The 57671-nt window shown below is 70.0% G+C and carries 41 protein-coding genes (2 of these 41 only partly in view); 24 read left to right on the top strand and 17 right to left on the bottom strand.

All coding sequences use genetic code 11. From position 1 onward, the window contains the following. Together WQ53_RS07850 and WQ53_RS07845 are read right to left on the bottom strand one after the other, a co-directional pair. Positions 1-1543 carry the 5' portion of a patatin-like phospholipase family protein gene (locus tag WQ53_RS07850; RefSeq protein WP_236685928.1) on the bottom strand. The gene continues 692 nt to the left of window position 1, outside the view, so the window shows 1543 of its 2235 coding nt (coding positions 1-1543); the start codon lies at positions 1541-1543; its stop codon lies beyond the left edge, outside the window. Positions 1544-1680: 137 nt separating this feature from the next. Continuing rightward, positions 1681-2490, bottom strand: coding sequence for a hypothetical protein (locus WQ53_RS07845; RefSeq protein WP_052631638.1), 810 nt, complete (start codon positions 2488-2490; stop codon positions 1681-1683). A gap of 265 nt (positions 2491-2755) precedes the next feature. Between WQ53_RS07845 and WQ53_RS07840 the strand changes: the two genes are divergently transcribed. The 14 genes from WQ53_RS07840 (at position 2756) to WQ53_RS07780 (ending at position 17722) form a co-directional block, all read left to right on the top strand. Further along, entirely contained in the window at positions 2756-3160 is a 405-nt protein-coding gene (locus tag WQ53_RS07840; protein WP_052631636.1) for a hypothetical protein, read from the top strand. A 131-nt stretch (positions 3161-3291) separates the two neighbouring features. After that, positions 3292-3885 carry a YidH family protein gene (locus WQ53_RS07835; RefSeq protein WP_236685927.1) on the top strand — a complete coding sequence of 198 codons (594 nt, stop codon included), beginning with the start codon at positions 3292-3294 and terminating at the stop codon, positions 3883-3885. Positions 3886-3986: 101 nt separating this feature from the next. Then, positions 3987-5594: an arylsulfatase gene (locus WQ53_RS07830; protein WP_082112909.1), complete on the top strand. Its 1608-nt coding sequence runs from the start codon at positions 3987-3989 to the stop codon at positions 5592-5594. 72 nt (positions 5595-5666) lie between these two features. Further along, complete coding sequence (locus WQ53_RS07825; RefSeq protein ID WP_052631632.1) at positions 5667-7988, top strand: arylsulfatase; 2322 nt, start codon at positions 5667-5669, stop codon at positions 7986-7988. Positions 7989-8095: 107 nt separating this feature from the next. Then, positions 8096-9595: a DUF1254 domain-containing protein gene (locus WQ53_RS07820; RefSeq protein ID WP_052631630.1), complete on the top strand. Its 1500-nt coding sequence runs from the start codon at positions 8096-8098 to the stop codon at positions 9593-9595. Between the two features lie 170 nt (positions 9596-9765). After that, on the top strand, positions 9766-10704 hold the full coding sequence (locus WQ53_RS07815) for an HAD family hydrolase (RefSeq protein WP_201774035.1): 939 nt from the start codon (positions 9766-9768) through the stop codon (positions 10702-10704). A gap of 189 nt (positions 10705-10893) precedes the next feature. Beyond that, a complete protein-coding gene (locus WQ53_RS07810) occupies positions 10894-11850 on the top strand; it encodes a formylglycine-generating enzyme family protein (RefSeq protein ID WP_052631628.1) in 957 nt (318 codons plus the stop codon). A 3-nt stretch (positions 11851-11853) separates the two neighbouring features. Then, a complete protein-coding gene (locus WQ53_RS07805; RefSeq protein WP_052631626.1) occupies positions 11854-12234 on the top strand; it encodes a DUF1622 domain-containing protein in 381 nt (126 codons plus the stop codon). 6 nt (positions 12235-12240) lie between these two features. Continuing rightward, complete coding sequence (locus WQ53_RS07800) at positions 12241-13875, top strand: sensor histidine kinase (RefSeq protein ID WP_052631625.1); 1635 nt, start codon at positions 12241-12243, stop codon at positions 13873-13875. After that, complete coding sequence (locus tag WQ53_RS07795) at positions 13872-14510, top strand: response regulator (protein ID WP_082112908.1); 639 nt, start codon at positions 13872-13874, stop codon at positions 14508-14510. Before WQ53_RS07800 ends, WQ53_RS07795 begins: the two co-directional genes overlap by 4 nt. Positions 14511-14547: 37 nt before the next feature. Then, positions 14548-15534 carry a SphA family protein gene (locus tag WQ53_RS07790; protein ID WP_082112907.1) on the top strand — a complete coding sequence of 329 codons (987 nt, stop codon included), beginning with the start codon at positions 14548-14550 and terminating at the stop codon, positions 15532-15534. 60 nt (positions 15535-15594) lie between these two features. Beyond that, positions 15595-16428, top strand: coding sequence for a DUF2092 domain-containing protein (locus WQ53_RS07785; protein WP_144409266.1), 834 nt, complete (start codon positions 15595-15597; stop codon positions 16426-16428). 454 nt (positions 16429-16882) lie between these two features. Further along, positions 16883-17050 (top strand): hypothetical protein, encoded by a 168-nt coding sequence (locus tag WQ53_RS17205; protein ID WP_158497822.1) that lies wholly within the window; start codon positions 16883-16885, stop codon positions 17048-17050. 138 nt (positions 17051-17188) lie between these two features. Further along, positions 17189-17722 carry a DUF4136 domain-containing protein gene (locus tag WQ53_RS07780; RefSeq protein ID WP_052631619.1) on the top strand — a complete coding sequence of 178 codons (534 nt, stop codon included), beginning with the start codon at positions 17189-17191 and terminating at the stop codon, positions 17720-17722. Between the two features lie 98 nt (positions 17723-17820). Here WQ53_RS07780 and WQ53_RS07775 read toward each other — a convergent pair whose 3' ends face one another. From WQ53_RS07775 to WQ53_RS07760, 4 genes are all read right to left on the bottom strand, one after another. Continuing rightward, the gene (locus WQ53_RS07775) at positions 17821-18465 is read right to left on the bottom strand and encodes a response regulator transcription factor (protein ID WP_236685926.1); all 645 of its coding nucleotides are present in this window, start codon (positions 18463-18465) and stop codon (positions 17821-17823) included. Next, positions 18462-19568 (bottom strand): sensor histidine kinase, encoded by a 1107-nt coding sequence (locus WQ53_RS07770; RefSeq protein WP_052633984.1) that lies wholly within the window; start codon positions 19566-19568, stop codon positions 18462-18464. The genes WQ53_RS07775 and WQ53_RS07770 overlap by 4 nt, the downstream gene beginning before the upstream one ends. A gap of 76 nt (positions 19569-19644) precedes the next feature. Next, a complete protein-coding gene (gene ligD, locus WQ53_RS07765; RefSeq protein ID WP_052631616.1) occupies positions 19645-22260 on the bottom strand; it encodes a DNA ligase D in 2616 nt (871 codons plus the stop codon). A gap of 4 nt (positions 22261-22264) precedes the next feature. Beyond that, positions 22265-23173, bottom strand: a complete 909-nt coding sequence (locus WQ53_RS07760) for a Ku protein (RefSeq protein ID WP_052633983.1) — start codon at positions 23171-23173, stop codon at positions 22265-22267. Between the two features lie 158 nt (positions 23174-23331). Here WQ53_RS07760 and WQ53_RS07755 point away from each other — a divergent pair, with 158 nt between their 5' ends. After that, positions 23332-23520 (top strand): hypothetical protein, encoded by a 189-nt coding sequence (locus tag WQ53_RS07755; protein WP_052633982.1) that lies wholly within the window; start codon positions 23332-23334, stop codon positions 23518-23520. Positions 23521-23679: 159 nt separating this feature from the next. Here WQ53_RS07755 and WQ53_RS07750 read toward each other — a convergent pair whose 3' ends face one another. The 3 genes from WQ53_RS07750 to WQ53_RS07740 all read right to left on the bottom strand — a co-directional run bounded on the left by WQ53_RS07750 (position 23680) and on the right by WQ53_RS07740 (position 28293). After that, the gene (locus tag WQ53_RS07750; protein ID WP_052631615.1) at positions 23680-24882 is read right to left on the bottom strand and encodes an aromatic amino acid transaminase; all 1203 of its coding nucleotides are present in this window, start codon (positions 24880-24882) and stop codon (positions 23680-23682) included. Positions 24883-25030: 148 nt separating this feature from the next. Next, positions 25031-25858, bottom strand: a complete 828-nt coding sequence (locus WQ53_RS07745; protein WP_052631614.1) for a hypothetical protein — start codon at positions 25856-25858, stop codon at positions 25031-25033. Between the two features lie 314 nt (positions 25859-26172). Beyond that, positions 26173-28293, bottom strand: coding sequence for a TonB-dependent receptor family protein (locus WQ53_RS07740; protein WP_052631612.1), 2121 nt, complete (start codon positions 28291-28293; stop codon positions 26173-26175). Between the two features lie 322 nt (positions 28294-28615). On the opposite strand from WQ53_RS07740, the gene WQ53_RS07735 reads away from it, so the two are divergent. Further along, complete coding sequence (locus WQ53_RS07735; protein WP_052631611.1) at positions 28616-30034, top strand: FAD/NAD(P)-binding protein; 1419 nt, start codon at positions 28616-28618, stop codon at positions 30032-30034. A 64-nt stretch (positions 30035-30098) separates the two neighbouring features. Here WQ53_RS07735 and phhA read toward each other — a convergent pair whose 3' ends face one another. Continuing rightward, positions 30099-30995, bottom strand: a complete 897-nt coding sequence (phhA, locus tag WQ53_RS07730; protein ID WP_052631609.1) for a phenylalanine 4-monooxygenase — start codon at positions 30993-30995, stop codon at positions 30099-30101. Positions 30996-31122: 127 nt separating this feature from the next. Between phhA and WQ53_RS07725 the strand changes: the two genes are divergently transcribed. The 6 genes from WQ53_RS07725 to WQ53_RS07700 all read left to right on the top strand — a co-directional run bounded on the left by WQ53_RS07725 (position 31123) and on the right by WQ53_RS07700 (position 49288). Further along, positions 31123-31602: an Lrp/AsnC family transcriptional regulator gene (locus WQ53_RS07725; RefSeq protein WP_052631608.1), complete on the top strand. Its 480-nt coding sequence runs from the start codon at positions 31123-31125 to the stop codon at positions 31600-31602. A gap of 605 nt (positions 31603-32207) precedes the next feature. After that, on the top strand, positions 32208-44021 hold the full coding sequence (locus WQ53_RS07720; protein ID WP_144409265.1) for a DUF7507 domain-containing protein: 11814 nt from the start codon (positions 32208-32210) through the stop codon (positions 44019-44021). Next, entirely contained in the window at positions 44018-47746 is a 3729-nt protein-coding gene (locus WQ53_RS07715; protein ID WP_201774034.1) for a hypothetical protein, read from the top strand. Before WQ53_RS07720 ends, WQ53_RS07715 begins: the two co-directional genes overlap by 4 nt. Before the next feature lie 72 nt (positions 47747-47818). Next, positions 47819-48562 carry a prealbumin-like fold domain-containing protein gene (locus WQ53_RS07710; RefSeq protein WP_158497821.1) on the top strand — a complete coding sequence of 248 codons (744 nt, stop codon included), beginning with the start codon at positions 47819-47821 and terminating at the stop codon, positions 48560-48562. A gap of 49 nt (positions 48563-48611) precedes the next feature. Continuing rightward, positions 48612-48926, top strand: a complete 315-nt coding sequence (locus tag WQ53_RS07705; RefSeq protein WP_236685925.1) for a hypothetical protein — start codon at positions 48612-48614, stop codon at positions 48924-48926. A gap of 29 nt (positions 48927-48955) precedes the next feature. Beyond that, positions 48956-49288 carry a hypothetical protein gene (locus WQ53_RS07700; RefSeq protein WP_052631605.1) on the top strand — a complete coding sequence of 111 codons (333 nt, stop codon included), beginning with the start codon at positions 48956-48958 and terminating at the stop codon, positions 49286-49288. Between the two features lie 530 nt (positions 49289-49818). On the opposite strand, the gene WQ53_RS07695 is transcribed toward WQ53_RS07700, so the two are convergent. From WQ53_RS07695 to WQ53_RS07665, 7 genes are all read right to left on the bottom strand, one after another. Then, positions 49819-50703 carry an acid phosphatase gene (locus tag WQ53_RS07695; protein ID WP_428992275.1) on the bottom strand — a complete coding sequence of 295 codons (885 nt, stop codon included), beginning with the start codon at positions 50701-50703 and terminating at the stop codon, positions 49819-49821. Beyond that, entirely contained in the window at positions 50700-51869 is a 1170-nt protein-coding gene (locus tag WQ53_RS07690) for a glycoside hydrolase family 18 protein (RefSeq protein ID WP_052631601.1), read from the bottom strand. Before WQ53_RS07690 ends, WQ53_RS07695 begins: the two co-directional genes overlap by 4 nt. Positions 51870-52078: 209 nt before the next feature. Then, positions 52079-52837, bottom strand: a complete 759-nt coding sequence (locus tag WQ53_RS07685; RefSeq protein ID WP_052631599.1) for a rhomboid family intramembrane serine protease — start codon at positions 52835-52837, stop codon at positions 52079-52081. Between the two features lie 780 nt (positions 52838-53617). Continuing rightward, on the bottom strand, positions 53618-54106 hold the full coding sequence (locus WQ53_RS07680) for a hypothetical protein (RefSeq protein WP_052631598.1): 489 nt from the start codon (positions 54104-54106) through the stop codon (positions 53618-53620). A 75-nt stretch (positions 54107-54181) separates the two neighbouring features. Next, complete coding sequence (locus WQ53_RS07675; RefSeq protein ID WP_052631597.1) at positions 54182-54481, bottom strand: LysM peptidoglycan-binding domain-containing protein; 300 nt, start codon at positions 54479-54481, stop codon at positions 54182-54184. A gap of 113 nt (positions 54482-54594) precedes the next feature. Continuing rightward, positions 54595-55428 carry an NADPH-dependent 7-cyano-7-deazaguanine reductase QueF gene (gene queF / locus WQ53_RS07670; RefSeq protein ID WP_052631596.1) on the bottom strand — a complete coding sequence of 278 codons (834 nt, stop codon included), beginning with the start codon at positions 55426-55428 and terminating at the stop codon, positions 54595-54597. A gap of 165 nt (positions 55429-55593) precedes the next feature. Further along, positions 55594-56451: an EamA family transporter gene (locus tag WQ53_RS07665; RefSeq protein ID WP_052631595.1), complete on the bottom strand. Its 858-nt coding sequence runs from the start codon at positions 56449-56451 to the stop codon at positions 55594-55596. Positions 56452-56898: 447 nt separating this feature from the next. On the opposite strand from WQ53_RS07665, the gene WQ53_RS07660 reads away from it, so the two are divergent. Both WQ53_RS07660 and zapE read left to right on the top strand, forming a co-directional pair. Continuing rightward, positions 56899-57564 carry an alpha/beta hydrolase gene (locus tag WQ53_RS07660; protein WP_052631594.1) on the top strand — a complete coding sequence of 222 codons (666 nt, stop codon included), beginning with the start codon at positions 56899-56901 and terminating at the stop codon, positions 57562-57564. After that, positions 57561-57671, top strand: partial view of a cell division protein ZapE gene (gene zapE / locus WQ53_RS07655; protein WP_052631593.1) — the 5' end (the start) only. The gene runs 993 nt beyond the window's last position; 111 of the gene's 1104 nt are visible here — the first part of the coding sequence; its start codon is at positions 57561-57563; its stop codon lies beyond the right edge, outside the window. The genes WQ53_RS07660 and zapE overlap by 4 nt, the downstream gene beginning before the upstream one ends.

Below are 57671 nucleotides of genomic sequence, written 5' to 3'. Positions count from 1 at the left end.
AGGTGGCGATGCGGTCGCCGTCCGGGCCGAACACCGGCACGGTGCTGCTCTGCGCGCCGAGCCGGCCGTAGAAGTACCAGCGCGCCTGCGGATCGAACGGGTGGTAGTACTCGCCCTGCACCGTCGGTTCGCTGCCCAGGCCGACCAGCACCCGCGCCTCGGCGCCGTAGGCAGTGACCGGCGAACGCAGCAGGGCCAGGCGCAGGCTCGATTCGTAGGTGCCGCTGAAGTCGGTCTCCAGTCGGAAGCCGGCCTGCAGGTAGTTCGGTCCCTGCGGCTTCTCGCGCGCCCGCACCACCACCCCGGTGCGCCCGTCGGCGTCGCGCTCGACCGCGTAGGTGACGCTGGCGAAAGTGCCCTGGCTGTACGCGCGCAGCGTCGCTTCTTCCAGCTTCCCCGCGTCCAGTGGCTGGCCCACCGGGATGTCGATGATGCCGGCGAGCACCGCGTCGTCGTAGCGGCTCTCGTTCTCCAGGCGCACGTACTGCACGACGATCGGCCGCTGGTCCACCTGCGGCACCGGTGCCGCGCCGCGCCAGCGGGGCAGCCCGGCCAGCCGTGGCACCGCCGCGGCGGCGGCGGCATCGCCGATGCGCAGCGCCTCGGCCGCCTTCTGGAAATCGGCCGTGGCCACCTCGCTGCCCAGCGCCGGCACGATCAGCACGTCACCCTCGCCCAGCCGCGCAGTGGAACTGTGGGTGTTGCCCACGGTCAGCATGCCGGTCAGCTGCGAAATCACCTGCAGCACGCTGGCGTCGCTGCCCAGTTCGGCCAATGGCGTGCCCACGTCCACGGCGATGACGATATCGGCGCCCATCCGCCGCACCGTGTCGATCGGTACCTGCTCGGCGATGCCGCCGTCGATCAGCACGCGGCCGTCGATCTCCACCGGCTGGAAGATGCCGGGCAGCGACATCGAGGCACGCATCGCCTCGGCCAGGCTGCCGGAGCCCAGCTCGACCGGCTGGCCGGTGTTGAGGTCGGTGCCGATGGCGCGGAACGGGATCGGCAGCCGGTCGAAGTCATGGGTGGTGCTGACCGCCAGGGTCTGGCGCTCGAACAGCGACAGGATCCGCTCGCCCTGCAGCACGCCCGGCGACACTCGCACCCGGCCGCCGCTGATGCCGACGCCGATCGTGGCCACGCCGTCGCGATCGTCCTGCTTGCGCCGGTAGGAGCGCTGCTGGCGCGGGATCGAATCGTCGAACAGCCGCTTCCAGTCCGTCTCCAGGACCAGCTTCTCCATATCCTCGAGCGGCACGCCCGCCGCGTACAGCCCGCCGACCAGCGAGCCCATGCTGGTGCCGGCGATGCAGTCCACCGGGATGCGCAATTCCTCCAGCTTGCGCAGCACGCTGATGTGGGCCATGCCGCGCGCGCCGCCGCCGCCCAGGGCCAGGCCTATGCGCGGGCGGGTAAGGTCACCGTCGCGCTGCGGGCAGGACCGGCCGGGCTCGGCGGCGACGGCCGGCTCGGGCGGCAGGCCGCCGAACAGGGCGAGCAGGCCGGCGAGGAGAAGCGGGGAAATCGGCCTGCTCTTCACGTGTGTCCACCCGAATGGCATACGGTCGCTCGGCAGGATTCCATGGCATCGCGGTGCCGGGCGCAAGCCGGATCCTGCATGAACGATGGCGGCCGCTGGCCAGTAGGGCGGCGGCCACACGCACGTTGCCGCTCCACCTATTCGGGGAATACCAGCGTCACCGACAGGCGCGCGGTCCAGCGGTTGGCGTACTCGGGCCGCTCGACGTTGTAGAAGCCGCCGAAGCCGAAGCTGACCGGCATCCGTCCGATCGGCACGACCTTGGACGCGGTCAGGCCCAGAGGCACCGTCCAGCGGTCGCCCGATGCGGCCTCCCAGTTGTAGGAGATCTCCGAGGTCGAGTTGATCGCCCAGCCCTTGGGCAGGCTGTAGGCCACGAATGGCTGCACGTTGGTGATCACCACGTCATCGCGGTCGCGGTCGCCGCCGACCGACCACAGGTGGTTGCCGAGCATGCCCAGGGTCCACTTGCCGGCCTTGTGCACCAGGATGAAGGCCGGTCCCAGCGAGTACTTGCCGGTACCCAGGCTGTCGTGGCCGGCGGTATCGATCATGGCCGCCGCACCGAAGCCGATCTCGGTCGCCCTCTCCTGGCCGGGATGCGTGGGGATGTAGTAGCCCTGCACGAACAGGTCGCCGAAGCCGTGCCTGCGTTCGGGGAACTCGTTCCACTGGTAGGGCAGGATCGGCCGCAGCAGGAACTTGCCGCGCTCGCCGACGAACGGTATCACCGGCTGCACCTTGAACTGCTGGTTGTCGTAGTCGCCACCCGGGCCGGCCGAGCCGAGGTAGTTGTACTGGAACGGCACCGACACCATTGCCGCGCCCGGATCCTGCAGCTTCCTGGCGATCTCGTCCACGCTTCCGCCGGCCTGTGCCTGGGCGCCAGTGCAGGCAGACCATCCCGCCACCAGCAGCACGCTGAAGAACAGCGGACGACGTTCCATGGCGTGATCCTCCAGCGTTATTCGCGATGACGACGCGCTTTGTAAAAGTGGCGTGAAAGCCGGTGTGAAGCATTAAGCATGACCACCGAAAAACGCTGCACGTGTTGCCTATTCCCGCTGTTGCGCGCCGCTCCGTGCCGGCGCATATTGCGCCTCCGGTTTGCGCGCGGCCACGGTGGAAATACCTAGCCGCCACTCGGGGTAAATCCGCTTGTCGCGGATGCAGGTAAGGACGACCCTTGCGCAGCCGAACCAGGAGCACGCCATGGATGCGTTTCTGGATATCCCTCACCGGTTCTGGGCCGACATGGTCGGCCGCTCCGACGGACCGATGACGTTCCGCTTCTTCCTGCAGCCGACCATGGCGCTGCTGATGGCGCTGCGCGACGGGATCAAGGACGCCAGGGCTGGCCGCCAGCCGTATTACGTGCACATGCGCGACGCAGAACCGGCGGAGCGCAAGCGCGCCTGGCGCGAAGGCGTCAGCGCGACCGCGCGCATCCTGCTGCTGGGCGTGGGCATGGATGTGATCTACCAGTTCAGGGTGTTCGGCGGCTTCCGCTATCCGGTGGAGACATTCGTCATCGCCATCGTGCTCGGCTTCCTGCCGTACCTGGTCCTGCGCGGTCCGGTCACGCGCATCGCCAGGAAATTCATCAAGCCGGACTGATCCCGTTCCCTTGTTCCCTGGCAGAAGGGGTGCATTGCATGGCTTCGATCGGCAAAGCGATACCGGTGGGTTCCCCTTCGGTGCGGGACGATGTGCTGCCCGCGCGACCCGCGCGGCTTCCGGAATGGCAGTTGCCGCCGGTTCCCACGGTCGACAAATCCAATTCGGACATGGCCTCGGTCGAATACTCGGCCTACCGCACCGAGCTTTCGCACCACCGCACCGGGCTGTCCGACCATCGCACCGACCTGTCCGAATACCGCACGGACCTGTCGATGCACCGCACCGATCTGTCGACCGAGCGTACCGAGATGTCGATGCGCCGCACCGGCATGTCGTTCCAGCGCACCCGGCTCAGCGCCGAGCGCACGTTGATGTCGGTGATCCGCACCTCGCTGTCGCTGATCGGCTTCGGCTTCACCATCTACCAGGTCTTCGCCAAGCTGGTGGACGTGCCCGGGGTCAAGCTCGGCAGCGAGGCGCCTCGCAACTTCGGCGTATCGCTGGTCGCGCTCGGCATCGCGATGCTGGTGCTGGGCATCGTCTACCACGTCAACTACATGAAGGAACTGCGCGCCGAGCGCAGCGCCATGACTGGCGATGGCCTGATCCATGGCGAGTCGCGGTATCCCCTCTCGTTCACCCTGCTGACCGCGCTGGCACTACTAGTGCTGGGGCTGCTTGCCATCGTCAGCATGGTGTTCGGCATCGCGCCGTTCGGGTAAAGCCCGTCCCGGTCGCAACCACAAGGAAAGCGCTCCCTCCGCCTTGTCGGTGGACGCGCACCCATCGGCGGCAACGCAAGCCAGTTCAAGGAGATACGGAAATGGTGAGGGCGAAAGAAACAACGAAGTCCGCGAAGTCCGCGAAGCCGGCGACGGGCAAGGCGGGCGGTTCCGCCAGGAAGCAGCCGAACATCCTGGTCATCTGGGGCGACGACATCGGCATCTCGAACCTGAGTTGCTACTCGCACGGCCTGATGGGCTACCGGACGCCCAACATCGACCGCATCGCGCGCGAAGGCATGATTTTCACCGATAGCTACGGCGAGCAGAGCTGCACCGCCGGCCGCTCGTCCTTCATCACCGGCCAGAGCGTGTACCGCACGGGCCTGTCGAAGGTGGGCTTGCCGGGCGCGCCGGTCGGCATGAGCGAGAAGCTGGTGACGATCGCTGCCCTGCTCAAGGAGCAGGGCTACGCCACCGGCCAGTTCGGCAAGAACCACCTGGGCGATCTCAACCACATGCTGCCCACCAACCACGGGTTCGACGAGTTCTACGGCAACCTCTACCACCTCAACGCCGAGGAAGAGCCGGAGATGGAGGACTATCCGCCGGCCACGGATTTCCCGAAGTTCCGCGACACCTTCGGGCCACGCGGCGTGCTCCACTCGTGGGCCACGGACAAGGACGACGCCACGACGCATCCGCGCTGGGGCAGGGTCGGCAAGCAGAAGATCGAGGATACCGGGCCGCTCACGCGCAAGCGGATGGAGACCTGCGACGACGACTTCGTTGCGGCGGCGAAGGATTTCATCAAGCGGCAGGAGAAGGCCGGCAAGCCCTGGTTCGTGTGGCTGAACACCACCCACATGCACCTGTACACGCACACCAAGCCCAAGAGCCGCGGCCAGGCGGGGCGCTGGCAATCCGCCTACCACGACACGATGGTCGACCACGACAAGAACGTGGGCCAGATGCTGGACTTCCTGGATGAGATCGGGGTCGCCGACGACACCTTCGTGCAGTACTCGACCGACAATGGTCCGCACCGCAATTCCTGGCCGGATGCGGGGACCACCCCGTTCCGCAGCGAGAAGAACACCAACTGGGAGGGCGCGTTCCGGGTCCCGCTGATCGTGCGCTGGCCCGGCCGCGTCGAGGCCGGGTCGGTCAGCAACGAGATCGTCCAGCACCACGACTGGCTCCCCACCTTCCTCGACATGGCCGGCGCGCCCGACGTCGTCGACAAGCTGAAGAAGGGCTACAAGGCCATCGGCCGCACGTACAAGAACCACATCGATGGCGTGAGCCTGCTCGGATACATCACCGGCAAGGAGAAGAAGAGTCCCCGCAATTTCTTCTTCTACTTCAGTGACGACGGCGACGTGCTGGCCGTACGCATGGACAACTGGAAGGTCACCTTCATGGAGCAGCGTACCGCGGGGGGGCTTGCCGTCTGGCGGGATCCATTCGTTCGACTGCGTGCGCCGGTCCTCTACAACCTGCGTACCGATCCGTACGAGTTCGCGACGGTCACTTCCAACACCTACAACGACTGGATGATGCAGCACGCTTTCCTCATCTATGCCGTACAGGCGGTCGCCGGGAAGTTCGCGGAGACGTTCAAGGAATTCCCGGCCGTCCAGAAGCCCAACAGCTTCACCATCGATGACGCAATGGCGAAGATGAGTGAGGCTGCCGCAGGCGACTGAACGGATGTGCATGCATCGCATCGGCCCGCCGCTGCTGCCCGGCGGGCTTCCCCGACTGAAGTGGAGACGGACATGAGCCGGACGTTCAACGGAACCATCAGCCTCGACATCCGCGATTCGGAACCGGACTGGGAAGCCTTCCTCGACGCCAAGGCGCCGAAGGACGCGCCCAACGTGCTGGTGATCCTGTACGACGATACGGGCCAGGCGGCCTGGTCGCCGTACGGCGGCCGGATCGAGATGCCTACCCTCGACAGGCTGGCGAAGAACGGACTGACGTATACGCAATGGCACACCACGTCGGTATGCTCGCCCACCCGCTCGTGCTTCCTGACCGGCCGCAACCACCACTCCAATGGCTTCGGCACGATCGCCGAGTCGGCGGCCGGGTTCCCCGGCTATGCCGGCCACATCCCGCCGGAGAACGCGACCATCGCCACGGTCCTGCGCGACGCGGGATGGAGCACCTTCTGGGTCGGCAAGAACCACAACGTGCCGGTGGACGCCTTCGACATCGGCGCAAACCGCAAGCACTGGCCGCTGGGGCTGGGCTATGACCGCTTCTACGGCTTCATCGGCGGCGAGACCAACCAGTGGTACCCGGAACTGATCGAGGACAACCACTTCGTCCAGCAGCCATACATGCCCGAGGAGGGTTACCACTTCTCGCGGGACATCGTCGACAAGGCGATCGGCTTCATCCGCGACACCCGACAGTCGCGCGCCGACAAGCCCTGGTACCTGTGGCTGTGCCCCGGCGCCAACCACGCCCCGCACCACGCGCCCCAGGAGTACATCGACAAGTACAAGGGCAAGTTCGACGATGGCTACGACGCCTACCGGACGTGGGTGCTGGCGCGGATGATCGAGAAGGGCATCCTGCCCGACGGCACCGCGTTGACCCCGTTCAACCCGATGAGCGACGGCACGTTCGTGGAGGCTGATGGCGTGCGGCCCTGGGACACGCTGTCGGCCGACGAGAAGCGCCTGTTCAGCCGGATGGCCGAGGTGTATGCGGCGTTCTCGGAATACACCGACGTGCAGATCGGGCGCCTGGTCGACTACCTGGAGGAATCGGGCCAGCTGGACAACACGCTGATCCTCTACTGCGCCGACAACGGTGCCTCCGGCGAAGGCAGCCCCGACGGATCGGTCAACGAGAACCGGTTCTTCAACGGCTATCCCGATGACATCGAGTCGAACCTGGCGATGATCGACCGGCTCGGTTCGCCCGACACCTACAACCACTATCCCACCGGCTGGGCGGTCGCATTCAGCACGCCGTACCGGATGTTCAAGCGCTATTCCCAATACGCAGGAGGCACCTGCGACCCGCTGGTCGTGCACTGGCCGAAGGGCATCAAGGCCAGGGGCGAGGTGCGGAACCAATACCACCATTGCACCGACATCGTGCCCACCATCCTCGAATGCTGCGGAATCCGGTTCCCGGACGTCGTGGAAGGCGTAAAGCAGGCGCCGCTCCACGGCGTATCGATGCGCTACAGCTTCGACGATGCCGGGACGCCCACACGCAAGGAAACCCAGTACTACGAGATGCTCAGCACGCGCGGCATCTGGCACAAGGGCTGGAAGGCGGCCACGGAACACGGCCCGATGATCAACACCGGCAAGTTCGACCAGGACCGCTGGCAGCTGTTCCACACCGACGAGGACCGCGCCGAGGCGCACGACCTGGCGGACAGGCATCCGGAGAAGGTCAAGGAACTGGCCGCGCTCTGGCTGGCCGAGGCGGAGAAGTACAACGCCCTGCCGCTCAACGACTATGGTGTGGTCGGCATCCATTCGCTGGAGTACAAGGTGGCGCCGCCCGAGGACGGCCGCTACGTCTACTATCCGGGTACGACGGAGGTGCCCGAGGCTTCGGCCGCGAGGACGCTGGGCGCGTCGTTCAAGATCCTGGCCGAGGTCGAGTTCACCGCCGATTCGCAGGGCGTGGTCGTATCGCAGGGCTCGCGCTTCGGCGGCTATACCCTGTTCGTCAAGGACGACAAGCTCAATTTCGTCTACAACTTCCTCGGCATCCCGCCCGAGCAGAAGCTCGCCGGCCCGGTGCCGGCGCCGGGCAAGCACGTCGTCGGCGTCGAGTTCAAGAAGGCCTCGATCAGCGAGAAGAACGAAACGCTGGGCACGACGACGCTGTACGTGGATGACGAGGCCATCGGCAGCGCCGACATGCGCACCAACAGCGGCCACTACTCGCTGGCGGGCGAGGGCCTGGCCGTCGGCTACGACAGCGGCGACCCGGTGTCGAAGGAGTACCCGCCGGGCTTCCCCTTCAAGGGCGGCCGGGTCATCAAGGTGATCTACGACGTGGCCGACGACGCCTACATCGACATCGAGCGGCGGTTCGCCGCGGCGCTGGCCAGGGACTGAGCCCGGCGACTTCGAACGCATGAAGAAATGAGACCGGGCCGGGCTGCCTCCGCAGACCTGGCCACCTTTCGACCCTGGTCATCGGCCAGGCGCACCCGGAGATCATCATGGCGACCGCGAACGAATCCCAGGCCGTCCCCTACCGCTCGCGATCCTTGAATCCGGCCAATCCCGGGCTCAGGAACGGGGCCGGCGCGCCGGCGGTCCTGGCCAACGAGCGTTACGTGGAGGCGCTTGCCCGCGTCGTTTACATCTGGGGCCATGCGTTGGTGAACGTGTTCGGCCGTACCGGCACATGGGAGCTGATGAAAGGTCACGGCGCAGGCATGGCAATGGGTCTGTTCCCGGGGTCGCCCAAGAACCGCATGGGCTATGTCGACGATTACCTGCCGGCTGCGCAGCGCAAGATCGTTACGCCCAACAACGACACGATCTACGGCGCCTGCTTCGCGGATCTCGGCGAGGAACCGGTGGTGGTGCAGACACCGGCGGACGTGCCCGAAGGCCACTACTGGACGATCCAGATCGTCGACGCGTTCACCACGGTCACCCACCAGCTGGGCTCTGCGTCCGCCACGCCGGCCGGCAAGTACCTGCTGGTCGGTCCGGACTGGACGGGCGACGCGCCACCTGGGTTCGCAAGGGTATTGCGATCGCCGACCAACCTGGCCGTGATCATGGCCCGCAGTTTCGCGGCGCGCACGGCCGAGGCAAAGGCCCGGGCGCGGGCGGTGCTCAACCAGATGGGCGCGACGCCCCTGAGCGAGGACGCCCCGGGGCGGCGTGAGTTCGACTGCGAGGCGAGCGCGCGCAACAAGGTCTACCCGAAGGACCTGACCGCCGAGATGCTGGCGGCCGACCCCGACCTTCTCCGCAACCGGCCTGTCCATGGCGACACCTTCTGGGAGGAACTGGAGAAGGCGCTCGATGCCAATCCGAAGGTGGGTCCCGACGACGCGGCCATGGCAGAGCAGGCGCGCACCCTGATCGCATTGCGCAAGAGTGATCCTCGCTGGAAGGGCCTGCTCGATCGCGCGGCGCTCGCCGCCGACACCGAGCTGTACGAGGGTGCCCGCTACGAGCAGGTGGGAGTCGACTGCGGCAATGGCTGGCAGCGGCAGGAAAACGGCGGAACGTGGGGAACCGATTGGTTCGGGCGCGCGCAGGCAGCCGCGATCTACATCTTCGTCAACGACTATCACGAGGCCACCTATTTTATCCGTGGTGTCGACGCGAAGGGTGAGTTGCTTCAGGGGCGCTACCGCTACACCATGCGTTTCGAGAAGGACCAGCTGCCGCCCGTCGATCGCGCGCGCGGCGGCTTCTGGTCGCTCACCATGTACGACCGCGACTATTTCATGATGCCGACCAGCCCGAACGGGCGGCACAACATCGGCAGCGTGAACCTCGACGCCAACGAACTCCGATTTGCCGCCGACGGTTCGCTGACATTGGTGCTTTCACACGAGGAACCGGTTGACCAAGATGACAAGGCCAACTGGCTGCCTGCTCCCGGCGAGCAGTTCGCGCTCCTGGTCCGCGCCTATGTTCCGACAGGCCCGATCCTCGACGGAAGTTACAAGTTGCCCGATGTGGAGCGGTCTTGAAGTAAGACGCCGGGCCTCCTTCACCACAACTGCACGACCAGTCCGCAGGGCGAAGAATTGATGATGAGCAGCGCGACCGCGAAGGGCTTCTCCGGCCATGAGCGACGGCTGCTGGAAGTTCCCCGAAGCCCAGCCGATGCAATGACCGCAGAACAGGAGATACGACTTCCATGACCGCAAGCGTGCTCCCCAGCTGGAAGGACAGTCCGACCCGGACCGCGATCGTCGATTTCGTGCAGCGCGTGACCGCCGAGGGTTCGCCGGACCACCTGCCGCCCGAGGCGCGCATCGCCGTGTTCGACAACGACGGCACCCTGTGGTGCGAGCAGCCGTTCCCGATCCAGACCGGCTTCCTGTTCGGCAAGCTCGCCGAGCAGGTCAAGGCCGATCCATTGCTGGGCGCGAAACAACCCTGGAAGGCGGTGGTCGAGAACGACCATGCGTGGCTGGGCAACGCCATCACCAAGCACTACGGCGGCGACGACAGCGACCTGAAGGTGATGGCGGCGGGGCTGCTGTCGGCCTATGCCGGCGAGCGTGTGGAGGATTTCGCGGCGAAGGCCGAAGCATTCCTGCGCAATTCGGAGAATCCGGTGCTCAAGCGCCCCAACCTCAAGACGGCCTACGCGCCGATGCGCGAGCTGCTGCGCTACCTGGCCGACAATGGCTTCACCAGCTACATCGTTTCCGGCGGCGGCCGCGACTTCATACGCCCGATTGCTCGCGAACTCTACGGAGTGCCGCCGGAGCGCGTGGTCGGCACGAGCGTCGAACTGGAATACCGCGAAGACGCCGAGGGCAGGCCGGGCCTGTACCACACGCCGAAGCTGGAGGTGTTCGACGACGGCCCGACCAAGGTCGCGCGCATCTGGAGCCGGATCGGCGCGCGGCCGGTGTTCGCGGCCGGCAACGCCAACGGCGACCTGCCGATGCTCAAGGCCACGACCTGGGACGCGCCCGCATCGCTGGCGCTGGTCGTGCACCACGACGACGGCGAGCGCGAGCCGGCGTACACCGCGGGCGCCGAGAAGCTGCTGCAGGCAGCCAATGAAAACGGCTGGGCGGTGGCGAGCGTGAAGAACGACTGGACAACGGTTTTCGTCGACTGAGCATCAACCGCTGCCCTCGTACGCGAGGGCAATTGCTCAACAACGGGAGAGCGACGTGGTACACGACACATCCGGCATCGATTCGCGCGAGGAAATCGCCTGTGCGGTCGGTCTCCGTTCGCCCATTCGACAAGGCCGGGCCGCTGACGGATATTGGGCGCCTCGGACGAGGAAGGATCCTGTTCGGCCATGAACATCGAGACCAACCGCCCACCGGTCCTCGACGAGATGGTGAAGGTGCCTGGCGGCACCTTCACCATGGGCTCGGACCACCACTACCCGGAGGAGAAGCCGGCCCACAAGGTGCGGGTGGACGGGTTCTGGATCGACCGGCACCTGGTGAGCAACCGCCAGTTCGCGCGCTTCGTCGCCGAGACGGGCCACGTCACCCTGGCCGAGAAGCCTGTCGACCCGGACGACTATCCCGGCGCCGACCCGGCGCTGCTGGCGCCGGCCTCGGTGGTACTGATGCCGCCACCGGGGCGGGTGGACCTGCGCAACCACTACAACTGGTGGCAGTACGTCCCCGGCGCCGACTGGCGCCATCCGCGTGGGCCGGACAGTTCGATCGAAGGCCTGGAAGACCACCCGGTCGTGCACGTGGCCTACGAGGATGCGCTGGCCTACGCGCGCTGGGCCGGCAAGGAGCTGCCGACCGAGGCCGAATGGGAGTACGCATCCAAGGGCGGCAGCGACGGCAGCGAGTTCGCCTGGGGCGACGAGCTGGTGCCCGACGGGCGCTACATGGCCAACACCTGGCAGGGCGAATTTCCGTGGGAGCAGCAGGCGCTGGACGGTTATCCGTGGACCTCGCCGGTCGGCGCATTCCCGGCCAATGGCTACGGCCTGTTCGACATGATCGGCAACGTCTGGGAATGGACCGTGGACTGGTACCAGGACCATGGCCGCATCCAGCGCACCTGCTGCACCCTGGACAACCCGCGCGGCGGCAGCGCCGAGGACAGCGCCGACCCGCGCACGCCGCAGCTGCGCATCCCGCGCCGGGTCACCAAGGGCGGCTCGCACGCCTGCGCACCGAACTACTGCCGGCGCTACCGGCCGGCGGCGCGGATGGCGCAGCCGGTCGATACCTCGACCTCGCACGTCGGCTTTCGCTGCATCGTCCGCGAGCCCGGGGAGGGATGAGCCATGCTGAGGGAATGGCTGTACGCGCTGAGCGAACCGGTGATCGCCGCCATCGACCTGATGGCGCTGCTGCTGATCGCCGGGGCCACCGTGTACACCTTCATCGCGGTGGTCGGCATGGTGCTGTCACGCGAGAAGGACGGTCACAGGCGCCGAGCGCTGTGGCTGAACTACGCGCGCTGGCTGGTGGCCGGACTGACCTTCCAGCTGGCCGCGGACATCATCGAGTCCTCGATCGCGCCCTCGTGGGAGGCGATCGGCCAGCTCGGCGCGATCGCAGCGATCCGCACGTTCCTGAACTACTTCCTCGAGCGCGACGTGGCCGAGATCCGCGAGCGCGATGCCGGGTCGTCGCATCCGGCCACGCAGGCGCACAAGGGTTGATGGGCAATGGCAAACGTACCGGCCAGCGACGTGCGCGAGTTGGCGACGCCGGGCAAGGAGGGCTCCCCCGCCTTTCCCCGGGTCGGCTGGCTGGGACAGGTGCTGATGCTGGCCGCGGCATTCCTGGTCGGCCTGGTCGGGCAGTTCATCTCGTTCAAGCTCTGGATCCGGCCGGTCAACTTCTCCTTCGCATGGATTCCGGGTGGAGTCCTGTTGGCCATCCTGGTCCTGCGTCCTCGCCGTGAATGGCCGGCCTGGCTGTCCGGTGTTCTCGCGGGGTGCGTCTGCGTGGCCCTTTGGAGGCAGGCGTCGCTCCTCCAGGCCCTGGGTATCTACCTGCCCAATTTCATCGGCGTGGTGCTGGTGGCGCTTTATCTGCAAGGCGGGAATGGCCGGATATTCGACACGGTCCCGGGCTTCAGCCGCTATTTTCTGCTGGCCGTCCTGCTCGTACCGGCCGTCACCGGCCTGACCACTGCGGCCCTGGTGCACAGCAGCGGATTCCGCCCGGGTTTCAGCCTGCTCGACCTGTGGCTTTCGCTTGCGCCCAACTTCGCGATGGGCTACCTGCTGATCGGGACGATGCTTCTGGCGTTCGCCGGAATCCAGGGGCGTGATGTTTTCCAGCGGTGGGCACGCGTGGCCGAGGCAATGCTCATCGCCATCGGGCTGCTGCTGCTGTCGATCGGGCTGTGGATCCTGGTGCCTGCGTCCAGTGTGCTGTTGCCGCTGCTGCTGTTCGCGCCGGTTCCACTGATCATGCTGGCGGCGATGCGCTTCGGTTCGCCGGGTGCGGCACTGGCGCTGTTCCTGGTGTCGGTGCCGGCGGCCTGGATGGGGGTCTACGGTGGCGGCCAGTTCCGCTTCGACGGCGAGCAGATGAACGCGCACGTCGTCCAGCTCTGGCTGCTTGCGGTCGGCTTCCTGGTTCATGCACTGGCGATCGTCTCGCGGCAGTACGAATCGGTGCGCCTGCTGCTCACGGCCAGCCATCGCCATGCACGCAGCCTGGCCGGGCGGCTGATGCAGGGACAGGAAGAAGAACGCTCGCGCATCGCGCGCGAACTGCACGACGACGTCAACCAGCAGATCGCCTCGCTGGCCATCGCCGTCAGCAGCCTCAAGCGGCTGTCGCCGGACCCGGTCGCCAGCGGCCTGGACGAACTGCACCTGTCCATGCTCCGGCTGTCGGAGGACGTGCGGCGGATCTCGCACAACCTGCATCCGGGTCTGCTGGAACACGTCGGGCTGGGCGCCGCGCTGGACGTGCTCGTGCGCGAGGCGGCCGAGCGCTGGGACGGACAGATCCTCTACGAGTGGGAGCCCGGTACATCCCGGCCGGGTACCGAGGCCACGGTGTGCATGTACCGCATCGCGCAGGAGGCGCTGCGCAACGCGATCGCGCATTCGCAGGCGCGGCACATCCGCGTGCAGCTGGAAGCCGGCGGGGACGGCTACCTGCTGGTGGTGGAAGACGACGGCATCGGCTTCGACCTCGAACAGATCTACCTTGCCGGCGGGCTGGGCCTGCTGAGCATGCAGGAGCGGGCTGCGCTGCAGGGCGGGCGGATCATCATCGTCTCCAATCCTGGGGCGGGAACCCAGGTCCGGGCCAGCATCCCGCGCGAGGCCAGGCCATGACCGCGGTCATCGCAAGCGCCGCCCGTCCGCGCGTCCTGCTCGCCGACGACCACCAGATCGTGGCCGAAGGCGTGGCCCGGCTGCTGGCACCCGATTACGAACTGCTGGCGATCCTGTCCAACGGCAACGCGCTGGTGGACGCGGTGCTGGAGGAACGGCCCGACATCGTCATCGCCGACATCGCCATGCCGGACATGAGCGGGATCGAGGCCCTGCGCCAGTTGCGCCAGGCCGGATCGATGGCGCCGGTGGTGTTCCTGACAATGCACAACGAGCCGGCGATGGTGGAGGAGGCGCTCGACGCCGGCGCGCGCGGCTACGTGCTCAAGGCGGCTGCCGGCGAGGAACTGCTGCAGGCGATGCGCGAAGTGCTGGCCGGTGGTGCCTACGTCAGTCCGGCGCTGTGGCGGAGCGTGATCGGTCGCTCCTCGCGGCCCGCACTCACCGCCCGCCAGAAGACCGTGCTGACCCTGCTGGCCGAAGGCCTGCGCTCGCGCGAGATCGCCGCGCGGCTGGGCCTGTCGGTGCGCACGGTCGAGGCCCACCGGCACGCGCTGATGCAGGCCATGAACGCACGCAACAGCATCGAGCTGGTGCGCGAGGCCACCCGGCTCGGCCTCATTACCACGCCGTGAACATTCCCCTCCCCGACCGACGCGGAAGGCGAGCGACATGAACCGACATCCAGGGCAGACGATATTCCCGCGGAGACGCGCCGCATGCCGGCTCGCGCCATGGCTGGCCGCGGCGGCGCTGCTGGCCGGGCACGCCTCGGCCACCGAGGGCGCAATGGGCCGCTCGATCACCGGCATGCAGATCACGTCCTATGCCGGCATCGTGCCGCCGGAGCCAGGCTTCCAGTGGACGCTGGGCTACGTCAGCTACGACGGCCGGCTCGGCGCCAGCCGCGAGGCGCCCATCGCCGGCCAGGTCGCGCTGGGGCTGGAAGCGGACGTCGACCTGTTCAGTGCCACCGGCGTCTACGTCTGGCCCACCGGCGAAGGCCGCTGGAACTACGCCTCGATGCTGACCGTGCCCTACATCATGCCGGACGTGACCGCCACGCTCGCCGTCGGCGACATACGCCGCCAGGTGCAGGACAGCGCTTCGGGCCTGTTCGACCTGTACTTCGCGCCGGTGATCGCCAGCTACCACGTAAGCCAGGTCGAGCACTGGTCGTTCGGCCTGTACGTCTACGCGCCGACCGCCGACTACGACCCCAATCGGCTGGCCAACCCGGGCCTCAACGTGTGGACCGTCTCGCCGGGCGTCGGCTACACCCACCTGTTCCAGAACGGCACCCTGGAGTTCAGCGCGCTGGGCGCGGTGGACTGGTACAGCAAGAACGACGACACCGACTACAAGAACGGCCTGGTCTGGCGCCTGGACGCGCTGCTGGTCAAGCGCACCGCCAGCGGCTGGGGCTTCGGTGGCGTCGGTGGCTGGATCCAGCAACTCCAGGACGACTCCGGTCCGACCGCCGACCGGCTCGACGGCTTCCGCGGCCGTTCGTTCGGGCTCGGCCCGGTGCTCACCTACGGCAAGAAGTGGCAGGACGGCGCGCACCTGGACCTGTCGTTGCGCTACGTGAAGGAGTTCGGCGTCGAGCGACGCTTCGAGGGCGAGCCGCTGCTGGTCAGTGCCAGCTTCGGCTTCTGAGCACCACCGTCGTACCGCCCGATGGCCTGTTGGCATCGGGTCCCAACCTGGAGCAGGAACATGGTTCCGACACGAGCACGATGCACGTTGCTGGCCCTGGCCGCGTCGATCGCGGTCGCGGCCTGCGGCCAGCGGCAGGACGATGCGGCCGCGCCGGCCGCGGATGCGATCTCACCGGTAGCGCCCGCGGCGGCGCCGGGCGATGCCGCGCCGGTCCGCGACGCCGAGGCGATCGCCGCACTGGAAAAGATGGGTGCCGCGCTGCGCGGTCTGGACCGCTTCGGCCTGAAGGCGGAGACCAGCACCGACTACGTCACCGACAGCGGGCAGAAGGTGTCGGTGGACGGCCACGCCTCCTGGCGAGTGCGCGCACCGGACCGTTTCGTCGCCAGCGTCGGCAACGACCGGCAGCAGCGCGAGTTCTACTACGACGGCCAGTCGCTGACCCTGTGGTCGCCGAAGCTGAAGTACTACGCGGTGATCGATCCGGTGCCGCCGACCATCGGCGAGCTGGTGACGCAGGTGGCGGCCAAGGGCATCGAGTTCCCGCTGCCGGACCTGTTCCTGTGGGGCACCCCGCAGGCGCCGCTGGAGCAAGTGACTTCCGCATTCCTGGTCGGCCCGGCGCTGCTGGACGGCGAGCAGACCGACCACTACGCCTACCGGCAACCGGGCGTGGACTGGCAGGTCTGGATCTCGCGCAAGGACTCGCTGCCGGCCAAGGTGGCGATCACCAGCCAGGCCGATCCGGCGCTGCCGTCGTATACCGCGCGCCTGCACTGGGACAAGGCCCCGGCGACCGGCGACGCGGCGTTCGCATTCAAGCCGCCGGCCGATGCGCGGCGGATCGACTTCGTTCCCGCCAATGCCGGCAGCGCCGGCGAGGAGCGCTGAAATGGACAAGCGGAACCCTCGTTCTTCCAGGGCGTCTCGGCCGCTGGCCGGCATGGCGGCGGCGATCTGCCTGGTGTTGGGCACGATCGCACCACCGGCCGATGCCCGCCTCGGCGGAGGCGGGCTGGGCGTGCGCGGCATGGCGCGGCCGGCGATCAACCTGCCGGCGGGCGGCATCCACGGGATGCCCGGGGCCCATGGCGGAGGCATCCAGCATCCGCATCCGGCGCCGCACCCGGGCCCAGGTCCGGGCCCAGGTCCGGGTCCGGGTCCCGGCCCGCATCCGGGTCCAGGCCCCGGCCCTCACCCGCCAGGGCCTGGTCCCGACCCGCATCCGCCGGGTCCCGGCCCAGGCCCGGGTCCCCATCCGGGCCCAGGTCCGCACCCGCTACCGCCGCCGCCCTACTGGGGCTGGGACTACCCGTTCTGGGACGCGGCCGCGTTCACCGCCGGCGTGGTGGCGACCTCGGCGCTGATCGGCTCGGTGGTCTATTCGCTGCCACCCAGCTGCACGGTGGCGACCTTCGACAACGTGACCTACCAGCAGTGCGGCGATGCCTGGTACCGCCCGCAGTACGTCGGCACGTCGGTGCAGTACATCGTGGTCGACCCACCGTACTGACCGGAGCGACGCGTCCATCGGGCCGTCGTCCCGGGGCCGGCGGCGGCCGCAATCCCCGCAGGCGCTGCCGGCCTGTCGTCACGCCGCTTTAGCCTTCCGATCCCCACTGTCCGCACCACCAGAGAGAGGAGCCAAGCCATGAAGCATCTCGCCTTGACCGCCGCCTTCGCCCTGCTGCTGGCCGGCTGCGCCAGTACCCCGACCGTGCATACCGATGCCGATCCGCAGGCCAACCTGGCCGGCTACCGCACCTATACCTGGCTGAGCAAGCCGGACCAGCAGGGCGTGCCGCCGCTGGTGGCGCAGCGCATCGTCGACAGCGTCAACGCCCAGTTGCGCGCCAAGGGCTGGACCGAGTCCGCCAGCGGCGACGTGGCCCTGGTCGCGCACGTGGCCACCCAGCAGAAGCAGACACTGGACACGATGTACGCCGCGCCGGCCTTCGGCGGCTGGGGCTGGGGTCCCCACTGGTACGGCGGCGTGGGCATGGGCGCCACCACCACCCAGGTGCGCACCTATACCGTCGGCACGCTGATCGTGGACATGTTCGACACCAAGACCAAGCAGGCGGTCTGGCGCGGCACCGCCAGCGACACCGTGTCGAGCGATCCGAAGAAGCAGCATGCCGCCATCGAGGCGGGCGTGGCCAAGATGTTCGCCGACTTCCCGTAAACCGGCCCGGCAGTAGCCGGCGCGTTCCGTGCGCCGGCTACCGATGCCGATGTAGAAACATCCCCGCGGCCGGCCCTCCGATCGGCGGCCCGTACGGCTCAGATGATCCGCAGCGTGATCGCCTTGAGCACCGCGCGCGTGCGGTCGCGGGTGCCGAGCTTGTCGAGGATGGTGGACACGTAGTTCTTCACCGTGCCCTCGGCCAGGAACAGGCTGCGGGCGATCTCCTTGTTGGAGTAGCCGCCGGCGAGCAGGCGCAGGATCGCGACCTCGCGTTCGCCGAAGGTGTCGTGCGGCGGTGCCTCGTCATGGAAGCGGTAGCGGGCGCGCACCGGGTCGGTGCTGACCGGCGCCAGCAGGGTCTCGCCGCCGGCCACCCGGACGATCGCCTCGTGCAGGTCCTCCGGCGCGGCGTCCTTGAGCAGGAAGCCCTGCGCGCCAGCTTCGCGCGCGTGCAGCAGCAGGTCGCTGTCATCGAAGGTGGTCAGCAGCAGGACCGGGGTGCGGTCGCCGGTCTCGCGCAGTTCGCGCAGCGCGGCGATGCCGTCCAGGCCGGGCATGCGGATGTCGCTGAGCACCACGTCCACCCGCTGCAGCAGCAGCGCGTCCAGCAGGTCCTGCCCGTCCTCGGCCTCGAACGCGACCGAAATCCCCAGCCGTTCGAGCAGCGCGCGCAGGCCGGCGCGCACCAGCGCCTGGTCGTCGGCCAGGGCGACGCGCAGTTGCTCCGGTGCCGGGTTCACGCAGGCAGCCTTGCCCGCAGGCGCAGTCCGCCGCCGGCGGTGCGGCCGACCTCGAGCGCCCCGTCCAGCGCCGCCAGGCGCTCGCGCATGCCGGCCATGCCGTTGCCTTCGCGGATCTGCGGGCTGCATTGCCCGTCGTCGTGGATGTCGATGCGCAAGCCGTCTTCCCCGCTGTCGATACTCAGCCACACCCGCTCGGCGCCGGCATGGCGCGCGGCATTGGTCAGCGCTTCCTGCGCCAGGCGCAGCACCGTCTCGGCCACGGCCGGGTCGGTGACGCGCACGTCCGCGGCGATTGTGAGTTGCAACGCCGGTCGCGGGAAGGGGGCGGCGAGCGCGCGCAGCGCGGTGGCCAGGTCCAGGCCGCGGTCGTCGCGCAGCGACTGCACCACCTGGCGCAGGTCGCCGAGCAGTTCCCCGGACAGGCGCTCGGCCAGCGCGATCTCCTCGCGCCGGGCCAGCGCCGGGTCGGTGGCCAGGGCACGCAGGTTCAGGCGCATCGCGGTGAGCTTGTGCCCGGCCACGTCGTGCAGTTCGCGGGCCACGCGCAGCCGCTCGGCGTTGCGCGCGCTGTCGGCCAGCAGCGCGCGGGTGGCCAGCAGGTCGGCGTTGACCCGTGCCAGCGCGTCGCGCGAGCTCTCGGCCGAGCGCGCGTAGTGGATGCAGATGCCCGCCAGCGCCTGGAAGCCCATGTTGATCAGGACCATGGGCAACGGTGAGGCGAGGCCGGTCCGGCGCAGCAGCAGGTAGAACGCCACATTGACCAGCAGCACCGCCAGCGCGGCCGTGCGTGGCTTCCAGACGGCGAAGGTACAGGCGGCCCAGATCACCAGCAGCACCTGCGACGCGCCCACGCGCACGGACAGCCCGTTCAGGGCCAGGATCACCGGCGGCATCGCCAGCAGCACCAGATGCTGGGGCAGGCGCCGCGGTTCCGGCAGCAGCTGCAGGACCACGAACAGGAACAGGAATACGCCCAGCAGCAGCAGCGCCTCGGGCTGGTGCGAGCGCTCCGCGAAGCGCAGCGAATAGCCGACGGTGAGGATGGTCAGCAGCCCGGCCAGGGGCAGGGGCTGGAGCAGGGTGCGGAGCATCTGGCGCATGCGGCCATGCTCGGCCGCCGGGCCGCGGCTGGCAATGGCGCGGCCGCCGAAAGTGACTTCCGGCACCCGGTGCCGGTCAGGCCGTGGGCAGCGCCTGCCGGATCGCGCCGATCCCGTCCCACGGATCCTTGCGCAGTCGTGCGGCGCGCTGCAGTGCCTTGTCCAGGGTGAAGGCGCCGGGCGAGGCGATCTTCGCCAGCTCCTCCCAGCGCAGCGGCATGGCCACCGTGGCGTGTTCGCGTGCGCGCAGCGACCAGCCGCACACGCTGGTCGCGCCGCGGGTGTTGCGCAGCCAGTCCAGGAAGATGCGGCCGCCACGCAGGTCCTTGCGCATGCTGGCCACGTAGCGCTCCGGCGCGTGCGCGGCCATGGCCCGGGCGAAGGCCTCGCAGAAATCGCGCGCCTGTTCCCAGGGCACGGCCGGGGCCAGCGGCACCACCACGTGCAGGCCCTTGCCGCCGCTCATGCGCAGGAAGCTGTCCAGCCCGGCCTCGCGCAGCCGGGCGCGGACCTCGCGGGCGGCGTCGCGCACCTGCTTCCACGACACGCCCTCGCCCGGGTCCAGGTCGAACACCAGCCGGTCGGCGCGCTCGGGATCGTCCACGGTCGCGCCCCAGGGGTGGAACTCGATCGCGTTCATCTGCACCAGCTGCAGCAGCCCGGCCTCGTCATCGAGGTAGAGGTAGTCCTCCACGCCGCTCTTCTGCCGCAGCGGCAGCGCGTGCACCTGCGGGCCGAAGCCGCGACCGAGGTGCTTCTGGAAGAAGCATTCGCCGCCGGTGCCGTCGGGACAGCGCAGCAGCGACAGCGGCCGCCGCGCCAGCTCGGGCAGGATCCAGCGCGCCACCGCGCGGTAATAGGCGGCGACGTGGCCCTTGGTGATGCCGTCGCCGGCGTAGACGACGCGTTCCGGATGGCTGATCGCCACTTCTGCGCCCTGCGGCGGTGCCTCGCCGCGCTTGCCGTCGTCGCTGGCGGCACTGCGCGTCCTGCGCTTGGAAGCGGCGACGCCGGTGCGGGCGTCGCGATCGGAGGAAGCGGTCAACTCGGCCATGGCCTTGTCCTCGCGCAGCCGCCGGTAGCTGGCCTGGCGCAGCAGGCCTTCCTTGGCCCAGCCACGGAACGCGACCTCGACCACCAGTTCGGGTTTGATCCAGTGCACGCTGCGCGCGCTGAACGGTACGTGCGCCGGTAGCGCCACGCTCGCCTGCCCCTGCGCCAGCGGCCGCATCCGGCGGTACAGCTCGCGCAGCGCCTCGTCGCCGAAGCCGCTGCCGACGCGGCCGACGTAGCGCAGGCCGCCAGCTTCGGGCCTGCCCAGCAGCAGCGAACCGAAGTGGCCGCGCGCGCCCTTCGGCGCGGTGTAGCCGACCACCACGAACTCGTCGCCCTGCTCGTGCTTGGTCTTGATCCAGTCCTGGCCACGGCCGCCGGCATATGGCGCGTCGACGCGCTTGCTGACGATGCCCTCGAAGCCGGCGCGGCCGCTGGCGGCCAGCACCTCGGCGCCGTGGCCGACGACGTGGTCGCTGTAGGCGAGCACGCCGGCACGCTTGCCTAGCAGCCGCTGCAGCAGCGCCTTGCGCCCGGCCAGCGGCGCGCGCGCCAGGTCCACGCCGGCCAGGCCCGGCAGGTCGAACAGCAGGTAGCGCAGCGGCTGCCGCGAACTGCCTTCGAGCACCCGCTGCAGCGCGGAGAAATCGCTGTGGCCCTGTGCGTCAAGCACCACCAGCTCGCCGTCCAGGCGTGCGTCGGAGACCGGCAGCGCCTCGACCGCGCGGGTGACCTCGGGCACCCGCGCGGTCCAGTCCAGATCGTTGCGCGAGCGCAGCCGGACTTCGCCTTCGACCAGGTCGGCGAGCAGGCGGTAACCGTCCCACTTGATCTCGTGCAGCCAGCCGTCGCCGGCCGGCGGCGCTGCGCGCAGGGTGCACAGTTCCGGGGCGAAGCCGGGCGGGTGCAGCCGCGCGCGCGCGCCGGGCAGGGCCAGGGCGCGCTTGCGCCAGGTGGCGTCCTGCTTGCGTGGGGATGGGCGGGTGGTGGTGGACGTGCGTCGTTTCGGCGAGGTCGCGTTGAGCGTTGCTTTGGCCGGGGGCGTGGGGTCGCCCGCAAGACGGGCTCCGACAGGGGGAGCGGTCGTGGCCGTGCGGGTGGCGCGGGGACGCTTCGGCGCGGCGCCATCGACCAGGTCGTCCGCCTCCACGTCCGCGGCGTGTGCGTCGCTACGCTTGATCAGCAGCCACTGCGGCTGCCGGCCCTGCAGGCCGGTGCGCACCAGCTTCCAGGCGCCGTTGAGCTTGTCGCCGTGCAGTTCGAAGTCGAGCTTGCCCTTGGCGATCGCCGCCAGCGGGTCGCCATCGATGGCCCAGGTGCCGCGGTCGAAGAGGTCGACGTGGCCGGCGCCGTAGTGGCCGGCGGGGATGTCGCCCTCGAAGTCGGCGTAGTCCAGCGGATGGTCCTCGACCTGCACCGCCAGCCGCTTCTCCCCCGGCCGCAGCGACGGGCCCTTGGGCACCGCCCAGCTCTTGAGCACGCCGTCGGCCTCCAGGCGGAAGTCGTAGTGCCGGTGCGAGGCGTGGTGCAGCTGGACCACGAAGACCGGGCGCCGGTCCGCACTGCGCCGGCGCGCCGCCCCCTGCGGTTCCGGGGTGGCGCCGAAGTCGCGCTTGCGGGCGTAGTCGCGCAGCGACACGGCTTCACCCGGTCTTGCGTCGCGGCGCCGCCTTCTTCGCCGCGGCCTTCTTCGCCGCCTTCTTGGCCGGCGCCTTCTTCGCGGTCCGCGCGGCGGTCTTCTTCGCCGGCGTGCGCTGCTTGGCAGCCAGGCTCTTCTGCAGCAGCGACATGAAGTCGACCACGTTGGTGGTGGTCTCCTCCGGCGCCTCGGGCTCGTCCTCGATCCGCGCGGTGCCGCCCTTGCTCTTGATCCGCTTGCGGATGATCGCCTGCAGCCGCTCGCGGAACTCATCCTTGTAGTCGCCCGGCGCCCACTTGCCGCTCATCGAGTCGATCAACTGCTCGGCCATCTGCAGTTCCTTGGCGCTGATCCGGTAGTCCGAGGGCTTGCCCGCCGGTAACGGGTAGTCGGCCGGGTCGACCAGCTCCTGCGGGTAGCGCAGCAGTTCCAGCACCAGCGCGTCACCCTGTGGCAGCACCGCGGCCAGGTACTCGCGGGTGCGGATCACCACCCGGGCGATGCCTACCCGGCCGCTGCCGCGCAGGGTCTCGCGCAGCAGCACGTAGCCCTTCTCGGCCTTTTTCGCCGGGACCAGCACGTAGGGCTTCTCGTAGAAGCGCGGGTCGATCTCGGTCGCGTCGACGAAGGCCTCCACCTCCACCGTCTCGTGGCTCTCCGGCGCGGCCGCCTTGATGTCCTCCTCCTCCAGCACGACGTAGCTGCCCTTGTCGTACTCGAAGGCCTTGACCACGTCCTTCCACGGCACTTCCTCGCCGGTGTCGGCGTTGACCCGCTCGTAGCGCACCGGCTTGCGGTCGCGCGAATCGAGCATGCGGAACTGCAGGTCGGTGCGGCGCTCGCCGGGCATCAGCGACACCGGCACGTTGAGCAGGCCGAAGGACAGGGTGCCGGTCCAGATCGGGCGGGCCATGGCGGTCATCTCGCGGCGGCGGGGGACCGCCACGCTGGCACGCGGGACGTCATCCGGTCGTGACGGGGCGACCGGAATCACGGCCGCATCACCTCCGGCTCACGCGTCCTTTCGGCGTCCGGCGCAAGCATGGGATCCCCATCCGCGAGATGCCGGCCATGGCCACACGCGACCGCAAGGATCTCCCGCCGCCGGGCAGCGAACCGGCGCACAGGCAGGAGGAAACCGAGTTGCAGCGCCGCGTGCGCAAGCAGCATGAGAGCCGCAACCAGGACGAGGCACTGGAGGAAACCTTCCCGGCCAGCGATCCGGTCTCGCCGTTCGTGCCGGCGAAGGTGCCGAAGTAGGAACGTCCGGGCTGCGGCCGGCGACGCGCCGCGTCGGCGCAGGCGACACCTCGTGCTCTCGACGCCCGGGTCGCCGGCCACAGCCCGGCTGCACAGGAGCGGAAAAGAGAAGGCCCGGCATCGGCCGGGCCTTCGTCGCGCATCGCGCCAGCGGGCGTCTCAGCCGCGGCTGACCGTCGCCACCGCCTGGGCCACGTAGTCCAGGTTCTCCTGGTTGAGCGCGGCCACGCAGATGCGGCCGGTGCCCACCGCATAGATGCCGAACTCGTCGCGCAGCCGGTCCACCTGCGCCCGGCTCAGGCCGGAGTACGAGAACATGCCGGCCTGGCGGCGGATGAACTCGTACTCGGGATGGCCCAGCGCGGCCAGCTTCGCCACCAGGCCTTCGCGCAGGGCATGGATGCGCTCGCGCATGCCGGTCAACTCGGTTTCCCACAGCGCGCGCAGTTCAGGATTGGTCAGCACCCCGGCCACCAGCGCGGCACCATGGGTGGATGGGCTGGAGTAGATGGTGCGGATGATGCGCTTGACCTGCGACTGCACCGCCTTGGCCTGGTCGGCGCTGGCGGCCACCACCGACAGCGCGCCCACGCGCTCGCCGTACAGCGAGAACGACTTTGAGTACGAGCTGGCGACCACGAAGCTGTCGATCCCGGCCTCGACCAGGAGGCGGATGGCGACCGCGTCCTCGGCGATGCCCTTGTCGAAGCCCTGGTAAGCCATGTCGATGAACGGGAACAGCTGCCGCTCCTTGAGCAGCGCGGCGACCTGCTGCCACTGGTCGACGGTCAGGTCCGCGCCGGTCGGGTTGTGGCAGCAGGCGTGCAGCAGCACGGTGGTGCCCGGCTGCAGCTTGTCCAGGTCGGCGAGCATGCCGTCGAAATCGAGGCCGTGGCGGGCCGCGTCGAAGTAGGTGTAGTCCACGATCTCGAAGCCGGCGGCGCCGAACACCGCGCGGTGGTTCTCCCAGCTCGGGTTGCTCAGTGCCAGAGTGGCGTGCGGCAGCGCCTTGCGCAGCAGTTCGGCACCCACGCGCAGCGCGCCGCTGCCGCCCACGGTCTGGGTGGTGGCGACGCGGCCGGCCGCCAGCAGCGGCGAATCCTTGCCGAACAGCAGTTCGCGGGTGGCCTGGGTGTAGGCCGGCAGGCCGTCGATCGGCAGGTAGCCGCGCGGCTTCGCCGCGGCGGCCAGCGACTGCTCGACCTGCCGTACCGCCTCGAGCAGCGGGATCCGCCCCTGTTCGTCGTAGTAGATGCCCACGCCCAGGTTGACCTTGGTGCCGCGGGGGTCGGCGTTGTAGGCCTCGGTCAGGCCCAGGATCGGGTCGCCCGGGACCAGTTCGACGTTGGAAAAGAAGGACACGGCTCGGCTCTGCGTCAGGGGGAGGAGAGGGGGCTCGCGGCGCCGGCGGCCGCCTGGGGGCGTGGCGCGTTCGCAAACCGCGCAATCGTAGCAGGCCGCCGTCGCGGCCTCGACGGTTTCGGCTGTGACGGGGCGTGCCGCGTGCCGCTCAGTAGCGGACGATCAGCCCCACGCGCAGGCCGCTGTTCCTCATGTCCAGGTGCCCGGTGAAATGGCGCCGCTCGGTGCTGGCCCGGATGTCCATGACGTTGTAGTCGAGCATCAGTCCGGCGTGCTGCCAGGGATGCCATTCCACGCCCAGGCGGGCGTAGCTCACCGTGCCGTCGATGTTGTTGATCTCGGTGGACAGCCAGCCGGCGTCGGCCGAGATCCGCCAGTGCTCGCCCGGGGTCCAGCGCCAGCTGGCGCCGAGGGTCGGTGCGGGCAGGTCGCCGTTGAACGAGTCCTCCAGGGCGCCGCTGCCGACCGGATTCCCGTTCACGTCCAGGACCAGGTCCAGTCCCAGTTCGACCTGGTACACGGTCAAGCCCAGCCGCGGCCCCAGCGCCCAGTTCTCCGAGGAGAAGGCCCACCAGACGTAATAGGCCTCGATGCTTTTCAGGTCGTAGGTGGCGCGCACGGTGGCCGAGGCCTCGTACACCTGGTCCTCGAACACGATGTCGCGCTGCAGGCGGCGTTCGACGTCGACGTCGTTGCGGAAGTAGGACAGGCCGAACTCGTGGCGGTCGAACGGCCGCCAGGACAGCCGGGCGAAGGCGATCGTGTCGTCTGGGTCCAGGCCCAGGTCGCGGCGCAGGTCGATGCTGGTGCCGTCGGTGAGGCGCCCGTCCGCGCGCAGTTCGGTATCGAAGCGGCTGACGTAGCTGCCGATGCTGAAGTTGACCGTATCCAGCGGCTCGACCGCCGCGGCCACGCCCGGCGCGCCGGCCAGCAGCGCCAGCAGGATGGTGTTCCGGCAAAGCGAAGTGCGCGACATGGAAACCTCGGGTCGGTGATCCGGCCGCGGCCCCTCCGGGCCGGAAGGCGGCGAAGCGGCAGGCAGGGCGACTATACGCCCGAAGCGCGGCAGCCGCGGGCATGCGCCGACCTGCCGTCGTTCCCGCGCAGGCGGGAACCAGGCTTCCGGCCCTTCGCGCAGGGCGTGGATATCCCGTCGTCCCCGCGCAGGCGGGGACCCAGTGACTTGAGCCTTCGAGAACCCAGGGACGCCGGGTGATCCTGCAGCTGTCGTGGAGTGCTCCCCGCCTCCGCGGGAAGGACGGGTGACGAGCCGCCCTGTCCAGCGCCCGCCTAGCGCGGCTGCCACTCCAGGCCCAGCAGCAGGCTGCGGCCGGGCCCGGGTTCGTAGTAACGCCCGTTGGCCTCGTTGACGATCACCGAGCCGACGTGGCGCCGGTCCAGCAGGTTGTCGATCCGGGCGAATCCGCGCAGGCGGCCCTGGCCCGCGTCCCAGCGGCGCGCCGCTTCCAGGTGCAGCAGGCCGTAGCCCGGCGCCGAGGCGCTGCCGCGGTCGTCGACCGTGACTGCGCCGACCGCGTTGGCCTCCAGCGCCGCGTCCCAGGCCTGGCCGTTCCACTGCAGGCGCGCGTAGCCCTGGCGGCCGGCGACGCCGGGGATCGCGGTGCCGGCGGGAACGATGTCGCCCGGCGCGGTGCAGGTACCGGTGCACAGCGGGAAGGCGTCGCGGAAATGCGCGTCCAGCCAGGTCGCGGCCAGCTGCAGCGACCAGGCCTCGGCCAGCGGCAGCCGCGCCGACAGCTCGGCGCCCTGCCGGCGTGCGCCGCCGACGTTGCGGAAGCTGCTGCGCCCGCCACTGTTGCGTGCCACCGCCAGCTCGTCGTCGGTGTCGGCGCGGAACACCGCCGCCTCCAGCGCCGCGCCGCCGGCGCGCCGCCACTTCGCGCCCAGTTCCAGGTTGCGGCCGACCGCCGGACGCAGGTCGAAGGCCAGGCCGGCGCCGCCGTCGGCGCGGTAGGCCAGCTCGTTGAAGGTCGGCGTCTCGAAGCCGCGGCCGGCCGACAGGTACAGGCGCAGGTCCTCGTGCGGCGCGAACGCCAGGCCGGCCACCGGGGTCAGCCGCGAATACTCGACCCGGCCGCTGTCGTCGGGGTTGGCGGCGGTGACGTAGCGGTCGTCGGAGCGGAAGCGCACCGTGCTGTAGCGCGCGCCGGCCAGCAGCGACCACTGCGGCGCGAACCGCCACCAGCCCTGCGCGTAGCCGTCGAGGTTGTCGACGCTGTCGCGCTGGTCGCGGCGCAGCGCACCGCGCACGCCGAGCAGCGGCGGGCCGGCGCCGTCGCTGCGGAAGTTCTCGTAGCCGCGGCGCCGCTGGCGCTGGCGGTCGGCGCTGGCGCCGGCGGTGAATTCCAGATCGCCGCCGCCGGCCTGGCCACGCCAGCTGGCGCGCGCGTCGAGCCCGCCGTAGCCGCCGTCCAGGTCGACCACGCCGCCGGCGCTGAGCGGGCTGGCCTGCGCCGCCACCGGCACCGCCAGGTACTGGGTCACCGCGCGTGCGCCGCCGTAGCCGGACAGGCGCAGGTCGCCGGCCTCGCCCAGTGGCTGGCGCCAGCTCGCGCCCAGCTGGTCCTGCCGCACCGACTTGCGGGTGTCGTACTGGAGCGCCACCGCGGTGGCCTGGCGCGGGTCCTCGCGCACCTGCGCCCAGGTCAGGCCGAGCGGGTCCTGCGCCTGCGGCGAGCGGAAATGGTTGCCGACCAGGTCCAGCCGGCCGCCGCCGGGCAGCTCGCGGTGCAGCTTGGCGTTGAACGACTCGCGCCGGGCGGCGCTGTGCTCGCGGTAGCCGTCGGTGTCGAACACGGACGCGGCCACGTTGTAGCCGCTGGCGCCGACGCTGCCGAGCAGGCGCGCGCTGGCCGCGACGCTGCCGTAGCGGGCCGCGGTCGCGCGCAGGTCGGCCTGCGTCGCGTCGCCGCCGTCGGCACTCCACAGCTGGACCACGCCACCGGAGGAATTGCCGTACAGCGCCGAGAACGGTCCGCGCATCACCTCGACCCGGTCGCCGGCGGCGAGGCTGAAGTGCGCGAGCTGGCCCTGGCCGTCGGGCATGGTCGCCGGGATGCCGTCGGCATACAGGCGCACCCCGCGCACGCCGAAGGTGGCGCGCGCGCCATAGCCGCGGATCGACAGCTGGGTGTCCTGCGCATGGTTCTGCCGGTCACGCGCCAGCAGGCCGGGCACGCCGCCGAGGACTTCGGACAGGTTGACCTGCGGCCGTGACGAGTCCCGGCCCAGGTCGATCACGTCCAGCGAGGCGGGCAGGTCGAAGGCCGATACCGAGTCCACGCGCGCGGTGACCACCACCCGCGGCAGGGTGGTGTCGGCGGCGGCGGCCAGGGTGGGGACTGCGGCGAGGAGCGCGCCTGCGGCGCGGTACCGGGTGCGGGAGGTCATGCCCGGCAGTGTACGGGCCGCGTTGTGGACGCCATGCCGACGGCTTGATGCGCTCCCTCTCCCCCATCGCATAGCGATGGGGGAGAGGGTTGGGGTGAGGAGGGCTCTGCCCGCGGTGCGTGGAACCGCACGGTTGTTGCATATGGGTGCAGCCACCCGCCCGCGCCCCGGCGGCTCAGAACCAATCACCATCATTCCAATCGGCCATGTGCATCTGCCGATCTGTTTCCAGGGAAACGGCAGGCTTAACCGGGGTTTTACCTACGCCGCCGGCCGGACCGGTCTACTGCGCCTTCGTTGACTTGGGCGGGAGGACTGGGCGATGCGGATCACGATCATCGGCGCGGGTTTCACCGGCAGCGTGCTGGCCACCGAGCTGGCGCGCAGCGCACCGACCGGCGTGGACCTGTGCCTGGTCGGCACGCCCGACGGCTACGGCCGCGGCGTGGCCTACGGCGAGGCGCGGCCGGAGCACCTGCTCAACGTGCGCGCCCGCGACCTGGGCGCGACCCAGGACCAGCCCGGCGAGTTCGCGCGCTGGCTCAACCTGACCCGGCGCGCCGAGGAAAGCTTCCTGCCGCGCCTGGTCTACGGCGAATACCTTTACTCGCGGCTGCAGTCGGCCGCGCAGGTCTCGCTGGCCGGCTTCAACCAGGTGCAGCAGGAGGCGGTGGCGGTGGACCGCGAGGGCGGCGCGTACCGGGTGCTGCTGGCCGACGGCTCGGACTTCCTCACCGACCGGGTGGTGCTGGCGGTGGGCACGCTGCCGCCGCAGCGGCTGCAGGGCGTGGGCCCGCGCCTGCTGGTCGATCCCGGCTACATCGCCTGGCCCTGGCAGCGCAACCTGTACGGCGAAGACGCGCTGGCGCGGGTGCCGAACGCGGCCCGGGTGCTGATCGTCGGCACCGGCCTGACCATGGCCGACACCGTGGTCACCCTGCTGCGCCGCGGCCACACCGGACCGATCACCGCGCTGTCGCGGCATGGCCTGCTGCCGCGCGCGCACCTGCCCGAGCCGGGTCCGGCGATCGCGCTGCCGCCGAACGTGCTGCACGCGCTCAACAGCGCCGACGTCGCCTTGCTGCTGCGCACCCTGCGCAGCCTGGCGCCGATCGTGCCGGACTGGCGCGCGCTGGTCGACGCGCTGCGCCCGTACCTGCAGGGCTACTGGAAGACGCTGCCGGACGAGCAGCGCGCGCGCTTCCTGCGCCACCTGCGCTCGTACTGGGAAATCATCCGCCACCGGCTGGCGCCGAGCGTGCACGAGGAACTGGAGCAGCTGCAGGCGCAGGGCCAGCTGCGGATCCGCGCCGGCCGCCTGCTGCGCGCCCGCCGCGGCGAGGCCGCGGTCGAGGTGGTGATCCGCGAGCGCGGCCAGGCGCACGCCTCGGCCGAGCAGTACGACGTGCTGGTCCGCGCCACCGGCCTGGACACCGACGTCGAGCGCACCAGCCATCCGCTGGTCGGCCAGCTGCGCGACGCCGGCACCATCAGCGCCGACCCGCTCGGCCTGGGCCTGCGCGCGACGCCGCAGTTCGAGGTGCTGGACCGCACCGGTGCGCCGGTGCGCGGGCTCTACTGCATCGGCCCGCTGCTGCGCGGCCAGCTGTGGGAGATCACCGCTGTGCCGGAACTGCGCGTGGCCGCGCGGCAGCTGGCCGTGCAACTGCTCAAGGCGCCGAGCTCGTCCATGCGCGTGGCGCGCGAGCCGTTGCCGCTGGCGGCGGTGGCGACGGGCTGAAGGCGGATCGGCATCACCTCTGACTGGCGACGCCCGATCTCCTGCCCGGAGCGGATGAAAGGGATCAGACGTCGCCGTCGGTCGCCCAGCCCTCGCCGCTGCCGCGCTGGTGCACGTGGTCGTCCTCGCGCACCTCGCCTGCCGGAATCGTGTCCTGCGTCGCCAGCCGCGCATAGATCGGGGTGAAGTCCGGTTCGGTCGCCCGCATCAGCTGCTCGAAGCTGTCGATCACGAAGTAGGTCTTCTGGAAGGTGTCGATCCGGTAGCGGGTGCGCATGATCCGCTCCAGCTCGAAGCCGATCCGGTTCGGCGCCGCCGATTCAAGCGAGTGCAGCGACTCGCCCTTGGACGAGACGATGCCCGCGCCGTAGATGCGCAGTCCGTCGGCCTGGCGGATCAGCCCGAACTCCACCGTGTACCAGTACAGCCGGGTCAGGTTCTGCAGCGCCTCCGGGCCGATGCCGTGCGCCTTCACTCCGCCGCGGCCGTAGGCCTGCATGTAGTCGGCGAACAGCGGGTTCATCAGCAGCGGCACATGGCCGAACAGGTCGTGGAACAGGTCCGGCTCGGCGATGTAGTCGATCTGGTCCGGGCGACGGATCCACCAGGTCACCGGGAAGCGGCGGTTGGCCAGGTGGTCGAAGAAGTCCAGCTCCGGCAGCAGGCCCTCGACCCCGACCAGGGTCCAGCCGGTGGTTGCGCCCAGCACTTCGTTGAGCTGGTCGAAGCGCGGGATCGCGCGCGCGTCCATGCCCATCGCGTCCTGCGCCTGCAGGAACTCGTCGCAGGCGCGGCCGGCCAGCAGTTCGCGCTGGCGCGCGTACAGCGTGCCCCAGGTGGCGTGGTCGTCGGCGCTGTAGTCCAGCCACGGCTGTTCGACCACGGCGGTGGTGTAGACCGGCACGTAGCCCTTGTCGGTCTGTTGGTGCTCCACGCGGCGCGGGGCATTGGCGTCGTTCATCGTGCTGGCTCCTGCGGGCAGGTCCGCCCAGCGTAGGCCGGAAATGGCGCAACAGGATTGCGAAGTTGCGCGTATTCACCCTGGGCGTGCAATCTTGTTGCGTGAAAACGATGTTGCGAGGCAACAAATGGCCGCCACCCACGGTTTCGACCGCACCGACCTGCGTCTCTTGGCCCTGCTGCAGCGCGACGGCCGCGCCAGCAACGCCGACCTGGCGGCGCAGGTGAACCTGTCGCCTTCGGCCTGCCTGCGCCGGATCCAGCGGCTGGAGGCGGCCGGGGTGGTCGCCGGCTACGCCGCGCGGCTGGATCCGCAGGCGCTGGGGCTGGGGCTGCAGGCCTTCGTCCGCGTGCAGCTGGAGAAGCACGGCGCGCCCGGGATCGAGCGTTTCGTCGAGAACGTGCAGGGCTGGGACGAGGTGGTGGCCTGCCACGCGCTGACCGGCGACATGGACTACCTGTTGCACGTCTACGTGCGCGACCTCGAACACTTCTCGCGCTTCCTGCTCGACCGCCTGCTCAACGCCTCCGGCGTGGCCGACGTCAACTCCAGTTTCGTGCTGCGCACGGTGAAGGCGTCCGCCGGCCTGCCGTTGCCCAAGGCGTAGGCAACGCACGGAACGCCGCGGCGCCGGCATCCGCCCGGCATCGTGCACCGGGGTGCTTCGGTGTAACGGATTTGCACCGCAAAGCGGACAACGAGTCGCATAGTGCAGATGACCGGTTCATCGGATCTACGCAGCGATGAGCATGCGCACTTGGTCAGCTTTGTGACGACCTATCCGCGCCGAATCCAGCCTAAATTAGCGGTATCTGTCTTGACAGCCCGGGTACGGCGCACCTAACTAGGCGCGCAGGATCACACGTGCGCGCCCATGCGGCATCCGGATCGCATCGCACCTGGGCGCCATCATCGATGTAGGACTTTCCGGGGTAAGGCGGTGACTGGGATGGCCCGCGCTTCTGAAACGTCGAATGCCGGTTTCGTCCGCTCCTGGATCGCGGGCGACACCGCCGTGCCCATTGGCTTGTCGGAAATGATTGGACGTGCGTGGCGGCCACCGACCGCACGCAATGCTTCGCATGCTTGAACTCGTGTAGGGCGCGCGACCGGTTCAGTGGTCGCGTGACAACCGGATCGGCCGTGGCGTCAGGGGTGCCTGCGAACGCGCGGCCAAGCCGGGGAAACCGGGGGCTGAAGCGGATGCTGGCAATGCAGGGACTGCGTTACCGGAGTGTCGCCTGGGTGATGGGCATGGCCCTGCTTGCCTGCGGCGCGGTGCCGGCGCATGCGCAGACCCAGGTGCAGAACGGCGCGCAGGTGTCGCTGCCGGCCGGGGTCGCGGACGACCCGTCAGACAACAGCGACAGCGTCACGGTCGGCGTCTATGCCGTGGCCCTGGGCAAGACCGCCAGCCCCGCCAGCGGCACGCCGGTCGCGGTCGGCGACACCATCCAGTACACGATCACCGCGACGATCTCCGCGGGCACCACCGCGGCCCCCATCCTGATCACCGATACGCCGGGACCAGGCCTGCAACCCGTCACGCCGCTGCCCGCCGGCTGCACCCAGGCCGGCGGCAACGTCGAGTGCGTGGTCCCGGCCGGGACCACCGGCACGTACTCGGTCACCTACGGCGCCACGGTGCTGCCCAGTGCCGGGCTGGCGGTGGCCAACAGCGCCACCGGCGGCGACAGCTGCCCGGCCGCCTGCACCACCACCCATCCGGTCTACCGCGGCGTCACCCTCACCAAGGCCTGGGAAAACGGCAGGCCCGGCGACTCCGTCCAGCTCACCATCTCCGGCCCCGGCGTGCAGAACGCGGTACCCGGGTCATCAGCCGTGTCGGGCACGACCACGCCGGCCACCGCCGTGGCGCAGCCCGGCTCGACCGTGACCGTGGCCGAGGTCTTCTCCCCGGCCGCGTCGGCGGGTAACTACACGGTCGCGCTGACCTGCGTGCGCGACATCGACGGGGTGATAGGGGCGACCATCGGCGCCACCTTCATCATGCCCGCCGACAGTTCGCTGACGTGCACGGCGACCAACACACGGCGCTCCGCCCAGCTGCAGCTGGTTAAGACCTGGGTGAACGCCCAGCCCGGCGACACCGCGACGGTCACCAGCAACGGCTTCACCTTCCCGGCCACGGTCAGTTCCACCGCGGATGCGACCGGCGGCAACAGCACCACCGGCGCACAGGTGGTGGTCTATGCCGGCGAGTCGGGCACCATCACCGAAACCCTGAGCAGCCCCGCCAACTACACCGCGGCCATGGCGTGCACCGGCAACGCCATACCGCTGTCCGGCAACACCCTCACCGTCGCCGGCGGCGACACGGCCATCACCTGCACCCAGACCAACACCCGCAGGCCGGTGAACCTGGTGCTGGAGAAGCGCTGGGTGAACGCCCTGGTGGGCGAGCAGGCGCAGGTCTCGGCCAGCGGCAGCCTGCACGGTCCGGTCACGCTGGATTCCAGCGCCGACACCGCCACCGAGACCGATACCGGGACGGCGCAGCAGGTGTACGCCGGTGAAACCCTCACCCTGTCCGAAACCTTCGCCACCGCGGCCAATGCCGCCAACTACACCAGCGTGCTCAGCTGCAGCGGCAACGGCACGCCGCTCGCCGGCGACCAGCTCACCGTCGGCGCGGCGGACACCACGATCACCTGCCGCTACACCAACACCCGGCTGCAGGCCACGCTGCAGCTCAACAAGGTCTGGGGGCCGAACAGCCGCGGCGGCGACCAGGCGCAGCTGGCCGCGACCACCGGCCTGCTCAACAACACCAACGCCTTCACCTCCACCGCTTCGGTCGGCGCAGCCAGCATCACGGCGACCGTGTATGCGGGCGAGATCGCCACCCTGCCGGCCGAGACCATGTCCGCCGGCGCGCTGGCCAACTACACGGTGGCAGTGTCCTGCTCGGGCGGCGCCTTGTCCGGCACCGACGGCAAGGTCGCCAACACCCTGGAAGTGCTGCCCGCCGACCAGGGCCAGCCGATCCAGTGCACCTACGCCAACACCCGCAACAGCACCACGCTGCAGCTGCAGAAGACCTGGCTCAACGGCCTGCCGGGCGATACCGTCAGCCTGGTGGCCAGCGGCAAGGGTACGTTCAATTCCAGCGCCAGCGGCGGCCCGAGCCAGACCGACAGCGGTCCGGTCTGGACGGCGTATGCCGGCGAAGTGATCACGATCGACGAATCGTTCGGCACGATCACTTCCAACCTGTACTTGGAAACCCTGGCCTGCACCAACACCAGCGGGCTGGTCAACGATCCGGGCGATCCGACCCGCGGCACGCTGACCGTGGGCGCGACCGACGGGCCGATCGTCTGCACCTTCACCAACGACCGCAAGAGCACCGAGCTGTACGTGCGCAAGGTCTGGGGTGGCCCGGTGACCGGGGCAACGGTCAGCATCCCGGCGACCACGGGTTTCATCAACAACAGCACCCCGTTCACTTCGACCGACCCGACCGCCACCACGGTCGGCCCGTTCGAGGTGTTCGCCTTCGAGACCGGCCAACTGCCGGCCGAAAGCTTCACCACCGGCAATGCGGCCGACTTCGACAGCAATGTGAGTTGCGATGGCACCGACACCAATCTGGGTAACGGCCTGACCATCTCGATCGCCGACGCCGATGCTGGCGTCCCTGTCACCTGCACCTACAGCAACACGTTCGTGCCACGGCCGTCGCTCGTGGTCGACAAGAGCACCACGGTGACCAGCGTCAACGCCGCCGGCGACGTGATTCCCTATTCGATCACCATCACCAACGACGGCAACGTCCCGCTCGACAATGTGACCCTGGACGATCCGCTGCTGGTCGGCCAGGGCACGCTCAGCTGCAATCCGTCATTGCCCGCGACGCTGGTGCCCGGCGCGACGGTCAGCTGCACCGGTTCCTACACCGTCACCCAGGCCGACATCGACCGCTTCGGCAGCGGCGATGGCAGCGACGACGACTTCGTCACCAACACGGCCGATGCCAGCGGCACGGATCCGGACGGTGCCACGATCACCGACACCGATGATGCGGAAACGGCATTGCCCGCGCGCGATTTCGTGGCCGATTTCAGCAAGAGCGGCACCCTGGCCGACACCAATGGCAGCGGTCAGGGCAGCGCCGGGGAGACGATCACCTACAACTTCACCATCACCAATAACGGCAATGCCACCATCCAGAGCGTCACCATCGTCGATCCGCTGCTGCCCGGCCTCAGCTGCGGGCCGATCGGGCCGCTGGCGCCGGGACAATCGGTGCTGGTCGGCAGCCCCGCGCCGCCGGCGGACGTGCTGTGCACCGGCAACACCTATGTAATCACCCAGGCGGACATCGACAGCTACGGCGGCGGCAGCGGCAACATCGACAACATCGCCTTCGGGACCGGCACCAGTCCGACCGGTGGCAGCGCCAGCGGCGAGGCCAGCGAAACGACGCCGCTGGATCCGCCGGCGCCACGCCTGCACCTGGACAAGACCGCCAGTCCTGCGAGCGTCAGCGCCGCCGGGGAGGTCGTCACCTATTCGTTCACGGTCACCAATGCGGGCAACGTCACCGTGGCCGGCATTGAAGTCGTCGACCCCAAGGCAGGGCTGGGGCCGATCACCTGCACGCCCGCGGCGCCGTTCGACCTGGCGCCCGGCGCCAGTGCCACCTGTTCGGCCACCTACACCGTGACCCAGGCCGACATCGATGCGGGCGGGGTGATGGTCAATACCGCCACCGCCGCCGGCACGTACGACGGCCGGCCGGTGGTCGACACCGACACCGCCGCTGTCGACATCGACACGGGACCGGGCACGGCGACCATCATCAAGACCGCCGACAAGACCTTCGTCTCGAGCGTCGGCGAACAGATCACCTACACCTTCACCGCCTCCAACAATTCGCAGGTCACCCTCACCGACGCCCAGATCGTCCAGGACACCGTCATCGACGCCCTGGCCTGCGACGTCATCCCGACGCTGGCGCCGGGGCAGACGGCGACGTTCAGCTGCAACGGAACCCATGTCTATACGGTCCAGCAGCAGGACATCGACAACCAGGGCAATCCTGTCGCCGACAGCGGCGTGATCCTGAACACGGTCACGGGACAGGCGACGTACCTCGACGACGGCAATCCGGTCACGGCGACCGACTCCGACGACTGGATCGTCGACCTGCCTGCGCGCGCGCCGGGCCTGTTCCTGCGCAAGAGCTCGAACGTGGTTTCGGTGCCCGGACCGAATTCGCCGGTCCTCTACAGCTTCGACGTCACCAATACCGGCAATACGACGCTGCTGAACCTGACGATCACCGATTCCCTGTTGCCCGGCCTGGACTGCGACCCGATCGCCTCCTTGCCGCCCGCCGGCACGGTGACGTTCACCTGCGATGCCGCCAGCAGCACCTATACGGTGACCCAGGCCGACATCGACAGCGGCAGCACCGACTTCAAGCCCAACGACGGCCAGATCGACAACCGCGCCACCGTCAGCGCGACCGTGGCCGGCACCACCGACATCCTCACCAATTCGGACGTCAACGAAGTCACCCTGCCGGTCCGCCAGCCGGCGATCACCCTGCTCAAGCAGGCGGACGTGACCAGCATCGCCGCGCCGCTGACGGTCAACTACAGCTTCCGGGTGACCAATACCGGCAACGTCACCGTCAACGACGTCACCGTCAGCGACGGTACGCTGGGCCTGGCGTGTCCGGCTTCGCCAGCGGTCAACCTGCCGCCGGGTGCGTCGGTGCTGTTCGGCGGCAGTGGCCAGCCCGGCGTGGACGTGGTCTGCACGGGGACGGCGCGTGCGGTCACCCAGGCCGACATCGACACGGAAACGTCCATCGAGAACGCCGCGGCGGCGACGGGCGTCACCGTCAGCGGGCCGTCCGGCCCGGTCAACCTGCAGGCCACCAGCACCCTGTCGATCCCGATCGTCAAGAATCCCTCGCTGGCCTTCGGCAAGGCCGCCGACGTGGCCTCGGTGGCGCTGCCCGGCGATCCGATCGTCTACACCATCACCGGTACCAACAACGGCAACATCACCTTGACCAACGTACGCGTGGTCGACCCGCGCGTGCCGTCGCTGAGCTGCACGCCGCCCACGCCCATCACCTCGCTGGCGCCGGGAGAAGACTTCACCTGCATCGGCACCTACCTGTCGACGCCGCTCGACTTCGACACCAACGGCGGCGGCGACGGCGATATCGACAACACGGCCGAAGCGCTGTGGAACGGAGGCCGGGCCACCGCATCGGCCACCGTGCAGCTGCCGATTCCCGTGCAGACGCTGGCGCTGGTCAAGACCGCGGGCAGCCCCAGCATCGACCAGGGCCTCGATGCGGCCGTCACCGACGCCGGCGACACCATTACCTACACCTTCGTGGTGACCAATACCGGCAACCAGACGCTGACCCAGCTGGTGATCAACGACGCCAACCTGAACGGGCCGGTCACCTGCGACCGTACTGTCCTGGAGGCCGCCGGCCCGAACGAAACGGCGACCTGCACCGGCGTGCACACGATCACCCAGGCCGAGATGGACAACGGCGTGATCGACAACACCGCCACCGCGTCGGCCACGCCCCCCGCCAGCGCCCGCGTCACCTCCGCGCCGGACACGGCGACCGTCCCGCTCGCGGCCGGCCCGCAGATCCAGCTGGACAAGAGCGCTGCCGCCCCGACCACCGCGCAGGGTGCGTTGCCGTCGGTCACCGACGCCGGCGACACCATCCAGTACGGCTTCGTGGTCACCAACACCGGCAACGTGACGCTGTCCACGATCACCCTGAACGACCCGTCCCTGAACCCGGCGGCGGTGAGCTGCCCACCGGGCCAGCTGGCACCGGGCGCGTCGATGACCTGCGCCAGCCGTACCTACACGATTACCCAGGCGAACATGGACGCGGGCAGCGTCAGCAACACCGCCACCGCGTCGGGCAACCCGCCCAGCGGCGCTGCGGTCACGGATGACGATGCGACCACCACGGCGTTGGCCGAGAGCCCGGCGCTGGCGCTGGTCAAGACCGCCACGCCGACCACGGTGTCCGCGGTCGGCCAGCAGGTCGGCTATGCCTTCCAGGTCACCAACACCGGCAACGTCACGATCGGCCAGATCGCGATCCGCGAGGACGACTTCACCGGGTCCGGCGCGGTGTCGGCGATTTCCTGCTCGCCCACCAGCATCGCGCCGGGGGCGGTCGCCAACTGCAACGCCACCTACAGCGTGACCCAGCAGGACCTGGACCAGGGCTCGATCGTCAACGACGCGACCGCGACCGGCCAGTCGCCCACGGCGGTGCCGGTGGAGAGCAACCAGGACCAGGCACAGGTGACCGTCCTGGAGAATGCGGCGCTGACCCTGGTCAAGGCCGCCACCCCGGACGTGGTGAGCGTGGCCGATACGCCGATCGCGTACACCTACACCGTCACCAACACCGGCAACGTGACCCTGGACACCATCGCCGTCACCGAAACGGCGTTCGACGGGAACAACACGCCGGCGCCCGTGCCGGACTGCAGCGGCCAGCCGGCGGCGCTGGCGCCTGGGGCCAGTTATGCGTGCACCGCCGCCTATGTCTTCAACCAGGACGACCTGGACGCCGGCTTCGTCAACAACACCGCCCAGGCCACGGCGCTGGACCCGGGCGACAACGTCGTCGGCCCGGTGACGTCCAGCAAACGCGTGACCGGCGACCAGTTCGCCGAACTCGTTCTCGACAAGTCGGTCTCGCCGAGCCAGGTGTCGCAGGCCGGCGTCGTGGTGACCTACACCTTCCAGGTGACCAATACCGGCAACATCACCATCGACGGCGTGCAGATCAACGAAACCGCGTTCGACGGCACCAGTGCACTGACGCCGCCGACCTGCGCGGACCTCACGCTCGCGCCCGGCCAGGCGACGACCTGCACGACGACGTACACGGTCCAGCAGGCCGACGTGGACCAGGGCGGGATCCACAACGAAGCCACCGTCTCGGGCACCGATCCGGGCGGGGCCAGCGTGGTCAGCGCGCCCGACGCCGCCGATGTGGATGTCGATGCCCAGGTGCAGCTGGACCTGGCCAAGTCCGTGCTGCCGCTTGCCGTCAGCCAGGCCGGGCAGCAGGTGGTCTACATCTTCCAGGTGAGCAACATCGGCAACACCACGATCAACGACCTGGTCGTCACCGAGCTGGCCTTCAGCGGCACCGGCAGCCCACCGGTCGCGGACTGCGCGCGCACCACGCTCGCCCCGGGCGAACGGGTGCAGTGCACCGCCACCTATACCGCCACCCAGGCCGACATCGACGCCGGCGTGGTGACCAATACCGCCGAAGCGGACGGCACCACCACCAACGCCGGCCCCGCGGCCAGTGCGCCATCGAGCGCGCAGTTCACCGCCGCTGCGGCGCCCGCCCTGGCCCTGACCAAGACCGCGTCGCCCACGACCGTGACGGCGGTCGGGGACACGGTGAGCTATTCGTTCCTGGTGGCCAACACCGGCAACGTCACCATCGACAACCTGTCGGTCACCGAAACGGCCTTCAGCGGCACCGGCACGGCGCCGACCATCACCTGCCCGGTGAGCGAACTGGCCCCCGGCGCCGACACCACCTGCACCAGCACCGCCTACGCGGTCACCCAGGCGGACCTGGACGCCGGCCAGGTCACCAATACCGCCACGGCCAATGGCCAGGCGCCGGACGGCACCGCCGTGCCGAGCCCGCCGTCGAGTGCCACCGTCACCGTGGACCAGGACGTGCAACTCCAGCTGGTCAAGTCGGTACTGCCGACACAGGTGTCCACCGCCGGCCAGGTGCTGGCCTACAGCTTCGAGGTGACCAACACCGGCAACGTAACGGTGAACGCGATCGCCATCGAGGAGGCGGGTTTCAGCGGCAGCGGCACGATGACCGGGGTGGTGTGCGGGCCGGCTGCCGGAACCCTGGCGCCGGGCGATTCGGTCACTTGCACCGCGACCTACCAGGTCACCCAGGTCGACATGGATGCCGGCAGCATCGACAACGTGGCGCGGGCGAATGCCGTTGGCCCGGGCGGGCCGGTGGCCAGCAACGACGACGATGCCCAGGTCACCGTGGACAACCTGCGTTCGGCGTCGCTGGCCAAGGAAGTCACCCCGACGACCGTGGCCGCGGCCGGCGAGCAGGTCACCTACGAGTTCCTGATCACCAATACCGGCAACCAGACCGTCACCGACCCGGTGGTGGAGGAGCGCGCGTTCAGCGGCACCGGCGGTTGGCCGGTGGTGACCTGCCCCGCCGGCAGCTACCCGCCCAACGCCAGCGTGACCTGCACGGCCAGCTACACGGTGACCCAGGCCGACATCGACGCCGGCCAGGTGACCAACACCGCGCGTGCGCAGGTGACGCCACCCGATGGCATCCCCCTGCTCACCAACGAGGACGATGCGGTCGTCACCGCCACCGCCGTGCCCGGGCTCAGCCTGGAGAAGGCCGCCACGCCGACGAGCGTGTCCGCGGTCGGCGACACCATCGACTACACCTTCCTGGTGACCAACACCGGTGGCGTGACGGTCAATGCGCTGGTCGTGACCGAGACCGCGTTCAGCGGCTCCGGTACCGTGCCGGCACCCACCTGCGCGGTGACCACGCTGGCTCCCGCGGCAAGCACCACCTGCACCGCGAGCTACGTGGTGACCCAGGCCGACCTGCTGTCCGGCCGGATCACCAATACCGCCGTGGCCAGCGGCACCGTTGCCGGCGGCAGCGTGGACAGCGGACCCGACGATGCCGAGGTGACCGTCGTTCCCGCGGTCACCACCGTCGCCAAGGCGGTCGATCCGGCGTCGGGCACCGAGGTGGCGCCCGGCGACGTGCTGACCTACACGGTGACCGCCACCGTCGCCGATGCCAGCCTGCACGAGCCGGTCACGCTCACCGACACCCTCGGCCCGGGCCTGACCTTCGGTGCGGTGACCAGTGCCGGCGCCTTCGGCTGCAACGCGGCCAACCCGCTGGTCTGCACCTTGCCGGCCGGCACGCCTCCGGGCAGCTACCCACTCGTCTATACCGCCACCGTCGCCGCCGACGCCACCGGATCGGTGGGCAACAACGTCGTGGCCAGCAAGGATCCCGGCGTGGATCCGCCGGTGACCTGCACCGTGTGCGACACGGACAACCCGGTGGTCGCCTCCACCAGCACGGTCTCCAAGGCCTCCACGCCGGCCAGCGCCACGCCGGTCAATCCGGGCACGCTCATCACCTACACCGTGACCACCGTGGTCAGCGGCTCGGTGACGACCGAGGACATCACCCTAGTCGACACCCTCGACCCGGGCCTGACCTTCGGCGCGGTCACCAACCCGGGCGCCTACAGTTGCAGCGGCGCGCTTACCTGCGTGCTGCCGGCCGGGACCCTCCCGGGCAGCTACGACTTCACCTACACCGCCACGGTCGATGCCGACGCCACCGGTGCGCCGCGCAACGTGGTCGTGCCCAGCAACCCCGCCGGCGGCGACGCGGAACCGACCTGCACGGTCTGCGACACGATCCATCCGGTCAGCCGCCCGTCGATCGCGCTGGAGAAGAAACTCACCGCCAACGACGATGCCGACGGCAACGGCGAGGTCAGCGTCGGCGACACGCTCACCTATGGCGTCACCGCCACCAACACCGGCAACGTGCCGCTGGCCAACGTCACCATCGACGATCCGATCACCACGCCGGACAGCCTGACCTGCCCGCTGGTGACGCCGGGCGGCACCTGCGAGCTGGTGGCCACCTACACCGTCACCCAGGCCGACGCCGACGCCGGGCAGGTGCTCAACACCGCCACCGTGCAGACCGAGGCCCCGCCGGACGTGCCGCCGCTGCCACCGCAGGCCTGTCCGGCCGGTTCCGCCGACCCGGCCTGCGCCACCGAGATCGTCACCCCGGTGATCCAGCGCCCGGCCATCGCCACGACCAAGACCGCGGTGCTGACCGTGGACAACGCCACGCCCGGCAAGGGCAACATCGGCGACGTGGTCACCTACACGGTGAATGCCACCAATACCGGCAACGTCACCCTCACCGGCGTCACCGTCACCGACACCTTCCAGGGCGGCGCGCCGGTAACGCTGGCCTGTGCGCCGACCACCCTGGTGCCCGGCCAGGTCGCCAGCTGCGACAGCTACGAGCACGTCATCACCGAGGAGGAGGTCCACTCCGACATCGGCCTGCTGGTCAACACCGTGCTGGCGCAGGGCGACGCCGGCCTGGTGAGCGGCACCATCCAGGTCACCGCCAACGCCGCGGCGCAGGTGGAGGTGCAGAACGAGCCGGCGCAGCTGTACCTGACCAAGGTGGCCGGGGTGCGCCAGGTCAACGTCGGCGACCTGGTCCGCTACACCCTGACCCTGGAGAACACCGGCGAGATCGACCTGGTCGACGGCTACATCATCGACACCCCGCCGGCCGGCTTCACCTACGTCGAGGGCTCGCTGCAGGGCCGCGACGACGACGGCTTGGTCACCGCCACCGGCATCTCGCCGCTGCGCATCTCCGACATCGACCTGGCCGCCGGCAATACCGCCACCATCAGCTACCTGATGCGGGTCGGCGCCGGCGTGCGGCCGGGCACGCAGGTCAACCGTGCGGTGGCGTACGACCCGGCCTACGAAGGACCGGCCTCGAACGTGGCCACCGCCGAGGTCGTGCTGGGCAGCGACCCGATGCTCGACGAGAGCCTGATCTCCGGCACGGTGTTCAACGACCGCGACGGCGACGCCTGGCAGGACAGCGCCGCGCTCACCGGCGTGCGCGTGCAGGGCGGCTTCGCCCCCGGCGCGTACATCGCCGGCTCGACCACGATCGACCGCGGCGCCGGCGCGCAGTCCGTGCCCGACGCCAGCGCGCCGCTGCTGCGCGGCCTCGAGCTGGGCCGGATCGAAGGCCGCCAGTCGCCGGCCGATCCGGCCGCCGCGCACGAGGTGGTGATCCGCCAGCGCCTGCGCGAACCCGACTTCACCGGCGACTTCGTGCTGACCAGCGCGCAGGGCGCCACCGTGCGCATGGCCGCCGACGGCAGCACCACGCTGGAGACCCGGGGCGACGCCGCCAAGGGCCTGACCGCGGCCGCGCCGACCGTGCGCCGCCAGGTCGCGCAGTCGGCCGACGGCTACCAGGTCGACTACGTGGTGCGCAACGAAGGCATCGACGAGCGCGGCATCCCCGGCGTGCGCATCGCCTCGGTCGAGGGCCTGCTGATCGAGACCGACCAGTACGGCCGTTACCACCTGGTCGGCATCGACGCCGGCCGGGCCGCGCGCGGCCGCAACTTCGTGCTCAAGGTCGACACCGCCACGCTCCCGCCGGGTTCGGAACTGACCACCGAGAACCCGAAGGTGCGCCGCATCACCGGCGGCGTGCCGACCCGCTTCGACTTCGGCGTGCGCCTGCCCGAGCAGGTCATCGAGGGCCGCCGCGACGTGGAGATGACGCTGGGCACGGTGGTGTTCGCGCCGGGCAGCGCGCAGGTGCAGGCGCGCTACCTGGCGGTGGTGGACAGCATGGCCGAGCAGGTGCGCCGCCACGGTGGCGGCGAGGTGGTGATCGACGCCAGCGGCGAGACCGGGGCGCTGGCCCTGGCCCGTGCCGCCGCGGTGCAGGCGCTGCTGGGCGAACGCCTGGACGAGTCGCTGCGCCCGCAGGTGGCAATCAGCGTGCGCGCCGATCCGGACGACCCGGCCTCGCTGCTCGCCGGCATCGGCGAGGGTGGCACCGTGCTCGGCACGTTCCTGTTCGACACCGACAAGGCCACCATCCCGCCGCGCTTCGACCCGCTGCTCGACGAGCTGGCCAGGCAGGTCGCGGCCAGCGGCGGCGAGGCGATATCGATCATCGGCCATGCCGACCGCCGCGGCAGCCGCGAGTACAACGCCGCGCTCGGCCTGCGCCGCGCCAAGGCCGTCTACGAAGCGCTGGCGCAGCGGCTGCCGCCGGAGGTGCGCGCACGGCTGACCGTGGAAGTCGAGTCCGACCCGGGCGCGCCGCTGGGTCCCCCGGCAGCGGAGGGCACGCCATGACCCTGCGCCTGCGACTGCTCGATGCCGCCCTGCTGGGCGTGCTGTACGGACTGGCGCCGGCGGCCAACGCGCAGGCCGCCGATCCGGCGCCGGCCGCCACCACCCCGGCCGATGCACTCCCGGCTGGCGAGACCGCGCCACCAGCGGGCGCCGTGCCGGAACCGGCGTGCGACGACGCCGGCTGCAGCAGCGACGAGGGCGTCCTGTTGCGGTTGCGCACGCGCGGCGAGGAACTGCCGGCCACCTCGCCGGGCGCGCCGGCCACCGGCCGCGCGCTGGCGCCGGACCGGCGCGTCACCGTCGAGCGCGAGCGGCCCGGCCAGGTCACCGCCCTGGGCCGGTTCTCGGTGGCGCTGCCCGATGGCGGGGTGATCTGGGTCACCGAGGATCCCAATCCCGGCCTTCCGGAACTGTCGGTATCGGCCACCTCGCTGCTGCCGTTCGACGGCCAGCGCATCACCCGCCCGGTGCGGTTCTATGCGCGCGGCAACTACAGCGCCTTCGTCGAACGCTACGAGATCGCGATCTACCGCGGCAGCGACGGCGACCTGATCGAACCGATCGCCATCGTGCCGCTGGAGGTGGCCGCCGTCGCCGAGGGCGAATGGGACGGCCAGCTGCCGGAGCGCTACCGCTTCCGCACCGGCGACCCGCTGATCTACGTGCTGCGCGCGTACGGTGCCGGCGGCGCGGTCGACGAGACCTGGCCGCAGGTGATGCAGCTGGTGCTGCCGGAGGAAGCCGAGGGCGGCAACCGGCGCCTGCGCGAGGCGACCGAGCGCTCGCTGGGCACCGCGCTGAGCGGCGAGCAGGCCGAATCGCAGCGCCTGCTCGACAACGTCTTCGCCGGCAACGGCCTGCGCCAGCAGAACATCGCGCTCAACGGCTCGCGGGTGCGCATCCACGGCCGCAACCTGCCCGACCGGGCCAGCCTGACCATCGACGGCCACAGCTATCCGGTCGACCTGGACCGCAAGTTCGTCGCCGAGTACCTGATGCCGGTCGGCCAGCACGACTTCGAGGTGGCGCTGACCGGCGCGCAGGGCGACTACGCGCACACCCTGTCGGTGGACGTCAGCGGCGAGTACTTCTTCGGCATCGGCCTGGCCGACGTGACCATCGCCCAGAACAAGGTCAGCAGTTCGGTCGACCGCGCCTCGGTCGACCCGCGCTACGCCGACGACGTGATCAGCGACGGCCGCCTGGCGTTCTACGGCAAGGCCAAGTACAAGGGCCGCTACCTGGTCACCGCCCAGGCCGACACCACCGAGCGTGACCTGGAGCGCCTGTTCGACGGCTTCGGCAACGCCGATCCGCAGGACATCTTCCGGCGCCTGGACCCGGACCTGTACTACCCGGTGTACGGCGACGACTCCACGACCTGGCGCGACGTGGACACGATGGGCCGCTTCTACCTGCGGGTGGACTGGGACAAGAACCAGGCGCTGTGGGGCAACTACGCCACCGGCTTCACCGGCACCGAATACGGCCAGTACGTGCGTTCGCTGTACGGCGGCGCGCTGTCCTGGCGTTCGCTGCGCGCCAACGCCTGGGGCGACCCGGCCACGGTACTGCGCGCGTTCGGCTCGCAGGCGCAGACCGCGCCCGGGCACAGCCAGTTCATCGGCACCGGCGGCAGCCTGTACTACCTGCGCCACACCGACATCCTGCCCGGCTCGGAGGCGGTCACGCTCGAGATCCGCGACACCACCACCGGCCGGGTGGAGAACCGCGTCGTGCTGGTGCGCGGCGCCGACTACGAGATCGACGAGATGCAGGGGCGGGTGATCCTGAGCCGGCCGCTGGCGCAGATCACCCGCGACAACGTGCCGACCCTGACCCGCGACACCCCGCTGGACGGCTTCGAGCAGCGCCTGCTGGTGGACTACGAATGGATCCCGACCGGCTTCGACGCCGACGACATCACCGCCGGCGTGCGCGGCAAGCACTGGTTCGGCGACCACGTCGGCCTCGGCGTCACCTACGTGGACGAGAACCGCGCGGGCCAGGACTACACCCTGGCCGGCGGCGACCTGACCCTGCAGGTGGGCAAGGGCACCTACCTCAAGGCCGAGTACGCCAGGACCGAGTCCTACAGCGCGCCGGTGTTCTTCTCCGACAACGGCGGCCTGAGCTTCGTCCAGACCAACCCGCTGGGCCCGCGCGAGGGCGAGGCGCGGGCGCTGGAAGCGCGGGCCAACTTCAAGGAACTGGGCTGGACCGAGGAGGACTGGAGCACGGCGGCGTGGTGGCGCCGGGTCGATGGCGGGTTCTCGATCAGCCGCTTCGATCCGGGCGAGGAGGTGACCGAGTACGGCGCCGAGGTGCTGGGCTGGATCACGCCGAACCTCAAGCTGTATTCGCGCTACAGCGAGGCCGAGCGCGGCGCCGACTCGCTGGTGCAGGTGCAGGGCCTGCTGGAATGGCGGGTCAGCGACGACGGCACCTTCAGCACCGAACTGCGCCGGGTCCAGGAGGACCGCGCCGGCGTGGACGCCACCGGATTGCTGGGCGCGGTGAAGTACAGCCACCGCTTCGGCAGCAGCCTGGAACTGTACGGACTGGCGCAGGTCACGTTGGACGACGACGACGGTCGCTACGAAGACAACAACGCCCTCGCTGTCGGCGGCCGCTACCTGTTCGGCAACCTGTCGTCGGTGGGCGGCGAGGTCAGCAGCGGCGACCGCGGCAACGCGGCCAGCCTCACCGCCGAATACCGCCTGCAGCCGGACCATTCGATCTACGGCAGCTACACCTGGTCCACCGACACCCGGCGCTACGACTCGCTGTTCAATCCGAACCGGCAGAACGGCTGGACGGTGGGCCAGCGCTGGCGCCTGTCGCGGCAGGCCAACCTGTTCAACGAGAGCCAGTACCTCAAGGATCCCGACGGCTCCGAGGGCCTGGCCAATACCTTCGGCATGGATTTCTATCCCGGCGTCGGTTGGAACCTGGGTTTCACCCTGCAGGACGGCGAACTGACCAACGCCGGCGGCGGCAACATCGACCGCAGCGCGGTCAGCCTCAACGGCGGCCGCACCTCGGCCGACACCGACTGGCAGAGCAAGCTGGAGTACCGCCGCGACCGCGGCGCCGAGGACCGCGACCAGTGGGTCAGCACCCACCGTCTGGTGCACAAGCTCAGCGAGAGCCTGCGCATCGCCGCGCGGCTGAACTACGCCGACACCGACGACAACCGCGACCCGCTCGCCGACGCGCGCTTCATCGAGGGCAACACTGGCTTCGCCTGGCGGCCCTGGGACAGCGTGCGCTGGGAGCTGTTCGGCCGCTACACCTACCTGTACGACCTGGCCAGTCCCGGCCAGGTGGGCGGTAACGACTACGACCAGAAGACCCAGGTGCTGTCGTTCGAGGGCGTGTACCGCCACGACCAGAACTGGGAGGTCGCCGGCAAGCTCGCCCGGCGCGAGGGCGAGGCGCGCTACGGACGCGGCAGCGGCGCGTGGTTCGACTCGGCCACCGATTTCGCCGCGCTGCAGCTGCGCTACGAGGTGGTCTATGCCTGGCACGCGCTGGCCGAGTACCGTTGGCTGGACGTGCAGTCGGGCGGCACCCGGCAGGGCTGGCTGGTGGGGCTGGACCGCGACATCGGCAAGAATTTCCGCATCGGCGCCGGCTACAACTTCACCGAGTTCAGCGACGACCTGACCGATTTCGACTACGACCACAAGGGCTGGTTCCTCAACCTCGTGGGGGTGTACTGAATGGCGACGCAGGCTTCTCCCGCGCTTTCTCCGTCTTCCGGCCCTGGCCCGACCGGCAGGCATCCCTTGCGCGTGTCCGGCAGGTGGCCGCCGGGCGTGGCGGTCCTGTGTGCGCTGGCCCTGGGTGCCATTCCGGTTGCCGGCGCGCAGACCGTGCAGCTGGCGAAGGTCAGCCAGGGCGGGACCGGCACCTTCGCGTACACGATGACCAACCTGTCGGACGCGGCGGACAGCATCGTCACCACCACCGCGGGCACGCCGACGCTCTCGACCCAGGTTTCGACGGTGGCCATCCCGGCGCTGCCGGTGTCGATCACCGAGGCGGCCAATCCCGTGTTCGAACTCGATGGCGCCAGCTGCAGCGACACCAATGCCGCCGTCACCGGCAATCCCGCCTCGTTCGGCACCCTGGCCGGCAACACGCTGGTCATCGCGCCGGCCAACCTGCTGCCGGACGCTGCCATCGTCTGCACCTTCACCAACCTGCTCATCGCCGACGTATCGGTGGCCAAATCCGCCACTCCCGGCACCGTGCGCACCGGCGGGGTGGTCAGCTACACCCTGACCGTGAACAACGCCGGCCCCGGGAACGTGACCGGCGTGCAACTGAGCGACACGCCGGGCGCGGGCCTGGACTGCACGGCCCCCAGTCCCACGGCTGCCTGTTCGGCGAGCGGTGGCGCCAGTTGCCCGGGTGGCGGTGCCACCGTGCCGGTCAACGACCTCGTCGGCGCAGGCGTTACCATTCCTGACCTGCCCGCAGGCGGGCAGGTGGTGGTGACCCTGCAGTGCACGGTCACCGCGTCCGGCCAGTGAGGCGCCCGCACGCCGGATATGATCCGGGCTGGCATCGAAGGAGGAGACGATGATTCCTGCCACTTTGGCCGTGCTGCTGGCCGCCGCCCAGGCGTCCGCCCCTGCCGGCTACCACCCGTACGAACGCGAGATCCACCAGGCCAGCGAGCTGGTGCCCTGGTGCCGGCAGGAGACCGAGGCGCGCTACGTCGGCCGCGGCGAAAAGATCTACCAGTGGAGCGCGTCCTACCACGACCGCGGCAGCACCCTGTACGTGGACGGGCGGCTGCGGGTGGAAGGGCGCGACGTGAAGGTGGAATGCCGCATCGCCCGCGGCGCGCGCGAGCGTTATGGGGCGATCAACATCCGCGATCCGAAGGGCTGAGCGGATCGGACTGACCAAGGAGGTCCGCGATGGACGGCGATGCCGGGATCATCAGCGCCGGGAAACGGCGAAGCGGAAAAGCGATCGCCTGGATGGCGGCCTGCATGCTTTCGGTCGCGGGTGGCTGTGCCGTGCCGCAGGAACCGCCGGCAGCCGAGCCGCCGGCACCGATCACCGCCCCGGCGCCCCTGGTTGGCGGCGACCGCGATGAACACGGCTGCATCCCGTCGGCCGGCTATCGCTGGTGCGAACGAACGGGCCAATGCGAGCGGCCCTGGGAACTGGCGCAGGCGCAGGGATTCGAGAACAGCACCGAGGCGTTCGAGCGCCACTGCCGGGTGCCGGCCCCATCCGGCGGGTGATCCCTGGCTATGGCATTGCCGTCGCTGGCTTTGCTGGTTGCAGCAAAGGGCGGACTGCTGGCGGCATGGGCGTCGGCCCAGGCGACTTCCCTCGTGGTTCCGACGCCCGTGTCGCCGACTGAAGTCAGCTCCTACGGGAGAGCGGCCGCGCCGCTGCTGTTGTAGGAGCCGGGTTCAGCCGGCGACGCGACGCCGTTGGCCCAGGCGACGCCCTCATGATTCCAGCGCCCGTGTCGCCGACTGAAGTCAGCTCCTACAGAAAAGCGGCTGCGTCGTAGCTGTGTAGGAGCTGGCTTCAGCCGGCGACCCGACGCCGTCGGCCCAGGCGACGCTCCTGTGATTCCGACGCCCGTGTCGCCGACTGAAGTCAGCTCCTACAGAAGAGCGGCCGCGTCGTAGCTGTTGTAGGAGCCGGGTTCAGCCGGCGACCCGACGCCGCCGGCACAGGCGTCGCCCCCGTGATTCCGATGCCCGTGCCGTCAACAAGCTGTGCCCCTGCAGGTACTGCATCGTGGCTTTTCGGCCACGATTCAGAGCGCACCCGGCAACGGCTCCGCCAGCGCCACCGCTTCCGCGGCGCAATCGCGGTCCGGCGCCAGCCCCTGTTCGCGCGCGGCGGCCAGTTCGACGGTCGCCGCGGCCACGTCGGCGCGGAACGCCGGATCGGACTGCAGCCGCGCCACCGTGCCCGAGCCCATGAACCGGCCCTGCAGCACGTCGCTCTGCCAGTGCACGTTGCACACCAGCCGGCTGTCGCCGAAGCTGCGGCCGCGCGCCAGCAGCGCATCGGTGCGCTCCGGCACCGCCTGTGCCAGCACCAGCGCCCAGGCCCAGCCGATCGCGGTGTGCCCGGAGGGATAGGAGCCGTTGCCGCGCAGCGCCTGCTCGTCCTCCGGCGTGCAGGTCGGTTCGCCGTTCTCGACGAAGGGACGCGGGCGCTGGTACTGCTCCTTGGCCGTGCGGGTGGAGACGGCCGCATCGGCCAGCGTGCGCCGCAGCAGCCGGTAGGTGGCCGGCGTGCGCTGTGCATCGATGCCCACGCCGAGCGCGCAGGCGAAGCTGCCGGCGGCGAACGGGAAGTCCAGGTCCGCATCGCGGATGGCCTGCTCGAACCGCGGCGTGCCGCGCAGTGCCAGGGCGGCGCGCATCACCGCATGGTCCTGCGCCAGGGTGGCGCTGCCGGCGGCCGGCGGGGCGGGCACCAGCACCAGGCTGTCGGGAATCGCGGCCGCGGCCAGGTAGCCGGCGAGCCTGCCCGGGCGGATTTCCGGCACCGGCTGTTCCGGCGCCGCGACCGCCGTTGCGGCCGGTGGCGGAGCGCTGGTGCAGGCGACCAGCAGCAGCACGCCGGCCGGCGCCAGCAGGCGCAACGGCATCCGCCACGTGCCGGTCGACGATGGAAGGTGGCCGGTCATCGCGAAGCCTCCCGGGTGGGCGTGGCGGGCGCGGCGTCCAGTCCGGTGCGCAGCGCGTCCAGCAGTTCGTCGCCGGCGTCGTGCCGGTGCTCCCAGTACATCATCCCGCCGAGCCCGCGCTCGCGCACGAACGCGGCCTTGGCCGCCAGCGACTGCGGGTCGTCGTAGGTGACGAACCGGCGGCTGTCCGCGTTCCACAGGTAGGGCGCCTGCGCTTCGGCGTCCCAGTGGCGGACGTAGCCGTCGCGCCCGTCCAGGCCGCGCAGTTCGCGCCAGGGCAGCGCATCGACGTAGCGGCCGTACGGCTGGTGCACGCCCCGGTGCGCCGGCTCGACCTCGGCGAACTCGCGCCCGTAGAACGCCACGCCGACGTTGAGCTTGCCCGGCGGTACGCCGGCGGCGAGGAACTCGTCCACCGCCTGCACCGTGGTGCGGCCGTCGGCCGGCGCCAGCAGCGAGCGGTCCAGCGCGGCGTGGTGGCCGGTGGTCGGGCCGAGGCTGCCGTAGAAGTCGTAGGTCATCAGGTTGATCCAGTCGAGCACGCCCGCGATCCGTGCCAGCTCCAGCCCGCGCGCCGCCTCGCCGTCGGCGGCGGCGATCGTCAGCAGGTAGTGGCGGCCATGCTCGCGGCCCAGCGCATCCAGCCGCGCGCGCACGTCGTCCAGCATCAGGCTGAAGTTCTCCCGGTCCTCGGGGCGGTGGCTGATGCCGGGCCCGGGCAGGGTCGGGTATTCCCAGTCGATGTCGATGCCGTCCAGGCCGTGCTCGCGCAACAGCCGCACCGCGCTGTCGGCGAAGCGCGCGCGCGCTTCGGGCGTCAGCGCCGCCTCGGAGAAGTGGTCGGCGCCCCAGCCGCCGATCGAGACCAGCACCTTGAGGCCCGGGTTCTCGCGGCGCAGTGCGGTCAGGCCGGCGAGCGAAGCGGCCGCGGTGGCGCCCGGCAGGTAGACCTCGCCCTGCGGATCGACCAGGGCGAAGGCGAAGTTGATCGCATCGAGCTTGTGCGCGCTGATCGGCGGCAGGGTCGGGCCGTCCATCACGTAGCCGATCACTTTCAGCCGCTCGCCGTCCGCTGCCGTGGCCGGGACCGTCGCCGGAAGCAGCGCGGCCAGGATGAACAGGAGGTGCCGCAGGCGCGCAGCGAAGGAGCGGTGCGTCGGTGCCATGCCGTGTCCCCGTGGTTTGCGAGGCCGCCACTATAAGCGCCGCGGTGCCGGTGGAAGCCGCAACGGTGGCGCGCGCACGTGCATGGCGCGGGCGATGTCCTTCGACGCCGTCCATCCGCGCCAGGGGCAAGTCGCGGCATGGCGGTGCGGACTGCCGGCCAGGTCAATATCTGTCTGCTGTCGTGCCCGCGCGAACGCGCGCCGCGTCCTCAGTCCGGTGGCGTCCGCGGTGGCCGTGGCGGGAAGCGCAGCACCTTGCCACGCACCCAGTCGCCGGGACGTTCCCACAGCACCGGCACGTCGGCCGGCGGCGGCGGCTCCAGTTCGTTGCGTTCGGCGTCGCGTTCCCGCTCTTCCTCGATCTCCCAGCTGTAGCGCTTGCGCGGCGCCATCGGATCCAGCCGCCGGAACAGGATGCCGGCCAGCACGCCGCCGAGCGCGCCACCCAGGTGCGACTGCCAGGAGATGCCGTCGCCATGCGGCAGCACGGTCAGCACCGAGCCGCCGTAGAAGAACAGCGCGATCATGCCGGTGGCGATCGAAGCGCGGTCGCGGCGCAGCAGGCCCAGCGTGGTCACCAGGAACATCAGGCCGTGGGTCACGCCGCTGGCGCCGAGATGGCGGGTGCCTTCCTCGCCCAGCAGCCACGCGCCCAGGCCCGAGCCCAGCCACATCAGCGGCAGCGCCCGCACGGTGGCGCGCGGATACACGCTGCCGGCCAGCGAGCCCAGGATCAGCAGCGCGGTGGCGTTGGCGGCCAGGTGCGCCACCGAACCGTGCAGCAGCGGCGCGGTCAGCAGGCCCAGCAGCGAGGACGGGTCGCGCGGCGAGACTGCCATCGCCGACACCGGCAGGCGCGGCTGCAGGACGAACATGACCAGCAGCAGCGCCACGAAGGCCAGGCTGAGGTTGAAGGCCAGCATCAGCCGGCGGCGGTCGCGCTCGGCGGGGGTCAGGTCGGGGGACATGCGGCCTCCATGGGTCGATTCTGATCCATGGCGGCCGCGAGCGGGGGAATCAAGCCGGCGGCGCAAAAAAGGTTCTTGGCCCAGTCGGGGGAACGGGCCGTGGGGTAAGCAACCGCAACCACAACCGCAAGAGCGCCTGGGGTGGCCGGCTTCGGGCTGAGCCACGGCAGTGCGGGTGTGTTGCGGTCGTCTCGACGGCACATCCCTGTGCCGACTCGCCGACGCGGCCATCCCTGGCCGCTGCCGCAACACACCCGCACCGCCACGTCTTCGGGAACGTCGGGCTCGTGGCTCCGTTCCGGCGTACCCCAAGCAACATGCCTGCACTTTTCTGCTGCGCTGTTCTGTAGGAGCCGGGCTTGCCCGCGACCCGGCGCCATCGGCACAGGCGACGTCCTCGTGATCCCGACGCCCGTGTCGCCGACTGAAGTCGGCTCCTACAGAAGAGCGGAAGAGCGGCCGCGCTGCGGCTGTTGTAGGAGCCGGGTTCAGCCGGCGACGCGACGACCTCGGCCCAGGCGACGCCCTCATGGTTCCGACGCCCGTGTCGCCAGCAAGCTGGGCTCCTACAGAAGGCAGTGCCACCACAGGCCTTGCTCGCTCCCTTTCGCCGCAGGGTCCCGACCAAAGTCAACGCTTTTCTGCGCCAGAGGTGTAGCAACGCCCACACCAAAGTAGACGCCCTTGTTTGGGAGAAGAACCCAAAAAAACGGGCGCGGTTCGCACCGCGCCCAAGCTTGCTCACCCTGCTGGGAGAGAGACAGGAGAGAGAGTTTGCTGCTACTTCACCTCGAACTCCCGCGACTGCACGACTGCGCCGTCGAGGGAGATTTCGACCGTGTAGCGGCCGACGGGGAATCCGCCGGGCCGGCTGATCTGGAAGGTGGTGGTGCCGTCGCCGGTGAGGGTCAGGTCGCGGGCGTCCTCGTGCACGGTCTGGCCGTCCTGGAACGTCCATTTCGCGGACAGCCGGCCCGGCACGGTGGCGGTCGGATCGCCGGTGCGGGTGGTGACCGAGGCGTAGATCGTGTCCCCGGGCGCGAAGGTGGTGGCCGGAGCGGTGACGCGTTCGTCGGCACCGACGCTGTTGCCCAGTTCCAGTGCGGTCACGCTGGCCGGGGTGGCCGAGGGCAGGGTCGTCGCAGCCGGGGCGGGCTCGGTCGCGAGCGGTGCCGGTGGCGGTATGGGTTCGGGTTTCTTGCAGGCGGCCAGCACCAGCGCGGTGGCCAGTGCGGCGGAGAGCGGGTACAGCAGGCAGGTGCGGCTCATCGGGACATCCTTCTCTGTTCGCTTCTTCTGTTCGCTTCTTCTGTTCGGCGCTTCGGTCCGGCGACCGGTGTGGCCTCACGTCTTGGCGGGCGGGATCTTCAGCACCTGGCCGGGCTTGATCCGGTCCGGGTCATCGAGCTGGTCGCGGTTGGCCTCGAAGATCTGCGGCCAGGCATTGGCCTTGCCGTAGAACTGCTTGGCGATCTTCGACAGGGAATCGCCCTTCTCGACGGTGTAGGTCTGCTCCGGCGGATTGACGATCTCCTCGGTCGAGGTGACCCCACCCTGCACGTTGCTGAAATCCGGGCGCTCGGCCTCGGTGCTGCGGACGCCGCCCTGCACGTTGGAGAAGTCCGGCTTGTTCCCGCTGCTCATGTGCATGGACCTGTGGGAATGCGGAATGCGCGGCCACGGTCTCACAGCCCCTGTTAATAAAGCATCTGGAGCTCGTGAAGTGTTTATTGGTCCGGGTGGCGTCCTGAGCGGTGTTATTGACGCAGGTCACGCAATGCGGGAGGTGCGGGCATGCCGGCGGTGGCGCGCCAGGGATTGATGTCCAGTCCGCCGCGGCGGGTGTAGCGCGCTTCGACCGACAGCGCGGCCGGGCGGCACTGGCGCAGCAGGTCGATGAATATCCGCTCCACGCACTGCTCGTGGAAGCCGGCGTGCTCGCGGAAGCTCACCAGGTAGCGCAGCAGCCCGGTGCGGTCGATGCGCGGGCCGCGGTATCGCAGGTGCAGACTGGCCCAGTCCGGCTGGCCGGTGACCGGGCAGTTGGACTTGAGCAGGGCCGAGCACAGGTGTTCTTCGACCTGCACCGCGTCGTCGGCGCGCAGGTAGCCGGCGTTGGGCGGACCGTAGTCGTCGAAGTCGGCCTCGATGCCGTCGAGCGACTCGCCGTCGTTGCCGGCGTCGGCGCCGCTGCCAGTCATTGGCGGCAGCCCGGCCGCGACCGTCACCGCGGCACCGGTGCAGCGCGACAGGTCGCCGGCGATCGCCGCGTGCAGCGCCTGCGCGTCGTCGAAGCGCGCGGCATTGAGCGAGTTGAGGTAGAGCTTGAGCGACTTGGACTCGACCAGGTTCGGCGAGTCGCAGGGCACCTGCAGGGTGGCGGTCGACACCTGCGGCTTGCCGCGCGCGTCCAGCCAGGACAGCTCGTAGGCGTGCCAGCGGTCGTGGCCGACGAAGGGCGGCGTCGCGCCGGCGGCCAGCCCCAGCTCGGCGCGCCCGGCGGCGCGCGGGATCGGGAACAGCAGCGAGGGGTCGTAGCGGGTCGGGTAGGCGACCTCGCGGCCGAGGCTGGAGTCGTGCGGGGTGTTCATGCCTTCATTCTATTGTGCCGCCTGGCCGAACGGCAGCCTGCCGCGTTTCTCCTGCGGCGTGTGTAGGAGCGGGCATGACCGCGACACGGGCGTCGGCATCACGAGGTCGTCGCCTGTGCCGAGGTCGTCGTGTCGCGGTCATGCCCGCTCCTGCACAAAAACGGGTCAGCGCGGAGCGAGGGCAATCAGGCTGATCGCCACCACCGCCAGCACGATCGCCACCCGGTTCAGCCGCGAGGTCCGCTCACCGAAGCCCAGTACCCCGACCGCCGTGCCCAGCAGCACCACGCCGATGTTCATCGTCGCGAACACCACCGCCGGGCTGTCCGGCAGCGCCTGGTGCGCACGCACGTAGAACACGATGTTGCCGAAGTTGAGCACGCCCAGCAGCAGCCCGGCGCCGATGTGGCGCAGGCCCGGACGCACGCCGTGGCGGATCCGCCGCCAGCCCTGCCAGGCGAGCATGCCGGCGAAGGCCAGCACGAACGCCACCAGCAGCGCCGCCGTGGCCGGCGTTCCCGACAGCGCCAGGCGCTTGAGCATCACGTCTACCAGGGCGAAACCGGCCCACACCGCCAGCAGCAGGAGCCAGCCGCGCCGGTCAGCCTGGCCCTGCACCGGGCGGGCGAGGATGCCGACCACGGCGACCAGGCCCAGCGCCAGCCCGGCCAGCTTCATCGTGCCGGCGCGCTCGCCGAAGAACAGGAACGCGGCCGCCAGCGACAGCAGCAGCGACAGCCGCTGGGCGATGTCGGTGCGGACGATGCCGGCGTGGCGCACGGCGGCGGCCAGCACCAGGAACAGCGTCGGCAACACGAATGCCAGCGCCAGCAGCTCGGCCCAGGGCGCGCCGGGCTGGCTCAGCGCGGCCGCCGGCGGCTGCAGCAGCCAGGCGCAGAGCAGGGCCGCGGCCAGGTAATTCCAGGTCACCATCTGCGCCACGTCCCAGCCGCGCCGCGGTGCCAGCTTGAGCAGCACCGAGACCAGCACGCTGCAGGCCACGCTGAGCAGGATGAAGTGCATTCGGGATCGCCGCCGCGGAAAAGGCCGCCATTGTGTAGGAGCCGGCTTCAGCCGGCGACACGGGCGTCGGGAGAATGAGGGCGTCGCCTGTGCCGGCACGTCGTGTCGCCGGCTGAAGCCAGCTCCTACAACAGCCACGTCGCCCCGCTTTTCTGTAGGAGCCGGGTTCAGCCGGCGACAGGGGCGTCGGAACCATGAGGGCGTCGCCTGTGCCGGCACGTCGTGTCGCCGGCTGAAGCCAGCTCCTACAACAGCCACGTCGCCCGGCTCTTCTGTAGGAGCCGGGTTCAGCCGGCGACAGGGGCGTCGGAACCACGAAGAAGTCGCCTGCGCCGAGATGGCATGTAGCCGGCCGAACCCCGCCCTCGAAAAACGGCGTGGCCCTTCGGATGCGTCCCACACCACGCACCGGCCAGCCCCCCAACGCCCCACCTGTATCATGCCGCCATGGTCCAGCCCGTCTTCCCCGTCGCCTCCGAAACACTGCTGCTCAACGGCCCGGCCGGCGCCCTCGAGGTCGCCGTCGACTATCCCGAGCCGGTCGAGGCGCGCCCGCTGGTCGCGGTGGTCTGCCATCCGCTGCCGACCGAAGGCGGCACCATGCACAACAAGGTCGTGACCATGGTGGCGCGCGCGCTGCGCGAGCTCGGCGCGACCACCGTCCGCTTCAACTTCCGCGGCACCGGCCAGTCGGCCGGCGAGTTCGACCATGGCAATGGCGAGCGCGAGGACCTGCGCACGGTGGTGAGCTGGGTCCGCGCCGCGCGCCCGGACGATGCGCTGTGGCTGGCCGGCTTCAGCTTCGGCGCCTATGTCAGCCTGTCGGCGGCGGCCGAACTGCAGCCCGACGCGCTGATATCGGTCGCGCCACCGGCCAGCGGCCGCGGCTGGGATTTCGGGCCGCTGGAGATACCCGAGGTGCCGTGGCTGGTGGTGCAGGGCGACGCCGACGAGATCGTCGATCCGCAGGCGGTCTACGACTGGATCGACTCGCTGCCGCGCAAGCCGCAGCTGGTGCGCATGGTCGACACCAGCCACTTCTTCCACCGCAAGCTGATCGACCTGCGCGGCGCGATCCAGCACGAGGTCAAGGCCTGGCTGCCGCCGGCATGAGCGATGCGGCGATGGTGCGGACGCCTTCGCAGGCCTACGCCGAGGGCGCGGCGGCCGGGCGCTGGCGCGACGACCCGGCGCAGCACCCGGCGCTGCGCGAGCTGGAC

This window comes from Pseudoxanthomonas suwonensis, from assembly GCF_000972865.1.
Classification (GTDB): Bacteria; Pseudomonadota; Gammaproteobacteria; order Xanthomonadales; family Xanthomonadaceae; genus Pseudoxanthomonas; species Pseudoxanthomonas suwonensis_B.
Note: the sequence above shows the minus strand (reverse complement) of the source record. Positions and strands in the feature narration are given on the sequence as shown.

Excerpts from the sequence above, each read along its gene's own strand:
- WQ53_RS07725 (WP_052631608.1), top strand. The coding sequence starts at position 31,123 with ATGGCCGCCACCCACGGTTTCGACCGCACCGACCTGCGTCTCTTGGCC.
- WQ53_RS07770 (WP_052633984.1), bottom strand. The coding sequence starts at position 19,568 with ATGCGCCAGATGCTCCGCACCCTGCTCCAGCCCCTGCCCCTGGCCGGG.
- WQ53_RS07700 (WP_052631605.1), top strand. The coding sequence starts at position 48,956 with ATGGACGGCGATGCCGGGATCATCAGCGCCGGGAAACGGCGAAGCGGA.
- WQ53_RS07830 (WP_082112909.1), top strand. The coding sequence starts at position 3,987 with ATGGTGAGGGCGAAAGAAACAACGAAGTCCGCGAAGTCCGCGAAGCCG.
- WQ53_RS07785 (WP_144409266.1), top strand. The coding sequence starts at position 15,595 with ATGGTTCCGACACGAGCACGATGCACGTTGCTGGCCCTGGCCGCGTCG.
- WQ53_RS07715 (WP_201774034.1), top strand. The coding sequence starts at position 44,018 with ATGACCCTGCGCCTGCGACTGCTCGATGCCGCCCTGCTGGGCGTGCTG.
- phhA (WP_052631609.1), bottom strand. The coding sequence starts at position 30,995 with ATGAACGACGCCAATGCCCCGCGCCGCGTGGAGCACCAACAGACCGAC.
- WQ53_RS07805 (WP_052631626.1), top strand. The coding sequence starts at position 11,854 with ATGCTGAGGGAATGGCTGTACGCGCTGAGCGAACCGGTGATCGCCGCC.
- WQ53_RS07755 (WP_052633982.1), top strand. The coding sequence starts at position 23,332 with ATGGCCACACGCGACCGCAAGGATCTCCCGCCGCCGGGCAGCGAACCG.
- WQ53_RS07845 (WP_052631638.1), bottom strand. The coding sequence starts at position 2,490 with ATGGAACGTCGTCCGCTGTTCTTCAGCGTGCTGCTGGTGGCGGGATGG.
- WQ53_RS07840 (WP_052631636.1), top strand. The coding sequence starts at position 2,756 with ATGGATGCGTTTCTGGATATCCCTCACCGGTTCTGGGCCGACATGGTC.
- WQ53_RS07680 (WP_052631598.1), bottom strand. The coding sequence starts at position 54,106 with ATGAGCCGCACCTGCCTGCTGTACCCGCTCTCCGCCGCACTGGCCACC.
- WQ53_RS07815 (WP_201774035.1), top strand. The coding sequence starts at position 9,766 with ATGACCGCAAGCGTGCTCCCCAGCTGGAAGGACAGTCCGACCCGGACC.
- WQ53_RS07800 (WP_052631625.1), top strand. The coding sequence starts at position 12,241 with ATGGCAAACGTACCGGCCAGCGACGTGCGCGAGTTGGCGACGCCGGGC.
- WQ53_RS07790 (WP_082112907.1), top strand. The coding sequence starts at position 14,548 with ATGAACCGACATCCAGGGCAGACGATATTCCCGCGGAGACGCGCCGCA.
- WQ53_RS07760 (WP_052633983.1), bottom strand. The coding sequence starts at position 23,173 with ATGGCCCGCCCGATCTGGACCGGCACCCTGTCCTTCGGCCTGCTCAAC.
- WQ53_RS07745 (WP_052631614.1), bottom strand. The coding sequence starts at position 25,858 with ATGTCGCGCACTTCGCTTTGCCGGAACACCATCCTGCTGGCGCTGCTG.
- WQ53_RS07795 (WP_082112908.1), top strand. The coding sequence starts at position 13,872 with ATGACCGCGGTCATCGCAAGCGCCGCCCGTCCGCGCGTCCTGCTCGCC.
- WQ53_RS07735 (WP_052631611.1), top strand. The coding sequence starts at position 28,616 with ATGCGGATCACGATCATCGGCGCGGGTTTCACCGGCAGCGTGCTGGCC.
- WQ53_RS07820 (WP_052631630.1), top strand. The coding sequence starts at position 8,096 with ATGGCGACCGCGAACGAATCCCAGGCCGTCCCCTACCGCTCGCGATCC.
- WQ53_RS07695 (WP_428992275.1), bottom strand. The coding sequence starts at position 50,703 with ATGACCGGCCACCTTCCATCGTCGACCGGCACGTGGCGGATGCCGTTG.
- WQ53_RS07675 (WP_052631597.1), bottom strand. The coding sequence starts at position 54,481 with ATGAGCAGCGGGAACAAGCCGGACTTCTCCAACGTGCAGGGCGGCGTC.
- WQ53_RS07780 (WP_052631619.1), top strand. The coding sequence starts at position 17,189 with ATGAAGCATCTCGCCTTGACCGCCGCCTTCGCCCTGCTGCTGGCCGGC.
- WQ53_RS07665 (WP_052631595.1), bottom strand. The coding sequence starts at position 56,451 with ATGCACTTCATCCTGCTCAGCGTGGCCTGCAGCGTGCTGGTCTCGGTG.
- WQ53_RS07685 (WP_052631599.1), bottom strand. The coding sequence starts at position 52,837 with ATGTCCCCCGACCTGACCCCCGCCGAGCGCGACCGCCGCCGGCTGATG.
- WQ53_RS07825 (WP_052631632.1), top strand. The coding sequence starts at position 5,667 with ATGAGCCGGACGTTCAACGGAACCATCAGCCTCGACATCCGCGATTCG.
- WQ53_RS07810 (WP_052631628.1), top strand. The coding sequence starts at position 10,894 with ATGAACATCGAGACCAACCGCCCACCGGTCCTCGACGAGATGGTGAAG.
- queF (WP_052631596.1), bottom strand. The coding sequence starts at position 55,428 with ATGAACACCCCGCACGACTCCAGCCTCGGCCGCGAGGTCGCCTACCCG.
- WQ53_RS07690 (WP_052631601.1), bottom strand. The coding sequence starts at position 51,869 with ATGGCACCGACGCACCGCTCCTTCGCTGCGCGCCTGCGGCACCTCCTG.
- WQ53_RS07740 (WP_052631612.1), bottom strand. The coding sequence starts at position 28,293 with ATGACCTCCCGCACCCGGTACCGCGCCGCAGGCGCGCTCCTCGCCGCA.
- WQ53_RS07660 (WP_052631594.1), top strand. The coding sequence starts at position 56,899 with ATGGTCCAGCCCGTCTTCCCCGTCGCCTCCGAAACACTGCTGCTCAAC.
- WQ53_RS07720 (WP_144409265.1), top strand. The coding sequence starts at position 32,208 with ATGCAGGGACTGCGTTACCGGAGTGTCGCCTGGGTGATGGGCATGGCC.
- WQ53_RS07705 (WP_236685925.1), top strand. The coding sequence starts at position 48,612 with ATGATTCCTGCCACTTTGGCCGTGCTGCTGGCCGCCGCCCAGGCGTCC.